Genomic DNA, 55851 nt, shown 5'->3' on the forward strand with positions numbered 1-55851 from the left:
ACGCCGGCCGAGGCCGCGGGCGACCTCGTCGCCGCGCTCTCGTTCCATAAGGGCGAGATCGAGCGCAACCCCTACCACGTCCTCCTGCCGTGCTGGCTCGCCGACGGCGCGCGCCGCGGCGCGGAGCTCGTCGGCGGCCAGGGCGCGTCCGCGCCCGCATTCCGGCTCGCCGCGCTCTACCGCCTCTCGGCGTGGAACGGCTCCGCGCTCGCGCGCGCGGCGGGTCCGGGCCGCGTCGCGGCCGCCGGCGCGGACCTCGCGGTCATCGTCGGCCCGTGAGGACGAAGCCCAGCACCGCCCCGTAGAGCGTGCTGACGTAGGGGTTCGACGTCAGCGGGCAGGTCCCCGTGACGCAGCCCACGAAGCGGTAGTAGGCGTAGCCGGCGATGGCTCCGAGCAAGGCGCCCCAGGCCTCCTGGGGCAGGGCGGCGAAAAGCATCTTCATCGGGGGCCTCTCACAGGATCCGGTCGATGTGCGACTTCAGCGCCGCCTTAGGCATCACGCCCGTGGCGCGGTCCACCAGCGCGCCGCCCTTGAAGAACATCATCGTCGGGATCGCCGAGATGCCGAGTGCCTCGGTCGCCGCCGGGTTCTCGTCGGTGTTGAGTTTGCCGATCTTGACCCGGCCCTCGTATTCGGCGGCCAGCTCCTCGACGATCGGGCCGAGCATCCGGCACGGCCCGCACCAGGGCGCCCAGAAGTCGACGACGACGGGGATCGGGCTGTTGAGGACCTCCGTCTTGAAGTTCGCGTCCGTGATCTCGATATGGCTCATGTGCGCACCTCCTCTCTCCTGTTTGGATGCGCGCCGGTCGAAAAGGATTCGCGAAGAAAACCCTAGGGCGGGCTGGCGATCCGGCCGTCGTGGACCTCGAAGATCCGGTCGAAGCCCTCGACCATGCGGCGGTCGTGGGTGACGACGAGGATCGCGGAGCGGTTCTCCACCGCGAGCTTCTTGAGGAGAGCCATCACATTCCGCCCGTTCTCGGTGTCGAGGGCGGCCGTCGGCTCATCGGCCAGGATCACCTTGGGGCGGTTGGCGAGCGCGCGGGCGATGGCCACCCGCTGGCACTCCCCGCCGGACAGGGCCGAGGGGTGGTTGCTCAGGCGATGCCCCAGGTTCAGGGCTTCGAGCAGCGCGGTCGCCCGCTCCTTGGCCGCGCGCTGCGGCACGCCGTTGATCTGCAGGGCGATCATCACGTTCTCGAGGGCGGTGAGGAAGGGGATGAGGTTGTGCGCCTGGAAGATGAAGCCGAGCTTCTCGCGGCGGATCTTCTTGAGGTCGATCCCCGGCCGCCAGCCATCCTCGGCCACGGTCATGCCGTCGATGACGACCTTCCCGCGGGTGGGCTCGTTGATCAGTCCGATGGCGGTCAGAAGGGTCGTCTTTCCCGACCCGGAGGGTCCGAGGATGGCGACGAGCTCGCCGGGCTCGACCCGCAGCGACGCGTCCTCGATGGCGCGCACCGCGGTATGCCCCTGGCCGTAGATCTTCGTCAGCTTCTCGACTTCGACCGCGTACATGGGATTCCCTCAGCCTCCGAGCGCCTCGGCCGGCTCGACCTTGAGCGCCTTGCGGATGCCGGCGAAGCTCGCCAGCGCGCAGATGGCCATGATGACGACGAAGAGCAGCCGCAGATCGAAGGGCTCCAGCACGACGCGGCGCGGGAACTTCTCGTAGGTCAGCGCGATCAGGAGCCAGCCGAGCCCGTAGGCGATGAGCCCCATCATCAGCGACTGCTGGAGGATCATGCCGACGATCAGCGAATCGGGGGAGCCGATCAGCTTGAGCGTGGCGATGACCCGGATCTTGTCGAGGGTCGAGGTGTAGATGATCAGCGAGATGATCACGGCCGAGATCACGAGCAGGATGACGCGGAACAGGCCGAGCTGCATGCGCGCCTTCTCGATCATCCCCTTGGTGATGATCCGGTTCTGCTCGTCGTCGGTGACGGCGCGGAAATGGCTCCAGCGGCCGATGCGCGCCGCGACCTCCGCGGGATCGGCGCCCGGCGCGAGGCGCGCGATCACGGCGTTGACGACGTGCGTCGACGGGGCTCCGGCCGCGCCGAGCCCGGCGGCGGCGCGCCGCCGCTCGTTGCGGATCGCGTCGTTGTCGCTCTTGAACTGGATGTCCTGGGCGTCGGGAAGGCTCACGAAGGCGGCGGGATCGCCGCCGGAGGAGACGATCTTGCCGGTGACGCCGACCACGGTATACTCGTGGAGGCCGAGCCGGAGGGTTTCGCCGACCTCCAGGTTCATGCCCTGCCCGGCCACCAGCTCGTAGCGCTTGCGGCGGATCGGGCGTCCGGCGACGATCTCCGTCGGACCTCCGAAGGAGCCCAGGTCGTAGCCGACGAGGAAGAAACGGAACGGCTTCCCGTGACGGTCGAACTGGATCGTCTGGAACGAGAGGGGCGCGGCCTCGAGCACGCCGGGAACGGCGGCGACGCGGTAGCGGACGTCCTCCGGTATGCGGGACACCGCGGCGAAGGGGCCGTTCGTGTCCTGCTGCACCACCCAGAGGTCCGCCTCGGCGGCGCGGCTGAAGGAGAGGGCGTCCGCCACCAGGCCCCGGTAGATCCCGCCCATGCTCATCACCACGCCGACGAGGAGGCCCAGGCCGACGGACGTGAGCGCGAACCGCGCCCGATGATAGTCGACGTCGCGCAGGGCGAGGTTCATCGGGCCGCCCGGACCTTCATCCCGCTCGACAGCTTGCCGAGCACGGGAGGCGCGGCGAGGGCGACGCGGTCGCCGTCCGCGAGGCCCGAGACGATCTCCGTGAAGCCCCGGCCGTCCTCGGCGCCCGCGACGACCGGGCGGAACTCCAGGCGCTTGCCGGCGATGACCCAGACGCCGCGGCTCGAGCCCCGGGAGACGACCGCGGCCGAAGGCAAAGAAGGCGCGTTCGTCCGGGTCTCGTCGGTGATGAGGACGTCGGCCTGCTCGCCGAGGTGGAAGTCCTTGAGCGGGGGGGTGAACGCGACGTCGACGACGAGCTCCTCGGTCACGCGGTCGCTCTCGCGCCCCACCCGGACGACCTCGCCCGGGAACGCCGCGCCGGGCGCGGAGCGCAGGCTGATGACCGCCTTCCGGCCCACGGCGACCCCGCGCAGCAGGGATTCGTCCACGTTGGCCTTCACCCACACGGTCCTCGCGTCGACGAGGCTGAAGATGGCCTGTCCCGGGGTGACGATCGCTCCCTTCTCTAGATGGCGCGAGATGATCAGCCCGTCCTCGGGAGCGGCGATGAGCGTGTCGTCGAGCCGGGCGCGCGCCGCGGCCTCCTCCGCCGCGGCCACCCGGTCGGCCGTCTCGTACTGCTCGGCCTCCAGACGGGAGACCAGGTCCTTGTCCGCGAGGCTCCGGTAGCGCCGGGCGTTGCGGCTCGCCAGCTCGAGGGTCGCGCGGGCCTTGCGCAGCTGCCCGGCGAGGTCGTCGTTCTCCAGCCTCGCCAGGAGACGGCCGCGCTTGACCCGGTCCCCCTGGTCGGCGTAAAGCTCGACGATCCGGCCGGTGAGCTTGCTGGACACGCCCACGACCACCTTGGCCTCCACGGTGCCGTTGCCGTAGACCTGGGCCGTGAGGTCGCGCTTCTCGAGCCGGACCTCCTTGACCTTCGGCGCGGAGAAAAAGGCCGCCTTCAGCAGGACGAGCAGGGCCAAAGCGCCCGCCGACGCGATCGCCGTCTTTCGTTTCGAGTCCATAGTCACTCCTTCCCGAGCGCGCGCTCGAGCCGGGCTCGCGCGATCATGGCGTCATAGGTCGCCTGGATGCGGGCCGTTTCCGCGTCGATGGCCGAGGACTGGGCGTCGGTCACCTCGATGATGCTCCCGACTCCCTCCCGGTAGCGCGCGCCCGCCAGAGTCCGGCTCTCCCGGGCGGCTTCCTCCTGCTTCCCGGCCGACTCGACGCGCGCGGCCGCCTCGCGGACGGCGAGCCACGCGGCGTCGGCTCGCTTCCCGACGGCGAGCGCCGTGTCCTCCCGCTCGGCCGCGACCGCCCGCAGGGCCGCGTCGGCCTCCCGGGCCTTCTCGCGCGTGGAGAATCCGCTGAACACGGGGACGGAGAGGCCGATCCCGGCGCTCCAGACGTTCCCGTGAGGGGGGAACGTGCCGTCCGCCCGGCCCGCGCTCGCCGCGCCGGAGAGGACGGGGAGGTAGTCGCTTCGCGCGGCGCTCGCGTCCGCCCGGGCGGCGCCCAGCAGGGAATCGAGCCGCCGGACGTCCGCGCTGCCGGCCAGGGCGAGCCGCCGCGCCTCCTCCCGGTCCGGGACCTCCGCGAGAGCCGCCGCGGGCTCGGCGAGGGCGCGCGTCTCGGAGCCCGGCCTTCCCATCGAGCCGGCGAGCTCGACGCGCGCGAGGTCCCGGTTGTTCTCCGCCCGGATGAGCGCGGCCCGCGCGGCGTGGAGCTCGGCCTCCGCCCGGCTGACGTCGAGCTTCGAGCGGACGCCCTCGTCGAAGTACCCCCGGGCCTGCCGGAAGACCTCCTCCTTCGCCGCCGCCGCCTCGCGCTCGGCGGCGACTTGACGCTCGGCGGCCAGGACGAGGTAGTAGGCCTCCCGGACCCGGAGCGCGGCGTCCTGGCGGGCGGCCGCGCGGGCCTGCTCGGCCGCGGCGCGATTGAGCCGCGCCGCCTTCGCCGCGCCCGAGGTCCGGCCGAAATCGTAGAGGGTCTGCTTCAACTGCGCCGACGCGGAGTGGACCTCCGTCTCCTTCAGCGAGCCGGAGCCCAGGATCGGATAGAACGCGCGGCTCCGGGTCCAATCGGCGGCGATGGAGATCTGAGGATAGTAGGCGGCGTAGGCCCGCGCGCCGCGCGCCGCCGCGGCGTCAGCCTCCGCTCTCGCCGCGACCGCCCGCGGGTGATCCTCGAGCCCGGCGGCGACCGCCTCCTCCAGCGTGAGGACACCCGCCGCGCGCACGGCCGCGGCGGGCAGAGCCAGGAGGAGGAGGAGTGCCAGATTCATGTCCGTTCCCGCGTCAGGGCGGAGAGGGCCAGGTCCACCCGGATCGCGATGGACTTATCGGAACTGAAGAGCGGGAAGAGCGCGGCCGGCGCCAGGCCGAAGGGTTTTTTCGCGGAGGACCTCTCGATGACGCCCATGGCCACGTTGGGCATGGCCGCGGCGCCCAGGAGGAACGACATGGCGAGGGGCAGCGGGATGTCCTTGAGCTCGCCCCGGCGCTGGCATTCCTTGACCAAGCCGGCGATGATCTCCATGTGGCGGGGGATGTTGGCCTTGGCGAACTCCGTGGCCACCGCGTCGCCTTCCATCACGTCCCGGACTATGGCCAGGATGATCTTGCGGTTGTCCCGGGCGAAGCGCGCGAGCGCGGCGAGGGCGCCGCGCAGGCGCTCCTTGGGCGGGGCGTCGAGGCCCGTCTCCATGCTGAAGCCGCGGAAGAACTCCTCGTAGATCTCGGTCAGGACCCGGCGCGCGAACTCGCGCTTGCTGCCGAAGTGATAGTGGAACATGCCGAGATTGACCTTGGCCGCGGCGGCCACGCGGCGGAGCGTCAGGCCGGAGACGCCGGTCTCGGGGAGGAGCTTGCGGCCGGCCTGGATGAGGAGCGTGTCGGTGCTGCGGGACGGTCTGGGCATGCGGCCTCCGTATTATACGGCTGTATAATTATACACCCGTATAACAACGGCGTCAAGACCCGCGTCCCGCGGCGGACGGCTCCGCCGCGGGGGCGAGCGCCGGCTGCAGCTCCAGCGTGATCCAGTAGAGCAGGACCCAGCTCACGCGCCTGCGGTACTCCGCGTCGTAGAGCGGGCTGTAGGCGTCCTCGCCGTAGAAGAACATCCACGAGTCGCAGGCGTAGTACAGGACGCGATGGACGACGTGAGGATCGAGCAGGAGGAGCAGGGCCGCGTAGCCGAGCTTGCGCGGGGTCAGGCGGAAGGACACCGCCTGGAAGTGCCGGCGGTCGCGCACGCCGGTGAGGCGGTAATCCTCGGTGCGGTCCTCGACGCTGCGGACGCCGAACCACCGGCGGCACTGCGCCAGCGGCCCCTCGTCGACGAAGGGGTAATAGCCCGAGTACATCTTGTCCATGAAGTAGGCGTGCCAATAGAACTTCCAGTCCCGCGGCTTGCGGGTCTGGTGCAGGCAGGACAGGAAGACGCGCCGGGCCGGCGAGGCCTCATTGAGGAGGCGGGCGGCGAACAGGCACATGTCGGAGTAGATCCTGTTCTGCTTCTCGAGGTCGTTGCGGTCCTCCATGCTGACGTAATGCTCGACGGTGTCCATGAAGGTGACGGCGTCGAAGCGGCCGTACAGGCGCCGCTGGAGAGCCGGGTCCGTGAGGATATCCTTCCAGTTCGTCGCGTGCACCTCGAGGCCGTATTCGCGGCGGGCGTACTCGGCCTGCTCCGGCGTCATGTTGATGCCCACGGCCTCGCAGCCGAGCTCGTCGCGGCAGTAGCGCAGCCAGTCGCCGTAGCCGCAGCCCACGTCGCACACCGCCATCCCCCTTCTCAGGCCGAGCTTGCGCGCCATGTGCTCGTATTTCGCGCGCTGGGAAAGCCCGCCGTCGACGACGAGGTTGAAGCCGAGGTCCCGGCCGCTGCCGGCGGTCCCGTCGTACATGTTGTGGATCCACTGATAGCTGCGCCGCACGCGCAGCTGGGAGTCGAACAGCAGGGAGCGGCCGAAGACCCAGAAGAGGATATCGTCCAAGGCGAGGGCCGCCGGCGCGAACAGCGCGCCCCAAGGCCCGAGCGTCCAGGCCAGGCCGCCCGCGGCGGCGAGCAGCCCCCACCAAACGACGGTGTTCCGGTCGACGGCGACGAGCATCGCGGCGGAGCGCGTGTTGTCCTTGGTCATGGAGGGACGCGCCGCAACGCTGCGGCCAAGGCGGGCGCGCCGTGGCCGGATTGATGCGATCGTCAAAAAAAGGAGACCGGACGAAGACGGCGGACGAGGGAGGGCGGCGACCATGGCGAAGACGACGACGAGACCGGCACCCGTGAGCATCCCCGCGCGGGGCGTGGAGGTGAAGGGGGACCTGGTCGTGCCGGCGGACGCGACGGGCGTCGTGCTGTTCGCGCACGGCAGCGGGAGCAGCCGTCTGAGCCCGCGCAACCGCTTCGTGGCGGAGGCGCTGAACCGGCGCGGCCTGGCCACCTTGCTCGCCGACCTGCTGACCGCGTCCGAGGAGGAGGCCGACGCCGCGACGGCCGAGCTGCGCTTCGACATCCCGTTCCTGGCCGGGCGCCTCGACGCGGTCTCGAGCTGGCTGCGGGACCGCCCGGAGACCCGGGGGCTCCCTTTAGGCTACTTCGGCGCCAGCACCGGGGCGGCGGCCGCGCTCCTGGCCGCGGCGGCCCGCCCCTCGGAGGTCTTCGCCGTGGTGTCGCGAGGCGGCCGGCCCGACCTGGCCGTCGAGGCGCTCGCGCTGGTCAAGGCCCCGACCTTGCTGCTCGTCGGCGGCGAGGACCGCGAGGTCCTCGCGATGAACGAGGTCGCCGCGAGCCTGATGACGGCGGAGCGGCGCCTCGAGGTCGTGCCGGGCGCGACGCATCTCTTCGAGGAGCGCGGGGCGCTGGAGTCGGTCGCGCGCCTGGCCGGCGACTGGTTCCTCGCGCATCTCCCGGGGGTCGTATCGTTGCGTCCGAGAAGGGCATGAACCGCTTCCCGCCGAGACGCATACTCGTGGCCGCGGACCTGTCGGCGCCGTCGCTGTCCGCGGTCGGCGCCGCGCGCTCCCTGGCGCTGCGCTGGGGCGCGGCGCTCGAGATCGTGCACGTCCAGCACCCTCCGGTGCTCGCGGGCTGGGTCGGCCTCGCCGGCATGCCGGGGAGCGTCTCGACCGCGGCGGTGGAGCCGCGCCGCAAGGTGGAGGAGCGCCTGCGCCGCGCGGCGGCCGGGTTCCCCGAGGAGCGGCTCAAGCTCCGGACGGTGCACGGGTGGCCGACGGCGGCGATCATGGAGCTGGCGCGCCCGGAACGCGCGGACCTGATGGTCATGGGCACGCACGGCCACGCCGGCCTCGACCGGCTGCTCGCGGGCTCGGTCGCGGAGGCGGTCATACGGCGCGCGCACATCCCCGTGCTCGTGGTGCCGGAGAGGAGGAGCGTCGCGGGGGGCGGGCGCGTGCTGGCTCCGTGGAACGGGCGCCCTTACGCGACGCGGGCGCTGCGCTGGGCGCGGGAGGTCGCGCGCGGCCTCGGCTCGGCCCTGGACGTGCTCCACGTCGACGAGGGCGGACGGCCCCTCGGCGGGAACGCGGCGCTGGGGCGGCGGCTCCTGTCGTCGCTGGGCACGGGCCCGGATTGGACCATGATCGAGCGCTCCGGCGACGCGCGGGCGCGCATCGTCGCAGAGGCGAACTCCGGACGCTATGAGCTGGTGGTCCTGTCCGCCCACCGCCGCGCCTTCGCCTCGGACTTCGTGCTCGGCTCGACGGCGGAGCGCGTGCTGCGTCACGCGGCGGTGCCCGTCCTGGCGGTGCCCTCGGGACGCGCGCGCGCGCGGCTCGTCCGGCGCCTGCGCGCGCGCGCCGGCGCCCGCCTCTACTAGCCGGAGGCCGTAGCGTTGCAACATTCATAATATTCCGCTTCAGGTGGACCAAGGAGATCAGACTATGGCGACGATGATGAGACGCAAGCACCAAAAGACGGCGATGCTGGCCGTCGAGTATCCGCGGCAGAGCGAGAAGATCACCTCCTCCGATTACACCGTCCGCGTGTTCGCGCCGGAGTCGGCGAAGAAGGTCGGCATCTCGATCGATCAGGGCCCCTGGAAGTCCTGCCGGTCCGCCGTCGGCTATTGGTGGTTCGACTGGACGGGCTACGAGAACGGCGAGCATCAGATCGTCGTCTCCATGGAGACCGCGGAAGGCACGCGGATCATCTCGGAGCCGCACGAGTTCTTCGTCGAGCGCGCGCCGAGCCTCATCGCGCGCTAGGAGGGCCCATGGCCATCGCGACGCCGGCGACCGGTCTCGTCAAGCGGTTCGACGAGATCGGCCTCGGCGACGTCGCCTCGGTGGGGGGCAAGAACGCGTCGCTGGGCGAGATGTACCGCGTCCTGTCCCCCCGGGGCGTGCCCGTGCCCGACGGGTTCGCGATCACCACCGACGCCTACCGCCGCTTCACCGGCTCCCTCGGGCTCAAGCGGCCCCGGGGGTCCGGCGAGGCGGCGCGCCGGGCGATCCTCTCCGCCGCGTTCCCGAAGGACCTCGAGGAGGCGATCGCGGCGGCGTACGCGCGCCTGGGCGGAGGCAGGGACGCGGCGGTCGCCGTGCGCAGCAGCGCTACCGCCGAGGACCTCCCTGACGCGAGCTTCGCGGGCCAGCAGGAGAGCTTCCTCAACGTGACGGGGCGCGCGGCCCTGCTGGACGCGTGCCGCCGCTGCTTCGCTTCCCTGTACACCGACCGGGCGATCTCGTATCGCGTCGACCAGGGCGTGGACGAGGACCGGATCGCCCTGTCGGTCGGGGTCCAGCTCATGGTGCGCTCCGACCTCGCCTCGTCCGGAGTGATGTTCACGCTCGACACCGAGACCGGCTTCCGCGAGGCGGTGCTCATCAACGCGGCTTACGGCCTGGGCGAGAGCATCGTCCAGGGCGCCGTCAACCCCGACGAGTTCATCGTCTTCAAGCCCGCGCTGAAGGCCGGCTTCCGCCCCATCATCCAGAAGACCGCGGGCAGCAAGAAGGTGAAGATCGTCTACGACGACGCTGGGACCAAGGCGGTGCCGGTGGCTCCGGCCGACGCCGCGCGCTTCGCCGTCGACGACGAGGAGATATTGACCTTGGCGCGCTGGGCCTGCATGATCGAGGACCACTACTCGCAGAAGAAGGGCGCGCCCTGCCCGATGGACATCGAATGGGCCAAGGACGGGGCGACGGGACGGCTGTACATCCTGCAGGCCCGGCCCGAGACGGTGCAGTCCCGCCTGCGCGCGGACGTGATGGAGACCTATCGCCTCGAGCGGCGGGGCGCGGTCCTGGCCGAGGGCCGCAGCGTGGGAGGGAAGATCGCCTGCGGAATGGCGCGCGTCATCATGGACGCGAGCCGCCTGGGCGAGCTGCGCGACGGCGAGGTGCTGGTCACCGACAAGACCGACCCGGATTGGGAGCCGATCATGAAGAAGGCCGCGGCGGTCGTGACGAACCGCGGGGGACGCACCTGCCACGCCGCCATCGTCAGCCGCGAGCTCGGCCTGCCGGCGGTGGTGGGCGCGGAGACGGCGACGGAGATGATCTCGGACGGGGACGAGGTCACGGTGAGCTGCGCCGAGGGCGAGGCGGGCTTCGTCTATGAAGGGAGGCTGCCCTTCGCCGTCGAGCGCGTCGAACTCAAGGGCCTCGCCAAGCCGAGGACCGACATCATGCTCAACGCGGCCGACCCCCGGGAGGCGTTCGGCCTCTCGCGCGTCCCGAACTCGGGCGTGGGGCTCGCCCGCATGGAGTTCATCATCACGAACTTCGTCCGCGTCCATCCGATGGCCCTGGTCCACCCCGAGCGCGTCGAGGACCCCGGGGAGCGCGCGGAGATCGCCCGCCTGACGTCCTTATATGAGGACAAGCCGTCCTATTTCGTCGACACGCTCGCCGAGGGCGCGGCGATGCTCGCGGCGGCCTTCCATCCGAAGGACGTGATCCTGCGCCTGAGCGACTTCAAGACCAACGAGTACGCCGGCCTGCTCGGGGGGGCGGCCTTCGAGCCGCGCGAGGAGAACCCGATGATCGGCTTCCGCGGGGCCTCGCGCTACTATCATCCGCGCTACCGCGAGGGCTTCGCCTTGGAGTGCCGCGCGGTGCGCAAGGTTCGCGAGACGATGGGGCTCAAGAACCTCAAGCTGATGATCCCCTTCTGCCGCACCGTGGAGGAGGGGCGCAAGGTCCTCGCCGAGATGGCGCGGCACGGGCTCGAGCGCGGCCGCGACGGCCTCGAGGTGTACGTGATGTGCGAGATCCCGAGCAACGTGATCCTCGCCGCGGAGTTCGCGAGGATCTTCGACGGCTTCTCGATCGGCTCCAACGACCTGACCCAGCTCGTGCTCGGCGTCGACCGCGACTCGGAGATCGTCGCGCCGATCTTCGACGAGCGCGACGAGGCCGTCAAGACGATGATCGCCCAGGTGATCGCCGCGGCCAAGGCCGCGGGCCGCAAGATCGGCATCTGCGGGCAGGCTCCGAGCGACTATCCCGACTTCGCCCAGTTCCTCGTCGAGCGGGGCATCGACAGCGTCTCCCTCGATCCCGACGCCGCGCTCAAGACGACTTTGGCGGTCCTGGAGATGGAAAGGAAGCTGGGCGTTCAAGCACCCGGCTCATAAGCGTCACCTCGCCTCAATTGTGACGAACGACATTACCTCCTAAAATCAGCAAGGGCAGTCCGATGCAAAGGGAGGTTGTGAATGCTGGTCCAGGATCTTCTGCGGAGGAGCGCCGCGCGGCTGCCGGACAAGACCGCGCTGGTCTGCGGCGAACGGCGCTTCACCTACGAGCGGCTCGACGCCATGTCGAACCGCCTGGCCAACGCCCTCCTCGCGCGAGGCGTGCGAAGGGGAGACCGGGTCGCGCTGTACCTCGACAACTCCCTCGAGGCCGTCGTCGCGATCTTCGCCGTCCTCAAGGCCGGGGCCGCGTTCGCCTCGATCGGCCGCGGGACCAAGCCGGACAAGCTCCTCGCCATCCTGAACGACTGCGCCGCGTCGGCGATCGTCCTGGACGTCGCCGCCCTGGGCCAGGGGCTCCTCGAGCGCCTGGCCGAGGAGGCGTCCTCGCTGCGCTGCGCCGTCGCCTGCGGGGGCGCCCCGCGTCCGGTGCATCCTCTGCTGGCCGATTTCGCCGAGATCCAGGCCACGGCTCCGGAGTCGGCGCCGGAGCCCGCGAGCATCGACCTCGACCTGGCCTGCCTCATCTACACGTCGGGGACCACGGGCGAGGCGAAAGGCGTCATGTGCGACCACGCCGGGATGATCTTCGTCGTCGAGGCGGTCGCGCGCTACCTTAAGAACTCGGAGCGGGACGTGGTCCTGAGCGTCCTGCCCCTGGCGTTCAGCTACGGCCTCTACCAGCTCCTCGCCATGGTCTGCTGCGGCGGGACTTTGGTGCTCGAGGAGTCGTTCGCGTTCCCCGACCTCGTGATGCGCAAGGCGGCGGCGGAACGGGTGACCGGCTTCGCCGCGGTGCCCTCGATCTACGCCCGGCTGCTGAGCATGGACCTGGGCGGCATCGACCTCTCGTCCCTGCGCTACCTCACCAACGCCGCGGCGGGGCTCCCGGTCGAGCAGGTCAAGCGGGTCCGGCTCCTCTTCCCCCGGACGGAGCTCTACCTGATGCACGGCCTCACCGAGACGGCCCGGACGATGTACCTGCCGCCGGAGCAGGTCGACGCGCGGCCGGGCTCGTCCGGACGGGCGCTCGAGGGCACCGAGCTCTGGCTCGAGGACGAGGACGGCGGACGGCTCGGCCCGGGAGAGGTGGGCGAGCTGATCGTGCGCGGCCGGCACGTGATGCGCGGCTACTGGGGCGCGCCGGAGGAGACCGCGCGGCGGTTCCGCGCCGGGCCGCTCCCGGGCGAGCGGGTGTGCTGCAGCGGCGACCTGTTCCGCATGGACGAAGCGGGCTATTTCTACTTCGTCAGCCGCAAGGACGACATCATCAAGAGCCTCGGCCGGAAGGTGGCGCCGCGCGAGACCGAGGACGTGCTGTACCGCCTTCCCGGCGTCCTGGAGGCGGCGGTCGTCGGCGTCCCGCACCCCGAGCTGGGCCAGGCGGTGAAGGCGTTCATCGTCGCGCCGGGCGCCGGCCTGCTCGAGGCCGCGGTGATCGCCCATTGCCGCAAGCACCTCGAGGACTTCATGGTCCCGCGCACGGTGGTGTTCGTCGCCGAGCTACCCAAGACGCCCTCGGGCAAGCTCCGGCGCAAGGACCTCGTCTGATGTGCGGCATCGCGGGCGTCTTCGACCGGTCGCGGCGGGAGCCGGCCGCCGAGGAGGGGCTGCGGCGGATGCTGGGCGCGCTGCGCCATCGCGGGCCCGACGAGTTCGGCGTCCTGATCGACCGCGAGGCGGGGCTCGGCAGCGCGCGCTTGAGCATCATCGACCTCGCCGGCGGCGGGCAGCCGATCGCCAACGAGGACGGCACCCTCTGGATCGTCTTCAACGGCGAGGTCTTCAACTACGTCGAGCTGCGCGCGGAGCTCGAAGCGCAGGGCCACCGTTTCCGGACGCGGACGGACACCGAGGTCGTGCTCCATCTGTACGAGCGGCACGGGCCGCGCTGCCTGGAGCGCCTGAACGGCCAGTTCGCCATCGCGATCTGGGACGCGAGACGGCGCCGCCTCTTCCTCGGCCGCGACCGCCTCGGCGTGCGGCCGTTGTTCTACGCCGAGACGCCCGGCGGGACCCTCCTGTTCGCCTCCGAGGTCAAATCCATCCTGAGCGACCCCCGCGCGCGGGCGGAGATCGACCCGGAGGTCGTCCGGCAGGTCTTCCTGTTCTGGGCCCCGACCGCGCCGCACACGGCGTTCAAGGGGGTCCTCGAGCTGCCTCCCGGGCATTTCCTGCTGGCGGACGAGCGCGGTCTTCGCGTCGAACGCTACTGGGAGAACGCCTTCCCCGAGGACGGGGGCGCCGCCGCGGCGGGGCGCCCGTTCGAGGAGGTCGTCGAGGAGTTCCGGGCGCTGCTGACCGACGCCTGCCGCATACGGCTGCGCGCCGACGTCCCGGTCGGCGCCTACCTCAGCGGCGGCCTCGATTCCTCGGCCATCGCCGCGATCGTGCGGCGGAGCACGACGAACCGTCTCGTGACCTTCTCCATCGCGTTCGACGACGCGCGCTTCGACGAGAGCTCGTATCAGCGGGAGATGGCGGCGCATCTGGGCACCGAGCATCACGTCGTCCAGGCGACGTACGAGGACATCGGCCGGGTCTTCCCCGAGGTGGTGTGGCACGCCGAGTCTCCGATGATGCGCACGGCCCCGGCCCCGATGTTCCTCCTCTCCCGGCTCGTGCGCGACCGGGGCTTCAAGGTGGTGCTGACCGGAGAGGGCTCGGACGAGTTCCTGGCCGGGTACGACATCTTCAAGGAGGCGAAGGTGCGCCGCTTCTGGGCGCGCGAGCCCCGCGGGAAGGGGCGGCCGATGCTGCTCAAGCGGCTCTATCCCGACATCGGAGGGCTCGGGGAGAGCCATCACGAGACGCTCGCCGCGTTCTTCGGGGAGGGGCTCGGCGACACGGAGTCCCCGTGGTACTCCCACGCGGTGCGCTGGCGCAACAACCTGCGCACCTGGCGCTTCCTCGCCGGCGAGGCCGCGGCGCAGCCGCACTTCGCCCGGCTCGCCGCCGCCCTGCCCCTTTCGTTCGGGCGCTGGGGGCCGCTGGCGCGGGCGCAGCATCTGGAGATCAGCATCTTCCTGTCGCACTACCTGCTCTCCTCCCAGGGCGACCGGATGGGGATGGCGAACTCCATCGAGGGACGCTTCCCGTTCCTCGACGTCCGGCTGACCGAGTTCTGCAACCGCCTCCCGCCGCGCCTCAAGATGCGCGTCCTGCGCGAGAAGCACCTGCTCAAGGCGGCCGCGGGCCCCTGGCTGCCCGCCCGGATCAGCGGCCGCCCCAAGCGGCCGTACCGGGCGCCGATCCACCGCAGCTTCTTCCACGCGGGCGCCCCGGACTACGTCCGCGAGCTCCTCGGCGAGAGGGCGCTGGCGGGCTCCGGCCTGTTCCGGCCCGCGGCGGTGGCGCGGCTGGTGGGAAAGATCGAGGCCGGGGCGCCGATCGGGGAGACGGACGACATGGCGGTGGCCGGGATCCTCTCGACGCAGCTGCTGCATCATCAGTTCGTGAAGAGCGCCCGGCGGACGTCCCCGCTGGGCGCGACGGACCCGGTGAAGGTCTGCCGGCTGAACGCCAACTAACCTGGAGGACACTATCATGACGCGCTTCAACCGGAACCAAGTGGACATCGACCCGGCCGCGGAGACGGCCCGCATCGTGGATTTCCTGCGGCGGAACGTCCGCCGGGAGATGAAGCGCAGGGGGGCCGTGGTGGGGATCAGCGGCGGCATCGACTCGGCCGTCGTGCTGGCCCTGTCCGTGCGCGCCTTCGGCGCGGGCAACGTCACCGCGGTGATGATGCCCGATCGCGATTCCGACTCCCTCAGCGAGAAGCTCGGGCGCGAGCTGGCCGCCGCCTACGGCGTCGAGCCGCTCCTGGAGGACATCACCAAGGCCCTGGACGGCTTCGACTGCTACCGGCGCCGGGACGACGCGATCCGCCGGGTCTGCCCGGGATACGACGCCGACGCGGGCTGGAAGGCCAAGATCGTCCTCCCTCAGGACCTCCTCGAGTCCGGCTCGTTCAACGTCTACTCCGTCACCGTCATCGCCCCGGACGGCCGGGAGGAGACCCTCCCGCTGGGGGCGCGCGAGATGCTGGAGATAGTCGCCGCGTCGAACCTCAAGCAGCGCTCGCGCATGAGCATGCTGTATTTCCACGCCGAGGCGCGGCAGTTCGCCGTGATCGGCACGTCGAACAAGAACGAGCACGCCCAGGGCTTCTTCGTCAAGCACGGGGACGGGGGGGTGGACATCCAGGCGATCGCGCATCTGTTCAAGACCCAGGTCTATCAGCTCGCGCGGCACCTCGGCGTGCCGGAGAGCATCCAGCGGCGCACGCCCACGACCGACACCTACAGCGCTCCCTGCGACCAGGCCGAGTTCTTCTTCCGGCTGCCTTTCTCGACCTTGGACCCGATCTGGTTCGCGCGGGAGAACGACGTCCCCGTGCCCGAGGTCGCGAGCGGCATGGGCCTGCCCGAGGTGCAGGTCCAGCGGGTCTTCGACGACATCGCGGGCAAGCAGCGAGCCACCGAGTACCTGCGGCTCAGCCCGCCGATCCTCGAGCCGGCCAAGACGGCCTACGCGTGAACGGAGGAGACATCAATGGATAAGAACGCGAACGATCAGCACATCGAGACGGCGATACGGGGCTTCATCGCGACCGATCTCCTGTACAGCGAGGAGGGCTTCACCTATTCCGACGACGTCTCCTTGATCCGCGAGCGGATCATCGATTCTCTCGGGGTCGTGGAGCTGGCGGCCTTCCTGTCCCGGCGCTTCGGCGTGCGCGTCGAGCAGTCGGAGGTCCGGCCGGAGAACTTCGACACGGTGACGCGGCTGGCGGCCTTCGTGCGCCTCAAGCAGGCCGCGGCGCGCCCCGAAACGCTCGCGGCGGCCTGAGAGGAGAGCCTTCATGGGAAAGAACCTGCTCAGCCCGGTCCGGGCCTCGCACCTGAGCCGGGCGCTGGGGCTCGAGCTCCTCGGCGAGGACCGCGAGATCCGGGAGCTGTGCGGCCTGGAGGCTCTCTCGGGCCACGGGCTGTCCTTCTCGCTGGACCGCAGCCCCGGGGCGGCCAGCTCCGGGACGGTCTTCGCCTCCGAGCCGTCGGCGTCGAGCTCCCTGACCGTCCTGCGCGCGGACAAGCCGAGGCTGGAGTTCATCCGCGCCCAGCACCTGCTCCAGGAGTCCCCGGGCTTCGAGGAGGACTCGGCGCCGCCCGACATCCATCCCACCGCGCGGATCGGCCTCCACGCGGTCATCGAGAGCGGGGTGCGCATCGGGGAGGGGACCCGCGTCGGCAGCCTGGCGGTGATCAAGAGCGGCACGCGCATCGGCCGCCGCTGCGACATCAAGTCGGGGGCCGTGATCGGGGAGTCCGGGTTCGGCTTCGAGCGCGACGGCGCCAACCGGGCGCTGCGCATGATCCACATCGGGCGGGTGGTCATCGGCGACCACGTGGAGATCGGGAGCCTGACGACCGTCTGCCGCGGGGCCCTGGGGGACACGGTCATCGAGGATCACGTCAAGATCGACGACCACTGCCACATCTCCCACAATTGCCGCATCGGCGAGGGCGCGATGATCACGGCCTGCGTAGCGGTCAGCGGCTCGGTCGCGATCGGCCGCGACGCCTGGCTCGCTCCGGGCTGCGCGCTCGTGCAGAAGTTATCCGTCGGCGCGGGCGCCTTCATCGGCATCGGCGCGGTGGTGACGCGCAGCGTCCCGGCCCGGGCCCGCGTCTTCGGCAACCCCGCGAAGCCCATTCCCGTGCTGGGCGCGCCCGCCGAGGGCCGCCGGCACGGGTCGCGGCGGAAGGACCGCTGACGGCACCGGCTCGTCCGCCGCCGCCGTCAGCGGTGGCGGCGGTCGCGCGCGGTGCCGCGCGGCGGCTTCCTCCGATCCTTATCCCGATCCCGCTCCTGCTCCCCCGCGCCGCCGGCGGCGACCGTCTCCGGGGGCCGGGAGGTCCCCGTCACGGAGCGCAGGACGGAGAGCAGCTCGTCGTCGTCGGCCGGCTTGAGCAGCACCTTCGAGACGCCTTCCTCGTCCGCCCGGCGATGAAGGTCCTCGGTGGACCACGCGGTCATGACCACGATCGGCGTGCTTCGGGTCTCCGGGTCGTCGCGCAGCCGGCGGCACATCTCCCAGCCGTCCACGCGCGGCATCGCGATGTCGAGCAGGATGACCTCGGGCTTGAAGGCGGAGGCCTTCCTCAGCCCCTCGTCGCCGTCATGGGCGACGGCAACCGTGAACCCCCAGCCCGACGATAGGCGTATCGCGAGCGCCTCGGTCAGGTCGCTCTCGTCGTCGACGATGAGCACTCGTCTACTTTTCAGATGCGTCATGGCGTCCTCCGGCCGCGGCCGCCGCGGCCTGCGCGGCGACCGGCAGCGCGATGTTGAAGCCCGCTCCCCGGCCCGCGACGTTCTCCGCCCAGATGCGGCCGCCGTTGATGGTCATGATCTCCCGGCAGATGGCCAGGCCCAATCCCGTTCCTTTGTAGCCCTCGCCGCCCTTCGGGCGGTCGAGCTGGACGAACTTGTTGAAGAGGTCCGCGCTCCGTCCCTCGGGGATGCCCTTGCCGTCGTCGATGACGCTGATGACGACCTCCTCGGCGACGCGCTTGACCCGGATCTCGACGCGCTCCCGCGCGTAGCGCAGGGCGTTGTCGAGCAGGTTCGACAGGACCTGCGAGATCATGTCCCGGTCGGCCTTCACGCGCGGCAGGCCCTTCGCCGCGTCCACCGTCAGGGAGACGCTCCGGCTCCGGTAGGTCATGCGCAGGTCGTCGGCGATCTCCCGCACCAGCTCCCCGGGGTCGAGCGGGGCGAGGTCGGCCAGCGCGTTCCCGGACTCGAGGCGCGACAGGTCGAGGAAGTTCGAGAGGATGCGCGCCAGCCGGGAGACGTTCCGGTCGGCCATGCGGATCATCTTCTCCTGGTCCTCGGTCAGCGGGCCGGCGAGGCGGTCGCGGATCGTGCCGACGGCCATCTTGATGATGCTCAGCGGCGTGCGCAGCTCGTGCGAGACCGTGCTGAGCAGCTTGTCCTTGAGCTGATCCATGCGCCGGCGCTCCTTGACCTCGGCCCGGACCTGCTCGAGCTTGCGCAGCTCGGTGATGTCCCGGATCGAGACCAGGCGCGCCGGGGCGCCCCGCCATTCGACCGGGGCGGCGCGAAGCTCGGCCGTGACCGGCCCCTTCGCCCCGCGCAGCTCGATCTCGGTCGCGCCTTCGCCCCGGATGGGATGCTCGAAGAGCCGCCCCTGCACCTGCTCGGCCTTGCGGTCGAGCAGGGCCAGCGCGGCGGGGTTGGCGTACCGGACCATGCGCTCCGAGTCGACGATGACGATGCCGTCCGGCGACGCGGCGACGAGGCTCTCCATCTGCCGGAACAGCCGGCTGCGCTCGAGCGCGAAGCCGACCGCGCGGCTCAGCTGCTGCTGGTCGACCTTGCTCTTGATCAGGAAGTCCTGAGCGCCCTCGCCGATGGCCTTGAGCCCCGTTTCCTCCAGCGCGAGGTTGGTCAGCACGACGACCGGGACCCCGGGCGCGCGCCGGCGCAGCGCGGCCAAGGTCTCCAGCCCCTGGCTGTCCGGGAGCATCAGGTCGAGCAGGACGATGTCGAACTCGCGGCGGGCGAGCAGGTCGAGTCCCTGGGCGAGGCTGACGGCGCTCTCCACCTCGTGCTTCATGGACCCGCCGCACGCCTCGTCGATGTACAGGTTCATCAGCAAAGTGTAGTCGGGATCGTCCTCGATCAGCAGGATCCTTATGTTTTTGTCCATGTCGCTCCTCCGCCGCCCGGAAGCTCGACCATCTCGAGCCAGTAGCATCTGAGTAGATTGGCCGCCGACACGAAATCGGCGAACGTCACCGGCTTATGGATGAAGGAGCAGGCTCCGAGGTCGTACGAGCGGATGACGTCCTCCTCGGCGCTCGAGGTGGTCATCACGATGATCGGTATCCGCCTCAGCTCCGGGTCGGCCTTGATCCTCGCGAGCGCCTCGCGGCCGTCCATGCGCGGCATGTTGAGGTCCAGGATCACGAGGCGCGCCCCGCTCGGGGAGGCGGCGCCGTCCTTCGCCGGGCTCCGCTTCAGCGTCTCGAGCAGCTCCTCGCCGTTCTTGACCCAGACGAGCTCGTTGCGCAGGCCGGCTTTCTCGAACGCGCTCTTGGTCAGGAAATAGTCGTCCTCGTCGTCCTCGGCGATGATCAGCTGAACGCTTTTTCTTGGGGCTGCCATGCCATCCTCCCTTCCTGCGAGACGGGCAGGACCACCTTGAACTCGGCGCCGCGCCCCGGAGCGCTCGCCGCGCCGATCGTCCCGCCGTGGCGGGAGACGATCTTCCGGCAGATCGCCAGGCCCATCCCGGTGCCTTGGTATTCGGCGCTGGACTGCAGCCGCTGGAACGGCTGGAAGATCCGCTCCGCGAACTTCATGTCGAAGCCGACGCCGTTGTCGGAGACGACGAGCTCGCACAGCCCGTCCTCCGTCGCCTTCCCGCTCACGCGCACGCGGGGCGCCGCGCCGGGCGCGTGGAATTTGACGGCGTTGGACAGGAGGTTCTGGAGCAGCTGGCGCATCTGCAGGGGATCGGCGCTGATCCGCGGGAGGTCTCCGATCTCGACGCGGGCCCGCGCGCGGGAGATCTCGTGGTCGAGGCTCTCCACGACGTCCCGGGTCAGCGCCCCCAGGTCCACGACCTCCGCCGGGGCGCCGCGCGTCGACACCCGCGAGAGCGCCAGGAGCGCGTCGATGAGGCTCTGCATCCCGTCGACGGCGCGGAGCATGCGGCGAAGATAATCGCGGCCCTCCTCGTCGAGCTTTCCTTCGACCTTCTCCTGGAGCCGGCTGCCGAAGGCCTTGACCTTGTGCAGGGGCGCGCTGAGGTCGTGCGAGGCCACGTAGGCGAACTGGCTGAGCTCCTGGTTCGAGCGGCTCAGCTCGGCCGTGCGCCGCTCGAGCTCCTGCGCCCGGGCGCGGCGCTGCTCGTTCCTCCGCTCGGTGACGTTCTCGAAGGCGACGCCGACCTCGGGACCGCCGAGCGGGAAGACGTTCACGTTGAAATAGGCTCCCGGAGCGTGCCGGCTCGTGAACTCGTGGAGGACGCGGCTCTCCCCGGTCTTGAGCGCCGACACGCAGGCCGCGGGGAGCTCGGTCGCGAAGGACTCGGGGGAGAACTCGCTCAGCAGGGCCCCCGCCGCGCGCGCGCCTTCGGCCCCGGCCAGGGACCGCCCCGCCGCGTTCAGGCTGACGACGCGCAGCGACGCGGCCTTTTCGGGCTCGTCGAGGCGCAGGATCAGGAGGCCGATCGGCAGGCGGTCGAACAGCCGTCCGCTGAACTCCGGCGGAGCGGCCGCCGAGCGGCGCGCGCCGAAGGGCGGCGGCCGGGCGCCGGCCAGGAGCAGCGGCGCGACGACGAGAAGGCCCGAGGCGTTGCCGATCCACCAGATCGCGGCGGCCCGCGCCCAATCGAGGCCCGGGGGCGCGCCGGCGGCGGCGAGCGCGAGCAGCTCGAAGCCCGGGCTGACCAAGGCGATCAGCGCCGCCGCGGCCCATAAGAACGCCGCCGATCCCGCGCGGCGGAAGACGGCCGCTCCCATCAGGGCCTGCGCGGCGGCTCCCAGCCCGGCCAAGGCCATCGCCGTCAGGCCGGGGACGAGGGCCGCGCCGGCGCCGGCGGACGAGGGCCGCTCGTAGGCCAGCGCGGCGCCGAAGAAGACGCCGAAGGCGGCGCCCGGCCCCCACAGCGCCGTCGCCGCGAGCGCGAATCCGGCCGCGGGCCAGAAGGGGGCGGCGTCGGCGGGGCCGGTCGAGAGGTTCAGGCCCGCGCGGGAGAGCGCATAGACGCCGACGGCCGAGGCGCACGCCAAGAGCCACTGCTCCAACGCCTCCCGGCCGCGGAACGCCGGCCGGGACTCTTGACCCCCCATGGTCCACCTCCCGATGATCCCCTAATACGAGGTTACTCGGAATGAAGGCGCAAGCCCATGGATGGCGTGTAAAGCTATTGCGCTCGGCCCGTCACACGCGGCCCGTCAGGACGCGCCGAGGGCGAGGCAGACCCGCTCGCCGGACGGCAAGCGGACGTCGATGGGCGACTTGCCGGGCTGCGGCGCGGGGGGAGCGGCGCAGTCCACGCGGGTGAACACCAGCTGCAGGCTTTCCGACGTCTCCGCGCCGAGCCGCGCCGGGTCGAGCATCTTGTCCACGATGGTGTGATAGCGCTTCAGGATCGGAACGCGCTCTTCCTTGAACCAGCGCCAGTAGGCCGAGTCGGGGAATTCCCGCCGCTGATAGAGGTCCGCGCTCTCGATCGCGCCCCGATCCACCCACTGGATCCAGTTCCGGGCTCCGGCGTCGAGGTAGCCGAACTCGCTGCCCGCCGGCTCGTCCTGAGCCAGCTCCTGGGTGTGATAGAGGATGGCCACCGGCGTCTTCGTGCCGGGGGCGTAAAGGACGTGGCCGTGGTCGAAATCACGCTCGTCGCCGAGATGGCGGAACGCCTTCATGTAGAGCTTGTCGACGAACCCCTGGAGAAGGGTCTGCATCCGGGCGGGCTCGATGCCTCCGGCGGGAGAGGCGGCGCGCGAGGGGGCGGCGATCGCGAAGGACAATATGAGGAACAGGAGTCGTATCGGCATTGTTGAAAGGATATGTTTTTCATGTTACAGCCGTATTGCTTCATCCGCCGATCAAAATACCGTCACCCGGCCGCCATGGCCAAGGCGGGGGAGGCCTTGTATATTGCCCTCAGGCTCGACGATGGGCAAGGAGGCGGCCATGCTGGAGACGAACATCGGCGCATTGGCGTTATTCGTTCTGCTGGGCGGCGCGCGCGCGCAGATCCAAGCGGCGCCGGAGGAGGCCGCGCCCCGGCTCCAGATCACGCGCATGGGCGGACGCGTCGAGGTCGAGCCCGGGAGCTCCGGCGAGAGCGCCGCGCCGAGCCTTCCCTACCTTCCTTCGGGCTCGATCGTCCGGGTGCGCTCGGGCTTCGCCGTGCTGGACTCCGACTACCACGCGAGCGTGCGCGCCGCGGAGGGCGACGTCTTCCAGTTCCTGGCCATACGGCCGGAGGGAAGCCGGTCGGGGACCATGCGGATCGCCGCGGTCGAGAAGGAGCCCCGGTCGCTCGAGGTCAGCGTCGGCGACCGCAAGTTCCGCCTCCGGAAGGGCGGGGCGATCTCGGTCACCTCGGTCTGGGCGGGCGAGATGCTCGTCCGCAGCGAGGGCGCCGGGGCCTTCCTCGCGCCGGGGAGCCTGGCCAACGACGGCTCGATCCTCTCCGAGGTGCGCCGGATGCCCCCCGGGGACGCCGTCACCGTGATCGTGCCGGAGGCGGCCGGATTCGAGCATCCCGCGATCGAGCGCTCGAAGCTCGACGTCTCGGGCGGCGGCGGCCGGACCCTCGTCGTCGAGGCGGCCCGGCCCGCGGAGCCCGCGCTGCGCGCCCGGGAGGCCGAGGCCCGGCGCATCCTCACCGGCTGGCCCGTGACGGCGCAGAGGACCGCGGAGGTCATCATGGAGAAGTACGGGCCGCCGGACCTGGCCATCTCGGACCGCCTCTCCTGGTACGACAACGCCCCGTGGAAGATCACCACCGTCTATCGCGATCCCAACGAGCACATCGACGTCCTCGAGCAGACGATCGGCTACTCGGTGCCTCGGGACAAGGTGCAGGCGCTGGCCGAGCTCGACGTCGCGCTGCGGCTGAGCCGGGACGGCCGGGAACTGTCGGCGACCAGCGAGTCGGAGGAGACGAACTTCCTGGCCTTGAACCTCGCCGACGACGTCGTCCGGGAGCGGCGGTCGCCCGGCGAGGCGCGCGGGTTCTACCTCAAGACCGTCATCCAGATGAACGCCGGGAGATCCTCACCGTACCTCAAGGGCCTGCGCTTCCGCTGAGGCGCGGCCGCCCCGAGTGGGCCCGGGCGCGCGAGCGCGCCCGGGCCTCGCGGCGCTAGCCCCGGACCGTGAACAGCCGCGGCTGGGTGACGAGCATCGAGCCGTCGGCTTCGATCACGCGCGACACCGCGATGTGGTCGCCCTCGTCCTGCGGGGTCCAATCGAACCACCAGTAGCCGGCGTCCATGCGGCAGGGCTTCCATTCCCCGTCGTCGATGGAGAGGCGGACCTCCTTCGCGTCGGACGGGGCCGTGACGCGGAAGCTGTAGTCCTGGCCGGGAGCGAGCGTCTCTCCCGCGCGCGGATAATCGACGCCGACGGTCTTCAGCGGAGCTTGGATCATGGGGTGTCTCCTGTGCGAGGTTGATTTGCGAGCGGTCATTCTAAGGATGCCGGCTGCCGGCCGGGCGGTCTCCGCCCTCCTGCCTTAATTCGCGACCGGCACGCGCGTCCGAGGGAAATCCATCTTCGTCGCCGCCACGTGGTTGGTGTAGTTGGTGAAGATGTTCATGACGGTCGAGGCGACGATCTCGAGGACGGCGGCGTTGCCGAAGCCGGCGGCCTTGAGCGCGGCGACCTCCGAGTCGCTGACCCGGCCGCGCTTCTGCACGAGCGCCTTCGCGAAGCGGAGAGCCGCGAGGGTCTTGGGATCGGCGGAGTCCCCCGCCTGGGCGCGCAGCAGCTCCGCTTCGTCCACCTTGAGGTTCTTGCCGGCCTCCGTGTGGACGGCCAGGCAGTACTCGCTCTCGTTCTCCGAGGCCACCGCCACGGCCAGCAGCTCCCGCAGCCGGGTGTCGAGGGACGTCTGGGAGAGCGCGTCGTGCAGGCGCATGTACGCGTTCAGCACCGCGGGCGAGTTCGCCATCGTCGCGTGCAGGTTCGGCACGCGTCCCATCTTCCGCTGCACCGCGTCGAGCTGCTCCCTCGTCCTCCCCGCCGCCTTCGACAAGTCCGCCGCCGGAATCCTCTGCATGGCCGCCTCCTGGTTCGATGTTCGTGCGCGTCGGGATGATTCTAGCGCAGCCGCCGTTGACGGTTCCGTACCAATCCATTGACGGCCGCGCCCCGCGCTCCGGCGACGTCCTCCCAACGAAAGGGTTACATCCCGGCCATGGCCTCCCCGCGCGGCGGCTCCTATAATCTTCGCGACGGCGGCGCCCGGAGGACGTATGACCAGGCATGCGGACGAGTCGCACCACAAGAAGGCGCGGCGGCACGAGGATTACGACGCGGCCACGCGCATGGGCTTCCTCGTCCACGAGCTGCGCAACGCCCTGGCCTGCGTCTTCGTGGCCCACGCCATGATCAAGAAGTCTCCCGACGCCGGCGCCGCCGCCGCCCTGCTGGAGCGCAACCTGCGGCACATGCGCGTCCTCCTCGACCGCGCCGACGCCGAGGTCCGCCTTCATAAGGAACCGCCGGCGCACCGCCGCCTGATGACCTTGACCGAGGCGGTCCGGGACGTCGTCGCCACGGCGGCCGAGCAGGCCCGCGTCAAGGGCGTGGAACTCTCGGTCCGCGTCGACCCGCGCCTGACGGTCAACGCGGACGGGCCCTACCTCTCGTCCGCCCTGTCGAACCTGGTGCGCAACGCGATCAAGTTCACCCCGGCGGGCGGCACCGTGCGGGTCCGCGGCCTGGAGAAGGAGCACTCCGCGGCGCTCGAGGTGGAGGACCAGTGCGGTGGGCTGCCTCCCGGCGGGATCGCGGAGCTTTTCGAGCCGTTCACGCAGAAGGGGACCGACCGCTCGGGCCTCGGGCTCGGCCTGGCGATCAGCCGCCGCGCCGTCGCGCTCAACGGGGGCACCCTCGGCGCGCGGGACCTGCCCGGGAAGGGCTGCGTGTTCACGATCACTTTGCCGAAGGCCAGGGCCGGCCGTCATGGAACCGTCACAATAGCCTGACGCGGCCATGATTGCTTCCGGCGGACGTCCGGGAATATGCTCTTGGCACGGCGCGTGCGGGAGGGTCACATGAGACGAGCGGTCAGATCGCGAGGCGCGGGCGGCACGGCGGTCCTGGAGGCGCCTCGCCGCGCGCGCACGCCGATGAGCTTCAAGCTGTGGGACACGTTCGGCGCGGACGACGTGGCGCCGGAGATCTCCGTGGAGCATCCGCAGATCGGTCAGCGCAGCTATTTCCCGGAGAGCGAGTACCAGGTCCTGGACTCCTCGATCGAGGGGCTGGAGATCTCCATCGACGACGACGAGTGGCGCCCGTGCCGCCGCGGCGAAGGGTGCTGGTCGTACGAATGGACGGAGTATCAGCCCGGACGCCGGCAGGCCGTCGTCCGCGTCCGTCCGCACCGCAGGGAGAAGGAGCCGCGCCAGACCTGCCTGTTCCTGGTGGACCTGCCGTGACGCGGCTCTCACCGGCCGGCTCGGAAGGCTTCGCCGTGCTCTACCCCGGAGAGGGGGAGGTCGTCGACGCGTCCCGCTGCCGCTTCCTCATCGACGCGCCGGACCGCCGCGTGGAGATCGCCATCGACGGCGAGCATTGGGACGCCTGCCGCCTGGGCGGCGGCTACTGGTGGTTCGAGCGGTCCGGCCTCGCGCCCGGGCGGCATCAGGCGCTCGTCCGCTGCGAGGGGACGTCCGGACGGCCCCCGGTCCAGCGCGCCGTGCGCTTCCTCGTCGCGGCGAGCTGACGAGGCGTTCGCCGTCACGAGGCGGTCAGAAAACCGTGACTCCGCCGCCGTAGCCGGGTACCGGCCGTTTCCCTATCATAGTCCCATGAACAACGAATCCCGACGGTCCGTCGCCTCCCTTTCCGCCGCGCTCCTCGTCGCCGCCGCGCTCCCCGCCTACGCCGCCGTTCCCGATCCGGCCCTGGATTACCCGCTCGAGCGCGGCGTCGCCGCCGGCGAGCAGTGGCGGAAGATGCTGGGCCTCAGCGCCGAGCAGGCCCGCAAGTTCACGGCGCTGGAGAACGAGAAGGCCGCGAGGCTCAAGCCCCTGAGGGAGCTGCTGCGCCATGAGATGGTGAAGCTGCAGTCGCTGCTGGCCGACAACGGCAGCGAGCGCGACGTGGAGGACTCCCTCGAGCAGGTGAACCAGATCAACCGCGCCATCGCGGAGCGCAGCGAGCGCGTCGACGCCGGCCTGAACGCCTTCCTGTCGGCCTCGCAGCGCGCCCGCCTGCTCGTCTGGCGCTCCTTGGGAGGGGCGGACGGCTACGCCGCGCGCCGCCTCGAGGCCGCGACCCGCCACGACGAGGAATCCGAGAGCGAGTAGCCGCGCTACTCGACCGTCACGCTCTTCGCCAGGTTGCGCGGCTGGTCGACGTCGCAGCCCCGCAGATCGGCGACGTGGTAGGCCAGGAGCTGGAGCGGGAGGATGTTGACGATCGGCGAGAAGTGCTCCCCCACGGCCGGCACCTCCACGATCCGGTCGGCCTTGCCCCGCAGGCGCCGGTCGCCCTCGGTGCACAGCGCGATGAGCCGGGCGCCCCGGGCCTTGGCCTCCTCGATGTTCGACAGGGTCTTCTCGAACACGTCGGATCTCGTGGCGATCGCCACGACCGGCATGCGCGCGTCGATGAGGGCGAGGCGCCCGTGCTTCATCTCCCCGGCGGCGAAGCCCTCGGCGTGGATGTAGGATATCTCCTTGAGCTTCAGCGCCCCTTCCATGGCCGTCGGATAGTTGACCCCGCGGCCGATGAAGAGGACGTGCGCGGCCTCGCGCAGTTCCGCGGCGATCTCGCGGATCTGGCCGTCGAGCTTCAGGGTCCGGCGCAGGAGCTCCGGGAGGGCCGCCAGCTCGTCGACCCATTCGCGCGCCTCCTCGACCGGCATGAAGCCGCGCGCCGTCCCGGCCTGCAGGGCCAGCAGGCTCAGGGCGGTCAGCTGGCCGGCGAAGGCCTTCGTCGAGGCGACGCCGCACTCGGGCCCGCAGAAGGTGTGGAAGTTGAAATCCGCCTGGCGCGGGATCGCCGCGCCGACCGTGTTGCCGATCGAGAGGACCTTCAGCCCGGCCTTCTGGACCAGGCGGACGGCCGCCAAGGTGTCGGCGGTCTCGCCCGACTGGCTGATGGCGACCACGAGCGTGTTCGGCGCGAGGACGGGACGGCGGTAGCGGAACTCGGAGGCGGTCTCCACCTGCGCGGAGATCCCGGCGTGGCGCTCCAGCAGGTATTTGCCGACGATGCCGGCGTGCCAGGAGGTGCCGCACGCCAGGATGTGGACGCGCTCGACGCCGCGCAGCAGCTCGGGCGTCAGGCCGCTCTCGCGGCCCAGGCGCCCGGCGTCCCGTGGGGGCAGCCGTCCGCGCAAGGTGTTCTCCACCGCGCGCGGCTGCTCGTGGATCTCCTTGAGCATGAAATGGCGGAAGCCGCCCTTCTCGGCGGCCGCGCTGTCCCACTCGATGACGGCCGGCGTCTTCTCGATGGCGCGGCCCAGCGCGTCGAAGAAGGCGCAGCGGTCGGCGCGCAGGACGGCGGACTCCCCGTCCTCGAGGTAGACCACCCGCCGCGTGTGCTTGAGCAGGGCGGGAACGTCCGAGGCGATGAAGTTCTCGCGCTCGCCGAGGCCGATGACCAGGGGCGAGTCCTTCTTGGCGGCGACGATCGACCCCGGCGCCTGGGCCCAGATCGCGGCCAGGGCGTAGGCGCCGCGCACCCTGTGGATGACCGCGCGCACGGCGTCGGCGAGCGCGGACTCGGAGGCCGCGGCGGACGTCCCCGTACCGTGCTTCGCGAGCTCCTCCTCTATAAGGTGGGGGAGCACCTCGGTGTCGGTCGCGGACGTGAAGTAGTGCGCGCGCGCGGTCAGCTCGTCCCGGAGCGTCATGTAGTTCTCGATGATGCCGTTGTGGATCACCGCGATGCGGCCGGCGCAGTCCGTGTGCGGGTGCGCGTTGGCCTCGGACGGCCCTCCGTGCGTCGCCCAGCGCGTGTGCCCCAGGCCGAGGAAGCCGAGCACCGGCCTGCGCGCCATCAGGTCGTCGAGGCAGGACAGCTTTCCGACGCTGCGCGCGACGGTGAGCACCCCTTCCGCGACGACCGCCAATCCCGCGGAATCATAACCGCGGTACTCGAGCCGCTTCAGCCCGTCCAGGAGGACCGGCACGGCTTGCTTCGATCCGGCGTAGCCCACTATTCCACACATGGGACGGATTATATCGGCGCGCGCCGCGCGCGGCCATGGAGCGGGCGTAAAGCCTGCGCTTTCGAATCGTGACGCGGACGTTCGCAAGATCGTTACTCGCCCGTCCAGCGGATCAGATATCAGGATGCTAGCATCCGTGCTCAAGACCGCAGAGGAGAGAGCAATCATGACACCGAAGACCACGACCTTGACGAGAGGGCCCGCCGCCGCCGCCGAAGCCGGCCGGGACGCGGACGCCCTCGGATCGCTGCTGAAGAAGTTCCCGACCCGCGACGCGCGCGTCGCCGTCATGGGGCTCGGCTACGTCGGGCTGCCGCTGCTCCGCTTGTTCGCCTCGAAGGGCTTCCGCGTCATCGGCTGCGACACGGACCAGTCGAAGATCGACTCGCTCAACCGCGGGCGTTCCTATATAAGGTCGGTCCCGTCCGAGGACATCTCCCGCCACCTCGCGGCCAAGCAGCTGCTGGCGACGTCCGACTTCCGCAGCCTCGCCGGGGCGGACGCGATCTTCGTCTGCGTCCCGACGCCGCTGACGATGGACGGCAAGCCCGACGTCTCCGCCATCCGCCAGACCGCGAAGGCCATCGGCGCCACCCTGCGCAAGGGACAGCTGATCATCCTGGAGAGCACGAGCTATCCGGGGACGACGCGGGAGGTCATGAAGCCCGAGCTCGAGAAGCGCGGCCTGAAGTGCGGGAAGGACTTCTTCCTCGCCTTCTCGCCGGAGCGCGAGGATCCCGGCAACAAGGATTTCTCGATCGAGCAGATCCCGAAGATCGTCGGCGGGATCGACGAGCCCTCGCGCACGGCCGCGGCCGCGCTGTACCGCGAGGCGGTGGCCCGCGTGGTCGAGGTCTCCTCTTGCGAGGCGGCCGAGGCCGCGAAGCTCCTCGAGAACATCTATCGCTGCGTGAACATCGCCCTCGTCAACGAGCTGAAGATGTGCTTCGATCGCATGGACATCGACGTGTGGGAGGTCATCGGCGCGGCGGCGACCAAGCCGTTCGGCTTCCAGGCGTTCTACCCGGGCCCCGGCCTGGGCGGCCACTGCATCCCGATCGATCCGTTCTACCTGTCGTGGAAGGCCCGCGAGTTCCAGTTCAACACCCGATTCATCGACCTCGCCGGCGAGATCAACATCCAGATGCCCTACTACGTGATGGCGAAGCTGGAGGAGGGACTGAGGGCGCAGGGCAAGAAGCTCGAGGGAGCGCGGGTGCTGATGCTGGGTCTCGCCTACAAGAAGGACATCGACGACCCCCGCGAGTCGCCGGCCTTCAAGCTGCTCGAGCTCCTGGAGCAGAAGGGGGCCTCGGTGGTGTACAACGACCCGAACATCCCGAAGTTCCCGGACTCGGAACACACCCGCCATCTGAAGGTGAGCGCCGTGCCCGTGACGAGCGCGACCTTGGCCTCCGTCGACGCGGTCGTGATCGTGACGAACCACAGCGACTACGACTACGAGATGATCGCGCGCGGCGCTCCGCTCGTCGTGGACACGCGCAACGCCTGCGCCGGCCAGACGCAGTGGAAGGACAAGATCGTGCGCGCCTGACGGCGCGCGGTCATTTGACCAGCACGAAGCTCTGGTACAGCACGCCCGAGTCCCGTTTCTTGACCCGGGCGAGGTAGACGCCTGACTCGCGGACCCGGCCGGCGCCGTCGCGTCCATCCCAGACGATGGACGCGGCGCCCTGCCGGGAGGCGCGGAACACGACGCGTCCCTTCAGGTCGTAGATGTCCACCTCGTCCGCCTCCGCCCCGAACCGCGCCTCGTCGTTGATCCCGTCGCGCAGAGCGGGGCTCAGGATCTTCTGCGGCGCCCGCGCGTCGGCCGCGGTCGGGGCCGCGGCTCCGGCGTCCGGCGCGGCCGCGAGCGACGCGGCGGCCGTCCCGGCCGGGTCGATCTCCCGCACGCTCATCTTCTTGTAGATCAGCCCGTCCGTCCCGACGTTGTCGCTGCGCCAGTAGACGGCCTGGTTCGGCCTGCCGGTCTCGGTCCCGGGGCGCGCGTCGCTGTTCGTCAGCCTCAGGGCGGGGTCGATGCCGGCCTTGCACGGGGTCCCGCCGACGCCGAAGTTCAGGCCGTTGTCCTGAAGCTCGTTGACCTTGACCCAAGATCCGCCGCCGGCGCCGTCCGTCATGTCGAGCCAGCTCTCGAGCTTCACGTCGCCGTTGGGCAGGTCGTACACCGTCAGCTTGTAGCCGATCCACCGGTCGTACGGCAGCCCGCCGGCGAACTGCGTCTTGTTCTGCACGGCCGTCGAGGCGGGGTGGCTCGTCTCCTTCTCGAAGTCGATATGGCCGTCGTACCTGAAGCGGCCCATGGCGCCGCGGGTGTCGCAGGGATTCACCGACTCGGCCATGTGGTTGGTGCGCGTCGCGCCCACGATGCCGCCCCAGGGCGTCCCGGAGTCGGAGACGCGCTTGGCGTAGACCGTCATCTCCACGTTGCGCCAGCTCTGAGCCAAGGCCGGGTCGTAGATGTACATCCGGGGCACGGCCCCGGAGATCAGGAGCTGGCCGGCGCCGTCGACCTTGTAGGTCGCGTTGCCCTTGCCGTGGAACCAGGGGTCCCGGGGATCGTCGCCCCAGCCGAAGGTCCGGGCCGCGCCGTTGCCCCAGTCGGAGAACCATTCTTTCCCGCCGCCCGCCGTGGGGTAGATCTGCGTCACGCCGAGCTTGTCCGCGCCCGGAGCGGAGGCGACGGACGCCGTCGCCGCGGTCGCGGTGCTCGTATCGACCGCGACGTTGCTGAAGCGGACCCGGGAGTCCTCGTTATAGAGGCCGATGCGCCCGGAGCGGTACGGACGCTCGGCGTCGGTGAACGTCGCGAGCAAGGTCCCGTCCGCGTACGCCTTGATGACGTCGCCGCTCTGGACGATCTTGACGGCGTGCGTCCCGCCGATCGGGAAGACCGGGGAGGAGCCCGTCGCCAGGAAGCGCTGGGCGCCCGGGTAGGCGGGGTCCGCCTTGCCCAGCTCCCAGCCGTTGGGCTTGAGCGTGAAATAATAGAAATGGGTGTTGTCGGCGTAGTTCCAGACGAGCCAAGCGACCTCCCAGGCGTTCGGCGCCGAGCCCGTGCGCAGCTGCGCGACGGTGAGCATGTCCGCCGTCAGGGTCAGCGGGCCGCTGAACGACGGCCCGAGCACCATGGACGCGTGGGTCTCGGAGGGGGAGGCGCTCGGGAAGGGGCTTTCCTCGAGCCAGGACTTCACCCCGTCCGTCCTGACCGAGTTGCAGCCGTAGCCGTTGAAGAGCGACGTCCACGGGCCGAAGACGGCTCCGTCGGCGAGGCAGACGTCCGGCGCGTAGGAGGAGAAGTCGTCGGAGAAGGTGGCGACCGTCGCGGGGGGCGCGACGGCCGCGGTCGTGAAGGTCGAATCCGGCGAAGCCGAGATGTTCCCGGCGGCGTCGCGGGACTTGACCCGATAGTGGTACTGGGTTCCGGCGGCTAGGCCGCTCAGGACGGCGCCGTGCGCGGTCGTCAGGGCGGCGTCCAGGGCGGTTGAGGCGCCGTAGGCCGTCGTCGCCCCGTACTCGACCTGGCCGTCGGCCGCCTCGCCGGTGGTCCAGGAGACCGTCGCCGAGCTCTGCCAGACGGGCGAGGCCGACACGGCGCCGAGGGCGGGAGGCGTCGTGTCGGCGGCGACGGCGGCCGCGCCGCACACCGTCTCGCGGCCCGTCGAGGCGAGGAGGGCCAGGTTGTTCAGCGCGGAGGCCTTCTTCTGCTCGTTGCGGAAGGCGTAGGCGGCGGCGATCCTCTGCTCGGCGCCCGCGCCCTGGCGGACCCAGGCGTCGTACGTGCGGGAGGACAGGTTCACCGCGAGCCGGAAATGGTAGGCGAGCCCGGCGGCGTAAGGGACGGAGGAGGCCGCGGCGTAGGCTCCGCCGTTGCGCGCGTCGATCCTGCCGGCGTTGTTGAAGCGGACGGCCGCCGCCAGCGCGGCGTAGCCGGAGGCCGCGCCGTAGGAGAGGCCGCTGACGCCGTCCATCCTCGCGGAGCCGGGCGTCGCGTCGAACTCGACGGTGAAAAGACCGGTCTGCGAGGGCAGGGAGGCGTTCCTCCAGGTCCCGGCGCTGTCGAGGCAGGCCGCCGCGGACGCGCCGGAAGCGGCGAGGAGGAGTCCGGCGAGGAGCGCGAGCGTTTTCAGGCGGAAAGGCGCGGCGTTGTTCATGTTCAAGGGTTCCTCGTGGAAGCGGGAGCGGAGTCGCCGAAGCGGTAACGGACGCCGATCATGTGCGTGCCGGCGTTGTGGGCCAGGAGATTGCGGCTGAGGATGAAGGCGTAGTCGAAGCCCAGGCGGTCGAACTGGACGCCGCCGCCCGCGCTGAACTGGTCGGGGCTGGCGCCGAGGCGGAACTTGACGCGGTCGCCCTCGAGCGACTTCTCCAGGCCGACGGAGGGCACGCTGCGCTCCTTGAGCGAGCCCGACCCGGAGTCGCGGTAGAGGAAGTCGGCCGTCAGCTTCAGCCTCCACGACTCGACGGCGTAGGACAGGCCCGCCTGATACTCCCGCGGGACCCGGTCCTCGGTGGCCAGCCCGACGTCCGGGCGGTTGACGTTGCGCACGGCCAGCGCGGCCCTCAGGGGACCGGCGACGGCGGCGCCGGCGCCGAAGTCCAGGGCGAACGCGCCGCGCGAGGAGCCGTCGCGGAAGACGGGGTCGGCGGACGCCGCGGGATCGGAGGCGATCAGGTATTTATGGTGGAGGTGCTTGCCGGTGACGCCGGCGTCGAGGAAGCCGAACCAGCGCCGGGCGAACGAGACGGCGACGACGCGCTCCTCGAGGAGGCCGGACGCGCGCAGGTCGGCGTACCCGGCCGACAGGACGCCTATCTTGGTGGGGACGCCGAGGGAGGCGAAGCCCTGCCCGAGGGCCTCGACGCCGCTGAGCCCCGCGAAGTACCGGTTGTACATGAAGTAGGCCTCGGGGCGCTCGAGGCCGGAGGCGCCGGCGGGGTTGAGGAAGAGCGACGCGCTGTCGCCGGAGCCGGCGAGCACGGAGCCTCCCATCGCGGCGGCCTGCGCGCCGGTCGGGGCGAAGTCGAAGGCGGCGCGGGCGCTGAGCGCTCCGCCGGCGACGAGCCCGGCGCAGAGGAGCGCGCGAAGGGCGAGGGACGCGGATGCGGACGTCCGGTGTCGTTTCATCGGTTTGGGCAAGTGGCTCTCCGGTCCTGACGTGAGGCGGATGCCGGCGGCGGGCGCGCCGGTGACGCGGAGGGGGGAGTCGGATCGCCGCCCTAGGCGGGCGGCCCTCGCCTGGATGCGTCGGCGAGTCACGGCGGGGAAACGAATGCGTCAAACGGACGACATCAAGATGATAACAGCCGGCGGCGACCGTCCGCAAGCCCCGCTCAACATTTTCGTAACACGCCGGCCATGGCGAGGCTCGCGCGGAAGTCCTAGGATGCGCGCAATGGCAAGCTCCCCGGCGCCGCATATCGTGGTCCTCGCGGGCGGCGCCGGGGCGAGGATGAGGATCGGGCATCCCAAGGCCCTGCATCCGGTATTCTTCCGGCCGATGATCCATCACGTCCTGGACGCGGCCGAGGCGCTCGAGCGCGCGTCGATCCGTCTCGTGGTCGGCCGGGGCGAGCGCGAGTTCCGCGAGCAGTGCCGCGGCTACAAGGACCTGAGCATCGTCCGCCAGGAGTCCCCGCTCGGCACGGCGGACGCGGTCCGGGCCGCGGGGCTCGCGCCGGGCCCGGACGGCGACGTCCTGATCCTATACGGCGACGTCCCGCTGCTGACGGCGGGCACGCTGCGGGAGCTGACGGCGCGGCACGCCGCCTCGGGCGCCGGCTGCACCGTGGGCCGGGCGGCGGGGCCGGAGGGGCGCGCCGTCGCGCACTGCTACCGGCTCAAGGACCTGCCGGCCGCGCTCGAGGGCGCCGGGGACCTCCGCGTCCCTCGCGGAGCCGCGGAGTTCGTCCTGCCGGACCCCGCCGAGGCGCTGGACGTCGACGACCTGCATGAGCTGTGGCGCGCGGAGACCGCCTTGCGGGAGCGCTACAACCGCGAGCTGATGCTCAAGGGCACGGTCCTCCAGGATCCGCGCACGACCCTGATCGATCCGCGCTGCCGGATCGGCCCCGACGTGCGCATCGAGGGCGGCTGCACGGTGATCGACTCGGTCCTCGGAGCGGGCGTGCGGGTGGAGGGCTTCTGCCGGATCGTCGACTCCGAGGTCGGGGCCGGGAGCCTCATCCTGCAGGGGACCCTCGCTGAGCAGGCCCGCGTCGGGCGCGACTGCCGGGTAGGGCCCTACGCGCATCTCCGCCCGGGCACGCGCCTCCAGGACGACGTCTGGCTCGGGAACTTCGTCGAGCTCAAGAACGCGAGCCTGGGCTCCGGGACGAGGGCCGCGCATCAATGCTACATCGGGGACGCGCAGGTGGGGAGGAAGGTGAGCATCGGCGCGGGCTTCATCACGAGCAGCTCGAGCGCCGGGCCGCTGAAGCAGAGGACGATCATCGAGGACGAGGTCGTCGTCGGCGGCGCCTCGCAGACGATCGCGCCGGTGACGCTCGGCGCGGGGAGCTTCGTCGCGACCGGGACGAGCGTCACCGAGGACGCCCCGCCGGACTCCTTCGTGATCGGCCGGAGCCGTCAGGTCACGAAGCCCGGCTACTCCAAGAAGTACGGCAAGGCGAAAGAGCCGGGCGCTCCCCGCTGAGGCCGCGCCTCAGCCGGCGGCGGAGGTCTTCACGCCCGTCCGGCGGAGCCCGTGCCGGCGCCCGTTGTCCCGCGGTGCCGCGAACTGGATGGAGGACCTGTCGCCGAGGTTCGCGATCATCAGGCCGCTGACGTTCATGCCCGCGTCGGACAGCAGCTTGGTCAGCTTCGCCAGCTCTCCAGGGCGGTTCTTCACCACGATGTTGTAGCGCGCCGTGTTCGTTCGCTGCATGGGGCCTCCTCCTTTATAAAGTCCGTCAATCGTAGATCGCGTAATCCGGATCGAAGCCGAGCTTCTCGATGATCGCCATCGCGTTCGCGGGCTGATCCACGGCGAGCACGATCCGCATCTGCTCGCCTTCGACGTTGCTGTAGAGGGACAGGATGTTGATGCCCTCGGTCGCCAGGGACTTCGCCAGCTTGTGCAGCTCCCAATGATGGTGCGGCATCTCGAACTGGAAGATGAGCTCCTCGCGCACGGAGACGCCCAGCTTCTTCAGCTCCTCTCGGAGCGCCTCGCTCTTCGGCGCGAGGAACTGGACCAAGGTCCGCGCGCCGACGCAGGTGGTGACGACGGACTTCATGTCCACCTTCGTCTTGGCGAGGAGCCGGTTCAGCCGCTCGTTCACGACGGGATCGCTGGGGAACTCGACGTTGTACTGGGTCTTTCCTGGGGTGCGCATCGGATCCTCCTTGACGCTGACTCATTGTAGGTCCCGGAACGCGTCCCGCCCATAGTGACCGCGTAACAAGAATTTGCCCGGCGCGTCCCGCGGTCCACATCGCGGCATCAAATTACTGTTTCACCCTCGCAATGGTTTTGCGGGCGAGGGTCGACTAAACTTGGTCAGCGTTCGAAGCCGTCAGTCGCAGGGAGGCCGGCATGATCGTCGCGGCGCATCAACCGAATTTCATCCCGTGGCTCGGATATTTCGACAAGATGAGCAAGGCCGACCTCTTCATCGTCGTCGATCACGTCCAGATGGAGCGGCAGAGCTACCAGAACCGCGTGCGGATCAAGACGGGAGCGGGTGAGCGCTGGATCACGGTGCCGGTCGTCCAGGAGTCCCGGTCCGAGCGCATCATGGACAAGCGCATCGACAACAGCCGCTCCGGCCGCTTCCGGTGGAGCCGCAAGATGTTCCTCACCCTCAAGTACGCCTACCAGTCGGCGCCGCACTTCCGGGACTACGAGCCCGCCCTCGCCGAGATCTTCGAGACGCGCTGGGAGCTCCTGAGCGGCCTCAACGGACGGCTCATCGAGTTCTGCCGCGAGGCTCTCGAGATCCGCACGCCGATGGTGCGCAGCTCCACCCTCGCCGTCGCGGGCTCGAAATCCGACCTGGTCCTCAATATGTGCCGGGAGACCGGGGCGACGGCCTACCTCGCCGGGGACGGGGCCTCGCGGGGCTATCTGGACGTGGACGCGTTCGAGCGGGCGGGGATACGCGTGCACTGGCAGGAATTCGAGCATCCGCGCTACCGGCAGCATCCGTCCAGCGAGGTCTTCATCCCGAACCTGTCGACGTTCGATCTGCTGTTCAATTGCGGGTCCCGGAGCGCTCAGATCCTGCGCGGGGAACGGGTCCGCGGGGGGGTCCTCGTATGACCGTGAGCGTCCTGGAGCGGGCGGCGCCCGGGCGGGCCGATCTCTTGAGCAAGTACGCGGGCCAGACCGTGATCGCGGTCGGCGCCCATCCCGACGACCTCGAGCTCGGCTGCGGCGGCACTTTGGCCCGCCTGAGCCGTGCCGGCGCCCGCGTCGTGATGGTGGTGGTGAGCATACCCAGCAGCCTGCGCTCGCGCCGCCTCGAGGCGATGAAGGCGGCCGAGATACTCGGGTGCGAGGTCCGTTTCCTGACGCCCAACAAGTGCTGCCGGGTCGAGGACCTCAAGACGCATCAGCTGGTCGGCATGATCGACGCCCTCGTCAAGGAACTCGAGCCGGCGGCGATGTTCTGCCATTGCCTGGCGAACCTGCATCTCGACCACAAGCTGGTCTACGAGGCCTGCATGGCCAGCCAGCGGCTGCGTTACTTCGACATCTTCTGCTACTCTCCGACGAGCTGCCACGCCGTGAACATCGCCTTCTATCCGCACGCCTACATCGACATCTCGGACACGATCGAGGAGAAGATGCGGGCGATCCGAGTCCATTCGAGCCAGTTCGACGCGCGCGGCCTGAACACCGAGCGCTACCGCGAGGTCGACGGGAACATGGGAAAGATCGTGGGCGTGAAGTACGCCGAGGGCGTGGAAATCATCCGCATGAAAGTCAATTAGACTTGCGCGCAGGATCGAGGAGGGGCCATGAACTACGAGGAGAACACGGGCGTCGGCGACCGCCGCGCGGCGGGCGAGTATGAGCTGGAGAGCGGACACGAGAGGCGTCAGCGCCTCCGGAGCGAACGGATAAGGAAATGGCGAAAGGAGACGCGTCATCCCCGGGCCGGCGACGGCGACGACCGCCTGGTGACGGCGCTGCCGCGGCGGTTCACGCCGTGATCGAGGCCGTCTTGCGGGACGCTCCGCCCGCGGGCGCCCCGCCCGCCGACTTCGCCGCGCTGAGCCGGCTGATCTCGTCGCGCGGGCTTCGTTTCGCCGAATTCCGCTTCACCGACATCGAGGGCCGGCTCTGGCGGATCATGATGCCCGCGGACGCGGTGAACGAGGGTCTCTTCTCCCGCGGGCTGCCCCTCGACGGGCAGCCCATCGGGGGGAGCTGGGACGGGCTGATGCGGCTCATGCCGCGGCTGGACGCGGTCTACGTCGACGCCGCGGCGGACGCGCCCCGCCTCGTCATGTTCTGCGACGTCTTCGAGCCCGGCGGCCGCGGCCCGCTGGAGCTCGAGCCGAGGCACGTCCTCGCCCGCGCGCTGGGCGTCGCGGAGGAGCGGCTCGACGGCGCGCTGGTGATGGGCGTCGAGCCGGAGTTCCTCCTCCTCGAGCCCGGCGGCCTTCCCGCGGCGGAGAGCGTCGTCTGGGACTTCCTGGCCCGGCTCGCGCTGGCGCTCGGCGACGCCGGCATCCGGGTCGACTGGTTCCGGACCGGCCCGGCCTCCGGGCAGGGCCGGGTGCAGATGCGCGCGGGCGCGCCGCTGAAGATGGCGGATCAGGTGATGCTCTATCGCCAGCTGGCGGCGAACCTCGCGCGCGAGCGCTCGCTCACGGCTTCGTTCCTGCCGCGTCCGGTCCCCGGCGGCGGCACGCCCGGCATGCCCGTCCACGCGGCGATGTGGAGGGGGGGCGAGAACCAGTTCCACGACGAGCGGGGCTGGGCGCTGACCAGCCCGACATGCCGCGCCTTCGCCGGAGGGCTCCTGGCGCATCTGCCCGCGCTGACGGCGCTGTGCGCGCCGACGACCAACTCCTACCGCCGCCTGATCCCGGGATTCTCCGGCCCGGTCGAGCCCATCGTCTCGACGATCGACCGGGCGGCGGCCTGCCGCATCCCCGCCCGCACGGCCGCGGCGGGCGCGCGGCGGGTCAAGTTCTGCTGCCCCGACTCCACGGCGAACCCGTACCTGGCGCTGGCGGCGGTCATCCTGGCGGGGCTCGACGGCGTCGAGCGGGGGCTCGTGCCCCCTGTGGACGGCGACCGGCCGGCGGGCACGAGGGTGCCGCATTGCCTCGAGTCGGCGCTCGACGGCCTCGACGCCGACCGCGCCTTCCTGACGGCGGGGGGGGCCTTCACCGACCTCCTGCTCGACGCCTGGATCAAGGACCGGTGGACGCGCCACATCCTTCCACTCCGCTCGCGGCCGCACCCGTGGGAGCTGACGCGAACCGACCAGTTCGGAAGCGCCCTGGGCGTGGACGCGACCCTCGGAGGGTGACATTTCCTACACCGAACCGTGACGCTGCCTCCATGGGCGAGCGCGGGCGTTTCTGTTACCGTTGCCTGCCGCTCTAGCCGCAAAGGAGAAGAATATGCGCCAGATCTATGTCGCCGTCATGATGTCCGCGGCCGTGCTGTCCGCCGCGAGCGCCGGAAGCCAAGAGGGCGCCGCGCCGCGGTCGCCTCATAAAGCCCAGTTCGAACGCGCCTATAAGCTCAAGGAGCAGAAGCGGGACACGCAGGCCCTGGCGGCGTTCAACGCCATACTGCAGAAGGACCCCCGCGATCACGCCGCCCTGACCGAGGCCGGCTATCTGCACGCGAGCCTGAAGCAGTACGGCCCCGCGGCCGAGCGCCTGTCGGCCGCGTCGGCGCAGGACCCGGAGAACATGCGGCTGCGCATGGACCTGGGCTACGTGCAGCAGGCGCGCAAGCGCTACGCGGAGGCGGACGAGCAGTTCCGGGTCGTCGCGGCGAAGCCCGGCGAGTTCCAGGAGGCGGCCCAGGGCGCCTCGACGGAGATCCATCGCCTCCTCGCGGCGGGGGACCCGTCCGAAGCGAAGCGCCGGCGGGCGATGGAGCGCGGCTACGCGGCCTTGAACCGGGGAGCGAAGGCGGCGGCCCGCAAGGAGTTCGCGGCCGTCCTCGCCGCCGATCCCAAGGACGAGGCGGCCCGCAAGCAGCTCGGGTTCCTCAACTTCGAGGCGGGCCGGTTCGCCGAGGCCGCGGCCGACTTCGAGGCGGTCCGCGCGCTGCGCCCGAACGACTACCTCGTCGTGCTGCAGCTCGGCTACACGTACGAGCGCCTGAAGAAGAAGGAGCAGGCCCGTCAGGCGTTCTCCGCGGCGCTCGACAGCACCGACGCGAGGATCCACGACGCGGCCCAGACCGCGCTGCAGGCGTCCGGCGGCGCGCCGAAGCCCGCTCCGGCCTCGTCCCTGTAGCGCCTCGTCCCGTTCTCACGGCCGGTCCGGCTCCGCGCCGGGCCGGCCTCTCTTTTTTCCCGCCGACATTTCCTCAATAATTGTTTGACGCCGCGGCGATGGGAACGCGGGCGGGGAAGCGATATCTTCGCCTCGTGAAGATCCCCTCCGAGTGCCGGATCGGCCTGCTGATCTTCATCCTCGCGAGCGGCGCCGGGCCGGCGGCCGGCGAGGCGCCGTCCGCGGACGTCGACCGGGCGTACGCCGCCCTGCGCGAGGGCCGGGCGGAGGACGCGGCGGCGCTCCTCGCGAGCGTGCCGCGCGCCGATCCCGCCGCCCGGCTGGCGCGGCACGAGCTCGCCTACCTTCACCTGCGCAAGAAGGAATGGAAGGAGGCCGTCGCCCTGCTCGGCGAGCTCCTCGACGGCGCGCCCTCGGACGCGCGCCTGCGCATGGAGCTCGGCTACGCGCGCCAGGCCCTCGGCGACCGGGCCGCGGCCGCGGACGAGTTCGCTCTCGCCGCCAAGGAGCCCGGCGAGTTCCAGGAACAGGCCCGCGCCGCGCTGGCCGGCCTCGCGGCCGGCCCCTCGGGCGCCGACGGCGGCGAGGCCCTTTCGAACGAAGGCTACGCGCATCTCCGCCGCGCCGACGCCGCGGCCGCCCGCGAGTAGTTCACGATGGCCCTGCGCGCCGATCCGGGGCGGACCCTGATCGCCAAGCAGCTGGGCTACATGAGCCTCGCCGACGGGGACAAGTCCGCGGCGGCGGCGCGCCTCGAGGGCGTGCGGCGCCTGGAGCCCCGTGACTACCAGACCGGTCCGCGGCGCGCAGGGCGCTGGCCGGCTACCGCGGCCGCACGGACCCTCTGTACCTCGACATCGAGGCGGCGGCCTGGAGCGCGTCCCGCTTCCCCAACAAGATCGTCTCGCTGGACGCGCGGGCCGGCTGGAAGCCGGATCCGTACGGGCCCCTGTCCGTCTACTTCGCCGTCCGCGGCGCCCAGGACTCGCGCTCGCGCAGCGGCGCGGCCCCCGAGATCTACGCGGACGACGCCGTGTCGTTCGCCCCGGGGCTCCGGCTACAGCCTCGCGGCTGGAACACGAGCCTGTCGGCGGAGTGGGGGGTGACGGTCAACCTGATGCTCAGCGACGAGCATCCGGACCGCACGCAGACCGACGGCCGCGCCGTCCTCGCCGATTACCGGTATTGGAAGGGTCCCGGCCGGCTCTTCTCCGACGCGGGACTCACCCTCGGCTGGTACGGCCGCTACCGCGACAACGTCATCGGGACGCTGCGCCTGCGCGGCGGCCTCCGCTTCCATCCGGGACTGCGCACCGCGCTGACCGTCTACGCCCCCGTGAACGCGCACAAGGACGCGAACCGGGATTTCTTCAACAACCTCGTCGAGGCGGGCGCGGGCGTCGAGCTCCAGCCCTCGACGCGGGTCAACCTGAACGTCCGCGCCGAGTATCTGCGCGGCGCCTACACCGGGATCGAAGGGCGCGATCCGAACCCCTACCCCGCGCATTACGACGAATTCCGCCTGATGCTCGTGTATTCGGCTCATTTCACCCGCCGCCCCGACGCCGGCGCGTTCGAGCCGACGCGCCGGCGGAGGCCCGTCTGGTGACGATCGACTTCGGCGCCGTGCTGGTCGCCCTGACGAGCTTCTCGGCGGTCGCCATCCTCGTCAGCGGCCTCGACGACCTGTTCATCGACGTCTGCTACTACGGCTCCCAGCTGCGGCGGCGCTTCTCCCGCTCGCGGACCGAGGAGGTCACGGAGGCGGATCTCCGCGCCCTGCCCGAGCAGGGCATCGCGATCATGATCCCCGCGTGGCACGAGGACGCGGTCATCGGACACATGCTGCGCAATACCCTCGGCACCGTGGAATACGGGAACTACGACATCTTCATCGGCACCTATCCGAACGACGAGGCGACCATGCACGCCGTCGCGGCGGTCGCCGAGTCGGACCCCCGCGTGCACCGGATCGTCTGCCCGCACGACGGGCCGACCAACAAGGCCGACTGCCTGAACTGGATCATCGAGGGGATCCGCCATTACGACAAGGCGACGGGCAAGCGCATCGGCATCCTCATGCTGCACGACTCCGAGGACCTCGTCCATCCGCTCTCCCTCAAGCTGATGAACCGCTGGATCCCCGAGGTCGCCATGGTCCAGCTGCCGGTGATCCCCTTCGAGTCGGCCGCCGGCGAGATGACGGCCGGGACCTACCTCGACGAGTTCGCCGAGTCCCATCTCAAGGACATGGTGGTGCGCGAGCGCCTGAGCGGCATGGTCCCCTCGGCGGGCGTGGGCACCGGCTTCTCCCGCGCGGCCATCGAGCGGCTGGCCCTCAAGCACAACAACCAGGTCTTCAACGTCGGGACCTTCACGGAAGACTACGACCTCGCGTTCCGCCTGAAGGCCATCGGCGAGCGCTCGATGCTGCTGCAGTTCACCGTCGAGCGGACGCGCGTCGAGGGCGCGAAGCTGCGGGTCGTGCGCGAGCTCGTGGGGACGAGGGAGTATTTCCCCTCGAACTTCTCGGACGCCGTCCGTCAGAAGGCGCGCTGGACGCTCGGCATCGTCTTCCACGGCTGGCAGCAGCGCGGCTGGGAGGGGGACCTGCCGCTGCGCTACATGATCTGGCGCGACCGCAAGGCGCTGCTGACCAACTCGGTCAACATACTCGGCTACCTCCTGCTCCTCGAGGCCGCCGTCGGCCCCTACTGGGACCCGGCCGGCGCCGATCCGGAACGGATCCGGTTCATCCCGGCCGACGGCTGGGTCTGGAAGGTGATCCTCGTCGACGCGCTCCTCCTGTTCAACCGCTGCGCGCAGCGGGTCGCGTGCGACGCTCGGATCTCCTCCTGGAAGCAGGCGTGGCTCTCCCTGCCCCGGATCATCTGGGGGAACGTCATCAACTTCTGCGCGGTCGCCCGCGCGACGCACATCTTCGTCCGCAACCGCCTGACCGGCGAGAAGCTGGTCTGGGCGAAGACGGCGCACGCCTTCCCGAGCGAGGCGCAGCTCCTGGGCTACAAGCGCAAGCTCGGGGACCTCCTTCTCGAGCAGCGGCGCATCACGCTGTCCCATCTGTCCGAGGCGCTCCGGTCCCAGAAGGAGTCGGGCAAGCGCCTGGGCGACATCCTCGTCGACAGCGGCTTCGCGCGGGAGAGCGAGATCGTCGAGACGCTGGCGGGCCAGCTGAAGGTGGAGGCGGTGAGGCTGGATCACGCGCGCCTGAGGCGGGAGGACCTGGACCTCATCAGCGAGTGCGCCTGCCGCGAGCACCTGATGGTCGTCGCCGACGGGCGCGCGCGGCCGGTCGTCATCGCCGCCGCCGTGATAAACGACGAGCGGATGAAGGGCTGGCTCGACGCGAACTTCCCTCACCCTTACCGGCTCGTGCTGGCCGGGCGCCGCGCCATCGTCGAGGTCATCGACCGCGCGCGCGAGGCCCGCGAGCGCGAGGGCCTGCCCGTGCACCGGCACCCCCACGGCGCGGCGGTCCCCGCGCGCGCGCCGGAGGGGACGCTTCATTGAACAGGAGACACCGTGAATAAGCCCGTCATCCTCGCCGTGTTCGGGACCCGGCCCGAGGCCATCAAGCTCGCGCCCGTCGTCCGCGCGCTCCGCGCGCGGACGGACCTGACGACCCGCCTGTGCGTGACCGCCCAGCACCGGCAGATGCTGGACCGCATGCTCGCGAACTTCGGCCTGCGTCCGGATTTCGACCTGGACCTGATGCAGGCGAACCAGGATCTCAACGGCTTCTCCGCGCGCGCGCTGCCGCGCCTGCAGGAGGTGCTGCGGCGCCTGCGCCCCGACTTCGTCCTCGTCCAGGGAGACACGACGACGGCCTTCGTCACCGCGCTGGCCGCGTTCTACGAGCGCGTGCCCGTCGGTCACGTCGAGGCGGGCCTGCGGTCCTTCGACCGCGGCAATCCGTATCCCGAGGAGACCAATCGCGTCATGATCTCGCGCCTCAGCGACCTGCATTTCGTCCCGACCCGGGCCGCCCTCGAGAACCTGCTCGCCGAGGGGATCCCCCGGGCGAACATCGTCCAGACCGGCAACACCGTGGTGGACGCCTTGCTGCACGATGGCGCGGGGACGCGGGGCTTCGCCGCGCCCGAGCTCCGGAGCGCCGTCGCCGCGATGCGCGACGGCGACAAGGCGGTCGTCGTCACGACCCATCGCCGGGAGAACTTCGGCCGTCCCCTCGAGTCGCTGTGCGAGGCGTTCCGGATCCTGGTCGAGAGGCATCCGCGCCTGCATCTGTTCTACCCGGTCCACATGAACCCCAAGGTCGCGGACGTCGTGCGTCGCCGCCTGCGCCACCCGCGCGCGCACCTCCTCCCCGCGCTCGACTACTTCGACCTGATCGAGCTCATGCGCATGAGCTCCTTCGTGCTGACGGACTCGGGGGGGCTCCAGGAGGAGGCGCCGTCGCTCGGCAAGCCCGTCGTGGTCCTGCGCAAGGTGACCGAGAGGCCCGAGGCGGTCAGCGCCGGCGCGGCCGTCCTCGCCGGCACGCGGACGCGGGACGTCGTCCGCGCGGCCTCGCGCCTGCTGCGCGACGAGGCGCATCACGCGTCGATGTCGGGAGGCGCGGGGATCTTCGGGGACGGACGGGCGAGCGAGCGCATCGTCGGGAGCGTGCGTCATTATCTCGGCCTCGCCCGACGGCGCCCGGCGGGTTTCGAGCCCGTCACGAGGGCGACAAAATGACTTCACCCCGCCTCCATGGCCACGCGCTCGGCGCGACGAATATACTACGCCCATGAATCCGCAGACACAGACGCACCAGGAGCCGGAGACGTCTCAGCCGGTCCAGGCTGCGGGATTCAGGGAGAAGCGGCGGCACGCCCGGACGAGCGAGCGCTTCCCCGTGACGGTCGTCTCCTCCGGCGGCCTCCTGCGGTCCGCCACCTTGACCGGGGAGGCGAGGGATCACGATCAGGCCGGTCTCTGCGTGACGGTCAGCCGGCCGCTCGCGATCGGCACGGCCGTGCGCATCCGGATGCATCTCTCCAAGTCGATCTCGCCCTTCTTCAGGGGGCTGCCCTGCGAGCTCCGCGGCCGCGTGACCGCCGCGCGCAAGGTGAAGTCCAAGGGCCAGCACGCCTGCGAGCTCGTCCTGAAGTGGGACCGCCCCTTGCCCGAGCTCGTGGCCGGGGCGGTCGCCTCTTATCAGAGGAAGATCGCCGTGCTCATCGGACTCGTCCTGGCGGCGCTCGTCTGGAGCAAATGGCAGAGTCTCGATTTCTTCTGGTATGCGCCGGTCTTCTACGTCTACAGCCTGACCGTGGCGCTGTACCTCCTCTCGCGCTTCTGGATCTCCTGGCGCCATCGCGCGCCGGTCCTGGGCAGCTACACTCCCAGCGTCAGCATCGTCATCTCCGTGCGCAACGAGGAGAACGCGATCACCCGCACCGTGGAGACCTGCTTCGAGACGGACTATCCGTCGGACAAGCGGGAGATCCTCGTCGTCAACGACGGCTCGACCGACGGCACGCTGCGCGTGCTCCGCGAGCTCCAGAAGAGGTTCCCGGCGCTCCAGGTCTTCACCCAGCCGCCCACCGGGAAGCGCGCCGCGATGGCCCAGGGGGTGCGCCACGCCAAGGGCGAGATCATCACCTTCGTGGACTCGGACACCTTCCTTTTCCGCGACGCGCTGCGCCACATCGTCTGCGGCTTCGAGGACCCGACGCTCGGGGCCTCGGCGGGCTACACCGAGGTCGAGAACTGCAACGTCAACGCGCTGACCGGGCTGCAGGAGATCCGTTATTACGTCTCCTTCCGCCTGCTGAAGGCCTCGGAGGGGTTTTACGCCGCCGTGACCTGCTGCCCGGGGTGCCTCTCGGCCTACCGGCGGAAATACGTCCTGGAGATACTCGACCCCTGGCTCAACCAGCGCTTCCTGGGCGCCGAGGCGACCTTCGGCGACGACCGCAGCCTGACGAACTTCATCCTGCGCAAGTACCGGGTGATCTACAACGACCTCGCCGTCGCGTCGACCTTGGTGCCGGAGACGTGGGGCCAATACCTGCGCCAGCAGCTGCGCTGGAAGAAGTCCTGGCTGCGGGAGACCTTGATCGCGGGGCGCTTCATGTACAAGAAGCACCCCGTCGCGGCGGCCTCGTTCTACGCCTCGTCGATCATCAGCGTCGCCTCGCCGGCGATGGCCGCGCGCGTGGCCTACCTGGCCGCGCACGGCGAATCCTCGATGCTCCTCCCTTATCTGGTCGGCCTGCTCCTCATCGGCTTCCTCCAATCCCTCTACTTCCTCCATCGGCGTCCGAGCCCTCACTGGCTGCTGGGCATGCTGTGGATGGCGAGCGCCCTGTTCATCACCGGGCCTCAGACCTACTACGCGCTCCTGACGGTGCGCAAGAACCACTGGGGCACGCGATGAAAAAATCATACGCCTTCGCCTGGCTGGCGATCTTCGGCTGCGCCGGCTTCGCCCTGTTCTGGGGCCTTCACGGCCGGGCGTTCGTGCGGCGCACGTATCACGCCCCCCGCTCCGTCGCGGCGGAGGCGAGGACCGAGTCCCAATTCGTCGCGATCCTGATCCCGCGCGTGCGGCGCGACCGCGAGAGGTTCGTGATATCCGCCGCGGACCTCGAGGCGATCCTGCTCCCGCTGAAGAAGTCGGGCCACACGGCGATCGGGCTCGCCGACGTCGAGGCGCTCTACTCCCGGGGCGCCGCGCTGCCGCCGAAGGCGCTGCTGATCGCCTTCGCCGAGAACGAGCCGCGCGGCTACGAGCTGACCGACCGCGTGCTCAAGCGGCTGGGCATGCGCGGGGTCGCGTTCATCCAGAAGACGGCGGAGGAGGCCGGCGGGGAGCATCGCCAGCACCTGACCCGCCACGCCGTCTCCCAGATGCGGCTGGGCGGAGCCTGGGATCTCGGCTGGACGGCGAAGGACGCGCCGGACGCGGCCGCGGCGGCGCTCGGCGGACGCGCGCTCCTCGCGCAGGCGGGCGCCCCGCCCGAGGCGAACGACCAGGCCCTGTACCCGCTGCGCTTCACGGCCTCGGAGATGGGGCTCAACGACCGCCGCGACGATCCGCGCGCGCTGCGCCTTCTCGCGCTCCGCGCGGACCGCGCGCCGGCCGACAACGCCCTCATCGTCCAGAAGACCTGGCCCCGCGCAGCGGAGCTGACCGAGGATTTCCGCGCGGACGGCACGGGCACCGACTGGATCGCGGGGTGGGGCGTCGTCTCGATGGGGCACCGGCGCCTGGCGCTGCTGCCGACCCCGAGGCACACGAGCGCCGGCGTCTTCCTGAGAGGGACGGAGAAATGGCGCGACGCCACCGTGGAGTTCGTCCTGAAGAGGTATCAGAAGGAGTTCTGGGCCTACGCCCGCCTTCGCGAGGACGGCGGCTTCGTGCGCGTCGGCGCGCGCGACGGCTGGTGGTACGTGGAGCAGAAGGCGGGCCCGGCGAAGCCCGTGAACATGCTCGCTCGGACCCCGATCCTCGACGGCAGCCTGCCCGCCCGGGTCCGCTTCGTCGTCAAGGGCGGCTCGGCGCTCGTCTACATCAACGGCCGGATGCAGTTCGGCCGCGCGCTGCGCCTCCACCCCGGCGTCGACCGGGGCCAGCTCTTCCTCGGCGTGTACGACGCCCGCTCTCGGAACTCGCTGGCGGTCCTCACCTCGGTCCGCGCCGCGCCGCTGGGAGAGGTCTGGGTCACGTCCAAGGGCGACGTCCGCCGGGAGTTCGACGAGGCGCGCCTGGACTCGCTGCGCGACGAGGCGGCGTACGCCCGCGCCCTGTCGCCGCGCTGGATCACGGTCGCGCCGGACGGCGGCGTGCTCCTCGACGAGACTCAGGGGGGGCTGGTGCGCTCGATGGCCGGGTTCTATGCCTGCCGTCTCGTGCCGACGGCGGATTTCTCCGAGGTCCGGGCGTCGGTTCTGGGCCACGCCGGGGCCGCCGACCGGCTGGCGGGCGGCCTGGTCAGCGCGGCGCGCGAGCTGGGCGCGGCCGGCCTCAATCTCCGCCTGCGGCCGGACCAGGCCGGGAGGCCCGAGACTCTCGCCTTCCTGCGCAAGCTCCGCGACGGCCTGCACGCGCAGAGCGGGGAGCTGCGGGTGACCTTGCTCGGCGGCGGCGCCCCGGAGGGCGCCCTGGCGCTCGCGACGGACGGCGTGCTGCGCCTCTCCGCGAAGAGCCGTCAGTCCCTTGAGCTTCTGGAGGCGGTGCAGCCATGATCGATCTCATTCTCCTCGCGGCGCTGGCCGCGGCCGTCCCCGGGCCCGTCCGGGCCGCCGAGTCGGCTCAGGCCGCCGCGCCCGTCGCCGTCCCCGCCCCCGCCGTCGTGGCCGCCAGCCGGGGGGCGCAGCTGATGTCGGAGCAGCGCTACCCCGAGGCGATCCCCGTGCTCGAGCGCGAGCTGCGCGCGGACCCGGGCTCGCCGACCATCCTTCTGAACCTCGGCTGGGCCTACTGGCACGCCCGCCGCATCGACGACGCCTGGAAGATCGCGGCCACGCTCGTCAAGCTCGACCCCGGCAACCGCGCCTTCCTGATCTTCATGGCGAACACGAGCATCGAGAAAGGGGACTACAACCGCGCCATCTCCCTGATGAACCGGGCCCTGAAGCTCTTCGCGCAGGACCACGACGCGTCCTTGGTCCTGGCCCGCGCCCTGTTCCGGGCCGGGAGAGAGAAGGAGGCTCTGAAGGTCGTCGACGGGGTCCTCGCGCGCCGGCCCGACGACGCGGCCGCGGCCTATCGCCGGGCGGTCTTCTTGTCCGACCTGGGGCGCAAGAAGGAGGCCCTGGACGCGCTCGAGGCCCTGCTCGCGCGGGAGCCGGAGAACGCGTCCTACCGGCGCAGCCGCGCCCGCATCCTCTCCGACATCGGGCGCCAGGCGGAGGCGAAGAGCGAGTGGGGAAACCTGACGCGGGGCCAAACGGACGCGCAGTCCCTGATGAACCTCGGCTGGACGTACTGGAGGGAAAGGAACCTGGACGCGGCGTGGGAGATCGCCGTGACCTTGGTGAAGCTCGACGACGAGAACCCCGCTTTCCTGCGCTTCATGGCGAACCTGGAACTCGAGCGGCAGAACTACGACAACGCCCTGGAGCTCGCCCGGAAGACCGTGAAGCTCGCGCCCAAGGACCAGGACGCCTCGCTCACCTTGGCGAAGGCCCTGTTCCAGCTGCACCGGGCGAAGGAGGCGATGGCCATCCTCCGCGACCTCATCGTCAGGTTCCCGGACAGCCGGTCGGTCCAATACCGCTGGGCCGAGCTGCTCGCCGGGACGAGGCGCTACAACGAGGCGCTCTACTACTTCGACCGCCTCGTCAAGGCCGACCCCGAAAACGAGACCTACCGCATGAACCGCGCCACGGTGCTCTACGAGATGGGCCGCTTCGACGACGCCGTCGGCGTGTGGGAGTCCCGGGGCGCGCGCGAGGTCCCCGACGTCAATTCCCTGCGCCGCCTGCGGGACGACGCCGTGAACCGCCAGGGCTGGGACGACGCCGTTGAATGGCAGCGGAAGCTGATCGCCGCCTCCCCGCGCGATCCCGCGGGCTGGGAGACCCTGTCCCGGATCTACACGGAGATGAAGCTCCCGTCCAAGGCCCTGTGGGCGGCCGAGCGCGCGATCGTGGTCGACCCGGTCTCGATCAACGCGTACTACATGAGAGCCGAGATCCTCGAGGCGATCGGCGATTGGGCCGCGGCCACCGCCGCGTACGAGGAGATCACCCGCCGCAACCCGAACAGCGTCAGGGCCATCGACGGCCTCTCGTACACGCTGGAGGCGAACGGGGATTTCGACGGCTCGCTGAAGCAGATCGCGCGCATCGAGGCGCTGATCGCGCCCACGGTCTCCCCGTACCTGGAGCTGCACCGGGCGCGCGTGCTCGCCGACTCGGGGCGCCTGAGCCAGGCGCGCCCCATACTCGACCGGCTGGCGAAGGACGAGCGGACGGTGATACCGGCGCTCCTGTACCACGGGATCTCGCCGACCCACCGGACGGACTCCATCCCCGTGGAGACGTTCCGCGCCCAGATGCGGGCCCTGAAGAAGAAGGGGTATCAGTCGATCACCGCCTCGGAGCTCGCCCTGGCCATGCAGGGGAAGGCCGCCCTGCCCCCCAAGCCCATCCTGATCACCTTCGACGACGGCCGCGCGGACTCCTTCGACAACGCGGACCCGGTCCTCCGGGAGACCGGATATCGCGCGACGATGTTCGTGCACGTCTCCCGCCTGCGCAAGCCTTATTTCCACGCCGGCGCGGAGGACATCGCGCGGTGGGCGTCGACGGGACGCTGGGAGATCCAGGCCCACGGGTCGCAGGCCCATGACCCGATGATCCTCGACGCCTTCGGGCGACGCGGGCACTTCCTGCCCAACCGCAAGTGGCTCGGCGAAGAGGGCCGTCTCGAGACGCTGTCCGAGTATCAGGACCGGGTCGCCCGGGACTTCGAGGAGGCGAAGGCCGGCGTCGAGGCCATCGTCCCCGGCCGCCGCGTCGTCGCTTTCGCCTTCCCGTTCGGGGATTACGGCCAGAACGACTACTCGAACACCCCCGAATCGGCCGCCATCAACCGGGCGCTCGTGAAGAAGAACTTCCGGCTGGCCTTCGTCCAGGCCCAGCAGGGGATGAACACGCTGTCCTCGAACCCCACGGACCTGAAGCGCTTCTCGGTGCCCCGCTACATGACGGCCGAGGCGCTCACGGGCCACCTCGCCCTCGGCGACCCGCGCGTCCAGGCGAAGCTGGTGCAGGCGCAGCTGTGGGTCCGCGCGGAGCAGCTGGGCCGCGCGAACGCGGTCTTCGCCGAGCTGGAGGCGCAGGGCGTCACGGAGCCGCGCATCCTCGCGGAGAAGGCCGCCTCGTACCAGCGCGGCGGCGACATCTCCTACGCCCGCAACCTCTTCTCCGAGGCGGCGGCGCTGGAGCCGGACAAGGAGGGGCCCGGAGGCGAACGCACCCGGACGCAGCTCCTGCAGGCGGAGCACGCGGCCGCGCCGGCGGCGACGGCCGAGGTCCAGCACCTCACGGACAGCGACCGCAACGAGCTGTCGAAGGCGATCCTGCGCGGCGGCGGCGTGGTCAAGGCCGTCAGGCTCGAGGGCTGGGTGGGGCAAGGGGAGTACATCGAGAGGCGCGATCCCGCGCTCCCGACGCCCCTCATCGTCGGCCGCGAAGGCGGAGCGGCGCTGCGCTGGTTCGCGCTGCCGGAGCTCGAGCTCGGCGGCTTCTACGCCCGCCGGGAATTCTCGCGCGGCGCGACGGGGTCCGCCGACAACTACTCCTTGGCCGCGGGCTGGCAGGCGGTCCCGGCGCTGAAGCTGACGGTCCGCGACGGGCTGAGCAACGTCGAGACGGCGGCCGGGATCCGGAACTCCCGGAGATTCCACACCAACGGCGGCGGAGCCGTCTGGGACCCGGCGCTGAACTGGCGGGTCAACGCGGACTACGACCAGAACCGCTACAACGACTCGAACCTTCAGCAGGACGTCCGCGTGCGCCTGACGAGGATATTCTCCGAGCGGGCGTCCGTCGGCTTCGCCTATTTCCACGGCGAAGCGAAGTCGAGCCGGCCCGAGTACTACACGCCGCGCCGCCTGAACCAGTACTCGGGCGTCGTCACCCTCCGGGAGACTTTCGGCGCCATCAACCCCCGCACGGGCCGCGCCCGGGCGGACGCGCTGCTCCTGTACGAGGGCGGCTACGGCCTGCAGCCGGAGGGCTCCCGCCGCGTCCACTCCGTGCGGGCGGGGTTCGGGATCAGCCTGATCGATTCCGTCGCCGTGAGGCTCGGCGGCCAGTACTCGGAGTCGCCGACCTACATCAGCCGGCGCGCCGAGGGCTCCCTCGCGGTGAGCTTCTAGCCGCCGGCGCGCGGGACGGCTCAGATGTCCGTGGCGCTCCGGCCGTGTTATTTTTTATGATAGCGGCCGGATGGCCACGATATTCGTCATCGACGACGAGAAGGACCTGGTCCGCCTCCTCCGTCACAACCTGGAGAAGGGCGGCTACAAGGTCGTCTCGGCCCCCAGCGCCGAGTCCGGGCTCAAGAAGATCCGCGAGTCGAACCCCGACCTCCTGATCCTGGACATCATGCTTCCCGGGATGGACGGGCTGGAGTTCCTGCGGACCCTGCGCGGCGAGAGCGACGTCCCCGTGATCCTGCTGAGCGCCAAGGGCAGCGAGCTCGACCGCGTCCTGGGCCTCAAGCTCGGCGCGGACGACTACATGATCAAGCCGTTCAGCATGGCCGAGCTGCTGGCGCGCGTCGCCGCGCGCCTGCGCAAGCCTTCCGCGCCGAAGGGGGGGAGGAACGCGGCGATCGGCCCGCTCGCCGTGGACTTCGCGCGCCACGAGGTCACGGTCGAAGGCCGGCCGGTGAAGCTGGCCACGAAGGAGTTCCGGGTGCTGGAGCTCCTGCTCGAGGCGGACGGCAAGGTCCTCACCCGGGACGCCCTGCTGCAGCTGGTCTGGGAGCACGACGCGGGCCTGGACCTCGACACGCGGACCGTCGACCAGCACATCGCGCGCCTGCGCCGGAAGCTCGGCGCCGCGGGCAGGCTGATCGCGACCGTGCCGAACTTCGGCTACAAGCTCGCGCGCTGACGGCCGAAGCCGCCCCTTGACTTATCCGTCGCGGGATGTAATAATTGTCATATGACGGAGAAAGAAAAGATCCTCCTCGTCGAGGACGAGGACGACCTGGCCCGTCTCTTCGAGCTGGCCCTGGCGCGCGAGGGATTCCGCATCCGCCGCGCGCGCGACGGCTCCGCGGCCCTCGACGTCTTCCGCCGCTGGAGCCCCGATCTGATCCTGCTCGACGTCGTGCTGCCCGGGATGAGCGGCTTCGACTTCCTGGAGCAGCTGCGGCAGGAGAGCCGCGTGGCCGTCATCCTCCTGAGCGGAAGGCGCCGTCCGGTCGACGTCGCGCTCGGCGCCCGGCTCGGGGCGGACGATTACCTGGTCAAGCCGTTCGCCCTGGAGGAGCTCCGTTCCCGGGTCAAACTCGCGCTGTCGCGCGCCGACGGACGCGCGGCGCCGGCCGCAAGGAAGAATAGTCCGGCGCGCCGCCGAGCCGCACGATCCGTTCCGCGATAAGGTCGGCGCGGCGAGCCTCCCGCTCGGGCGGGCCGCGGCGGAGGAAGACCCGGACGATCTCCCGGACGAGCGCCGCGTTGAGCCTTTCGACCGCCAGCCTCCGTCCTCCGCGCTCCCCGTTCACGGCGAGAGCGCGAGCGGGAGCTCGAAGCTGAAGCGCGCGCCGGAGTCCGCCGTGTTCTCGGCCCTGATGCGGCCGTGATGGCCCTCGACGATCTCGCGGCAGATCGCCAGGCCGAGGCCCGTCCCCTTGTGCCCGTCGTCGCGCACGGGGGCTTCGAGCCCGTCGAACAAGGAGAACAGGCGCTCGAGGCGCCCCGCGGGGATGCCCTCGCCGTCGTCGGTCACGCTGAAGGAGACGCGGGCGTCGCCCGCCATGGCGGCCTCGACGACGATCTTCTCCCGGGCGTAGCGCCGGGCGTTGTCGACGAGGTTGCGCAGGACCTGCGCGATCAGGTCCGGGTCGCACTCGACGCTCGGCAGGCCGCGGTCGACGCGGACCTCGAGGCGGCGCGCGCCGGGGGTGAGGCGGTACTCGGCGGCGAGGTCGGCGATGATCGCGGCCGCGTCCGTCCGCCGGAGGCGGATCTTGAGCTTGTCCGACCGGTAGCGCGCCAGATCGAGGATGTTCTCGACGATGCGGGACTGCCGGTCGATGTTCCGGGAGATCATGTCGACCATCTGGGCCTGCCGCGGCGTCAGCTTCTCGTCGCGGTCGTCCTTCAGGCAATAGGCCGCGGTCTTCATCGTGGCCAAGGTGTTCCTCAGCTCGTGGGAGATCCGGCCCAGGAAGTTGTTGCGGGCCTCCACCAAAGTCGCGTCGGCGTCGTATTCGCGCGTGAGCGTCCGCGCGTGTCTCGTCGTCATCCTCGTTCCCTCCCGGTTGCGCTGCTTCGGTTTGATTATAGGTCTCGCCGCGGCGCGCGCCTACGGAGGAAAAGAGAAGATAATTCGACGGCCCGGTGACGGACGCTCGACCCCGGGGAGCGAGGCCCGCGCTCCGGAGCGGAAGGACTCCGGAGCGCGGGCCGCGGCGGGTCACTTCATCTTGATCTGATAGCCGAAGTTGGGGACGGTCGCGATGCGGTTGCGTTCCGGCCCGAGCTTCCGGCGCAGGCGCGCGATGTGCTGGTCGACGGTGCGCGTGTCGATCTCCATGTCCTTCTCGTGCCCCCAGATCATCTGGAGCAGCTGGTCGCGGGAGAGGACCTTGCCCTTGGCCTCGATCAGCAGCTTCAGGATGGCGAACTCCTTCGGCGCGAGGTTCGCCGGCTTGCCGGCGACGAGGATCTCGTGCCGCTCGAAGTCGATGGCGATGCTGCCGATGGTCACAGACTTCTTCGTGTCGCCGTTGGTCGCCGCGCCCGCGTGCCGGCGCAGGTGCCCGGTGATGCGGGCCTGGAGCTCGCCGATGGAGAACGGCTTCACCATATAGTCGTCGGCGCCGAGCTTCAGGCCGAGGATGCGGTCCATCTCGCTGCGCTTGGCCGAGAGGAGGATGATCGGTATGTCCACCTCGGGGCGGATCGTGCGCAGGAACTCCAGCCCGTCCATCTTGGGAAGCATGATGTCGAGCAGGATGAGGTCGGGCTTCGACTTCCGGGCCAGCTTGAGCCCGGTCTCGGCGTCGCGGGCGGACGTCACGCGGAACTTCTCCTTCTCGAGGTTGTAGCGGATCAGCTTGACGAGATCCTTTTCATCCTCGACGATGAGTATCTTTTCCTTGGTCTGCATAAATCCCCTCCGTGTACTCCGACCATTCTAATTCAAGATGACGCCCGCGCGAAGTGAGGAATCGTTACTGATATGTATCGTAATTGTGACCTGAGTCCTCCCCGGGGCATGTCAAACGGGCGTCACATGTGTATGACAACTTGTCCATGGGCTCCGGCGGGCGTTCCTGATAGCATTTGACGGGCACATATATTAAGGTGAGCACTCGCAAGAAGACCAAACGCCGCGTCATGGCGGCGCGCCCGCCCGTCGCGGAACCGTCCCGCGCGGCGCCTCCGGCGCCGAACGGCGCGGCCCACGTCCCGGCCGACCTCGCCGCCATCCCCGACCGCCGCAGCGGGGTGCGGGCCGTCGCCGATCCGACGCTCCAGGAGGAGGTCAAGCGCGTCCTCCTGTCGCGCTACACGCCCGCCGCCTTCCTGATCGACGACGCCTTCAACATCCTTCACGTCCAGGGCCGCCTGCCGCCGCCGCTGCTGCGGGAGCCCGGCGCGCCCGCCTCGGACCTCCTCAGGCTGGTCCACGAGGGGCTGACGATCGCGATCCGGGCCGCTCTCCTGACGGCGAAGTCGGAGGACCGCTCGGTCCGCCGCCTCGTCCGCTGCCCGCTCGACGGGGGGGAGGTCGCGGTCGGCATCGAGGTCCTCTCGATCCGGGTCGAGACAGACCGCCGGCGGCGGTACCTCGTGCTCTTCAAGCTCGACGGCGCGGCCATGGAGGGCGCGCCGCCGAACGGCGGCGACGCCCAGCTGACGTTCGCGGAGACGCGAGGCCGGCCGGCCAAGGCCTCCGCGGTCCCGGGGGAGAGGACCTCCCCGGACGAGGACGAGCTTGCCGCCGTCAAGCGGGAGATCCAGGCGGCCAACGCCGAGCTGATCTCGGTCAACCAGGAGCTGCGCGAGCGCAACCTGCAGGTGAGCGCGACCATCGACGACCTGTCGAACCTCCTCGCCAGCGCCGAGATCCCGATCATCATGCTGGACATGAAGATGCGCATCCGCCGCTACACTCCGCCGGCGGAGAAGGCCTTCGGCGTCGGCTACTCCGACGTGGGCCGCCCGATCTCGGCCCTCAAGCTCAACGTCGACGTGCCGCAGCTCCAGGAGATCCTCCGCTCCGTCCTGTCCGGGTTCGGGCCGAGCCACCTCGAGGTGTGCGACCAGAAGGACCGCTGGTATTCCCTGTGGTTCCGCCCGTACAAGACCACGGAGAACAGCATCGCCGGAGCCGTGATG

Annotated in this window: 54 protein-coding genes (2 of these 54 cut by a window edge); 32 read left to right on the forward strand and 22 right to left on the reverse strand. The window is 70.5% G+C overall.

What is annotated here, in order from left to right; translation table 11 throughout:
- Positions 1–279, forward strand: partial view of a PIG-L family deacetylase gene (locus HYV14_01770; GenBank protein MBI2384718.1) — the end only. The gene continues 519 nt to the left of window position 1, outside the view; the window shows 279 of its 798 coding nt (coding positions 520–798); its start codon lies off the left edge, out of view; it ends in the stop codon at positions 277–279.
- Here HYV14_01770 and HYV14_01775 read toward each other — a convergent pair.
- From HYV14_01775 to HYV14_01810, 8 genes are all read right to left on the reverse strand, one after another.
- On the reverse strand, positions 263–439 hold the full coding sequence (locus HYV14_01775; protein ID MBI2384719.1) for a YtxH domain-containing protein: 177 nt from the start codon (positions 437–439) through the stop codon (positions 263–265). The genes HYV14_01770 and HYV14_01775 overlap by 17 nt on opposite strands.
- Positions 440–455: 16 nt before the next feature.
- Positions 456–776 (reverse strand): thioredoxin, encoded by a 321-nt coding sequence (trxA, locus tag HYV14_01780; protein MBI2384720.1) that lies wholly within the window; start codon positions 774–776, stop codon positions 456–458.
- Positions 777–838: 62 nt separating this feature from the next.
- A complete protein-coding gene (locus tag HYV14_01785; GenBank protein ID MBI2384721.1) occupies positions 839–1525 on the reverse strand; it encodes an ABC transporter ATP-binding protein in 687 nt (228 codons plus the stop codon).
- 9 nt (positions 1526–1534) lie between these two features.
- Positions 1535–2686 (reverse strand): ABC transporter permease, encoded by a 1152-nt coding sequence (locus HYV14_01790; GenBank protein ID MBI2384722.1) that lies wholly within the window; start codon positions 2684–2686, stop codon positions 1535–1537.
- Positions 2683–3711: an efflux RND transporter periplasmic adaptor subunit gene (locus tag HYV14_01795; GenBank protein MBI2384723.1), complete on the reverse strand. Its 1029-nt coding sequence runs from the start codon at positions 3709–3711 to the stop codon at positions 2683–2685. Before HYV14_01795 ends, HYV14_01790 begins: the two co-directional genes overlap by 4 nt.
- A gap of 2 nt (positions 3712–3713) precedes the next feature.
- The gene (locus HYV14_01800; GenBank protein MBI2384724.1) at positions 3714–4973 is read right to left on the reverse strand and encodes a TolC family protein; all 1260 of its coding nucleotides are present in this window, start codon (positions 4971–4973) and stop codon (positions 3714–3716) included.
- On the reverse strand, positions 4970–5608 hold the full coding sequence (locus HYV14_01805; protein ID MBI2384725.1) for a TetR/AcrR family transcriptional regulator: 639 nt from the start codon (positions 5606–5608) through the stop codon (positions 4970–4972). The genes HYV14_01800 and HYV14_01805 overlap by 4 nt, the downstream gene beginning before the upstream one ends.
- 52 nt (positions 5609–5660) lie before the next feature.
- Positions 5661–6836, reverse strand: coding sequence for a class I SAM-dependent methyltransferase (locus HYV14_01810; GenBank protein MBI2384726.1), 1176 nt, complete (start codon positions 6834–6836; stop codon positions 5661–5663).
- A 112-nt stretch (positions 6837–6948) separates the two neighbouring features.
- Here HYV14_01810 and HYV14_01815 point away from each other — a divergent pair, with 112 nt between their 5' ends.
- From HYV14_01815 to HYV14_01855, 9 genes are all read left to right on the forward strand, one after another.
- Positions 6949–7638, forward strand: coding sequence for a dienelactone hydrolase family protein (locus HYV14_01815; GenBank protein MBI2384727.1), 690 nt, complete (start codon positions 6949–6951; stop codon positions 7636–7638).
- Entirely contained in the window at positions 7635–8531 is an 897-nt protein-coding gene (locus HYV14_01820; protein MBI2384728.1) for a universal stress protein, read from the forward strand. The genes HYV14_01815 and HYV14_01820 overlap by 4 nt, the downstream gene beginning before the upstream one ends.
- 64 nt (positions 8532–8595) lie before the next feature.
- Positions 8596–8919 carry a hypothetical protein gene (locus HYV14_01825; GenBank protein ID MBI2384729.1) on the forward strand — a complete coding sequence of 108 codons (324 nt, stop codon included), beginning with the start codon at positions 8596–8598 and terminating at the stop codon, positions 8917–8919.
- 8 nt (positions 8920–8927) lie between these two features.
- Positions 8928–11297, forward strand: coding sequence for a phosphoenolpyruvate synthase (ppsA, locus tag HYV14_01830; protein MBI2384730.1), 2370 nt, complete (start codon positions 8928–8930; stop codon positions 11295–11297).
- A gap of 81 nt (positions 11298–11378) precedes the next feature.
- Positions 11379–12908, forward strand: a complete 1530-nt coding sequence (locus HYV14_01835) for an AMP-binding protein (protein MBI2384731.1) — start codon at positions 11379–11381, stop codon at positions 12906–12908.
- On the forward strand, positions 12908–14887 hold the full coding sequence (gene asnB, locus HYV14_01840; protein ID MBI2384732.1) for an asparagine synthase (glutamine-hydrolyzing): 1980 nt from the start codon (positions 12908–12910) through the stop codon (positions 14885–14887). The genes HYV14_01835 and asnB overlap by 1 nt, the downstream gene beginning before the upstream one ends.
- Positions 14888–14903: 16 nt before the next feature.
- The gene (gene nadE / locus HYV14_01845) at positions 14904–15899 is read left to right on the forward strand and encodes an NAD(+) synthase (GenBank protein MBI2384733.1); all 996 of its coding nucleotides are present in this window, start codon (positions 14904–14906) and stop codon (positions 15897–15899) included.
- 15 nt (positions 15900–15914) lie between these two features.
- The gene (locus HYV14_01850) at positions 15915–16211 is read left to right on the forward strand and encodes an acyl carrier protein (GenBank protein MBI2384734.1); all 297 of its coding nucleotides are present in this window, start codon (positions 15915–15917) and stop codon (positions 16209–16211) included.
- Positions 16212–16224: 13 nt separating this feature from the next.
- Entirely contained in the window at positions 16225–17136 is a 912-nt protein-coding gene (locus HYV14_01855; GenBank protein MBI2384735.1) for a UDP-3-O-(3-hydroxymyristoyl)glucosamine N-acyltransferase, read from the forward strand.
- A gap of 26 nt (positions 17137–17162) precedes the next feature.
- On the opposite strand, the gene HYV14_01860 is transcribed toward HYV14_01855, so the two are convergent.
- The 5 genes from HYV14_01860 to HYV14_01880 all read right to left on the reverse strand — a co-directional run bounded on the left by HYV14_01860 (position 17163) and on the right by HYV14_01880 (position 21958).
- On the reverse strand, positions 17163–17657 hold the full coding sequence (locus HYV14_01860; GenBank protein ID MBI2384736.1) for a response regulator: 495 nt from the start codon (positions 17655–17657) through the stop codon (positions 17163–17165).
- On the reverse strand, positions 17638–19098 hold the full coding sequence (locus HYV14_01865; protein ID MBI2384737.1) for a response regulator: 1461 nt from the start codon (positions 19096–19098) through the stop codon (positions 17638–17640). The genes HYV14_01860 and HYV14_01865 overlap by 20 nt, the downstream gene beginning before the upstream one ends.
- Complete coding sequence (locus tag HYV14_01870) at positions 19083–19556, reverse strand: response regulator (GenBank protein ID MBI2384738.1); 474 nt, start codon at positions 19554–19556, stop codon at positions 19083–19085. Before HYV14_01870 ends, HYV14_01865 begins: the two co-directional genes overlap by 16 nt.
- On the reverse strand, positions 19526–21247 hold the full coding sequence (locus HYV14_01875; protein MBI2384739.1) for a PAS domain-containing protein: 1722 nt from the start codon (positions 21245–21247) through the stop codon (positions 19526–19528). Before HYV14_01875 ends, HYV14_01870 begins: the two co-directional genes overlap by 31 nt.
- A 105-nt stretch (positions 21248–21352) precedes the next feature.
- Positions 21353–21958 (reverse strand): hypothetical protein, encoded by a 606-nt coding sequence (locus HYV14_01880; protein ID MBI2384740.1) that lies wholly within the window; start codon positions 21956–21958, stop codon positions 21353–21355.
- A gap of 103 nt (positions 21959–22061) precedes the next feature.
- Between HYV14_01880 and HYV14_01885 the strand changes: the two genes are divergently transcribed.
- Positions 22062–23222, forward strand: coding sequence for a hypothetical protein (locus HYV14_01885; protein MBI2384741.1), 1161 nt, complete (start codon positions 22062–22064; stop codon positions 23220–23222).
- 55 nt (positions 23223–23277) lie between these two features.
- Here HYV14_01885 and HYV14_01890 read toward each other — a convergent pair whose 3' ends face one another.
- Positions 23278–23565 (reverse strand): hypothetical protein, encoded by a 288-nt coding sequence (locus tag HYV14_01890; GenBank protein ID MBI2384742.1) that lies wholly within the window; start codon positions 23563–23565, stop codon positions 23278–23280.
- Between the two features lie 84 nt (positions 23566–23649).
- On the reverse strand, positions 23650–24195 hold the full coding sequence (locus tag HYV14_01895; GenBank protein ID MBI2384743.1) for a carboxymuconolactone decarboxylase family protein: 546 nt from the start codon (positions 24193–24195) through the stop codon (positions 23650–23652).
- 196 nt (positions 24196–24391) lie between these two features.
- On the opposite strand from HYV14_01895, the gene HYV14_01900 reads away from it, so the two are divergent.
- The 4 genes from HYV14_01900 (at position 24392) to HYV14_01915 (ending at position 26455) form a co-directional block, all read left to right on the forward strand.
- Positions 24392–25126: a HAMP domain-containing histidine kinase gene (locus HYV14_01900; protein ID MBI2384744.1), complete on the forward strand. Its 735-nt coding sequence runs from the start codon at positions 24392–24394 to the stop codon at positions 25124–25126.
- Positions 25127–25195: 69 nt separating this feature from the next.
- Positions 25196–25582 (forward strand): hypothetical protein, encoded by a 387-nt coding sequence (locus HYV14_01905; GenBank protein ID MBI2384745.1) that lies wholly within the window; start codon positions 25196–25198, stop codon positions 25580–25582.
- Positions 25579–25869 carry a hypothetical protein gene (locus tag HYV14_01910; protein ID MBI2384746.1) on the forward strand — a complete coding sequence of 97 codons (291 nt, stop codon included), beginning with the start codon at positions 25579–25581 and terminating at the stop codon, positions 25867–25869. Before HYV14_01905 ends, HYV14_01910 begins: the two co-directional genes overlap by 4 nt.
- 85 nt (positions 25870–25954) lie before the next feature.
- On the forward strand, positions 25955–26455 hold the full coding sequence (locus HYV14_01915; protein ID MBI2384747.1) for a hypothetical protein: 501 nt from the start codon (positions 25955–25957) through the stop codon (positions 26453–26455).
- 5 nt (positions 26456–26460) lie between these two features.
- Here HYV14_01915 and glmS read toward each other — a convergent pair whose 3' ends face one another.
- A complete protein-coding gene (gene glmS, locus HYV14_01920) occupies positions 26461–28326 on the reverse strand; it encodes a glutamine--fructose-6-phosphate transaminase (isomerizing) (protein ID MBI2384748.1) in 1866 nt (621 codons plus the stop codon).
- 166 nt (positions 28327–28492) lie between these two features.
- Between glmS and HYV14_01925 the strand changes: the two genes are divergently transcribed.
- On the forward strand, positions 28493–29881 hold the full coding sequence (locus HYV14_01925; protein MBI2384749.1) for a nucleotide sugar dehydrogenase: 1389 nt from the start codon (positions 28493–28495) through the stop codon (positions 29879–29881).
- Positions 29882–29891: 10 nt separating this feature from the next.
- Here HYV14_01925 and HYV14_01930 read toward each other — a convergent pair whose 3' ends face one another.
- Positions 29892–32510, reverse strand: a complete 2619-nt coding sequence (locus HYV14_01930) for a fibronectin type III domain-containing protein (protein MBI2384750.1) — start codon at positions 32508–32510, stop codon at positions 29892–29894.
- Entirely contained in the window at positions 32507–33490 is a 984-nt protein-coding gene (locus HYV14_01935) for a type IX secretion system membrane protein PorP/SprF (GenBank protein ID MBI2384751.1), read from the reverse strand. Before HYV14_01935 ends, HYV14_01930 begins: the two co-directional genes overlap by 4 nt.
- Positions 33491–33746: 256 nt before the next feature.
- Between HYV14_01935 and HYV14_01940 the strand changes: the two genes are divergently transcribed.
- Positions 33747–35006 carry a bifunctional N-acetylglucosamine-1-phosphate uridyltransferase/glucosamine-1-phosphate acetyltransferase gene (locus HYV14_01940; GenBank protein ID MBI2384752.1) on the forward strand — a complete coding sequence of 420 codons (1260 nt, stop codon included), beginning with the start codon at positions 33747–33749 and terminating at the stop codon, positions 35004–35006.
- 9 nt (positions 35007–35015) lie between these two features.
- Here the strand turns inward: HYV14_01940 and HYV14_01945 are convergent, their stop codons facing one another.
- Positions 35016–35237 (reverse strand): hypothetical protein, encoded by a 222-nt coding sequence (locus tag HYV14_01945; GenBank protein MBI2384753.1) that lies wholly within the window; start codon positions 35235–35237, stop codon positions 35016–35018.
- Positions 35238–35262: 25 nt separating this feature from the next.
- Complete coding sequence (locus tag HYV14_01950) at positions 35263–35688, reverse strand: hypothetical protein (GenBank protein MBI2384754.1); 426 nt, start codon at positions 35686–35688, stop codon at positions 35263–35265.
- 200 nt (positions 35689–35888) lie between these two features.
- Here HYV14_01950 and HYV14_01955 point away from each other — a divergent pair, with 200 nt between their 5' ends.
- From HYV14_01955 to HYV14_02020, 14 genes are all read left to right on the forward strand, one after another.
- Positions 35889–36614 carry a WbqC family protein gene (locus tag HYV14_01955; protein ID MBI2384755.1) on the forward strand — a complete coding sequence of 242 codons (726 nt, stop codon included), beginning with the start codon at positions 35889–35891 and terminating at the stop codon, positions 36612–36614.
- Positions 36611–37288 carry a PIG-L family deacetylase gene (locus HYV14_01960; protein ID MBI2384756.1) on the forward strand — a complete coding sequence of 226 codons (678 nt, stop codon included), beginning with the start codon at positions 36611–36613 and terminating at the stop codon, positions 37286–37288. The genes HYV14_01955 and HYV14_01960 overlap by 4 nt, the downstream gene beginning before the upstream one ends.
- 27 nt (positions 37289–37315) lie before the next feature.
- Positions 37316–37510, forward strand: coding sequence for a hypothetical protein (locus HYV14_01965; protein MBI2384757.1), 195 nt, complete (start codon positions 37316–37318; stop codon positions 37508–37510).
- A complete protein-coding gene (locus HYV14_01970) occupies positions 37507–38841 on the forward strand; it encodes a glutamine synthetase (GenBank protein MBI2384758.1) in 1335 nt (444 codons plus the stop codon). The genes HYV14_01965 and HYV14_01970 overlap by 4 nt, the downstream gene beginning before the upstream one ends.
- 94 nt (positions 38842–38935) lie before the next feature.
- Positions 38936–39787 carry a tetratricopeptide repeat protein gene (locus HYV14_01975; GenBank protein ID MBI2384759.1) on the forward strand — a complete coding sequence of 284 codons (852 nt, stop codon included), beginning with the start codon at positions 38936–38938 and terminating at the stop codon, positions 39785–39787.
- Positions 39788–39921: 134 nt separating this feature from the next.
- The gene (locus tag HYV14_01980) at positions 39922–40437 is read left to right on the forward strand and encodes a tetratricopeptide repeat protein (GenBank protein ID MBI2384760.1); all 516 of its coding nucleotides are present in this window, start codon (positions 39922–39924) and stop codon (positions 40435–40437) included.
- 383 nt (positions 40438–40820) lie between these two features.
- Positions 40821–41396 carry a hypothetical protein gene (locus tag HYV14_01985; GenBank protein ID MBI2384761.1) on the forward strand — a complete coding sequence of 192 codons (576 nt, stop codon included), beginning with the start codon at positions 40821–40823 and terminating at the stop codon, positions 41394–41396.
- On the forward strand, positions 41393–43318 hold the full coding sequence (locus HYV14_01990; protein MBI2384762.1) for a glycosyl transferase family protein: 1926 nt from the start codon (positions 41393–41395) through the stop codon (positions 43316–43318). Before HYV14_01985 ends, HYV14_01990 begins: the two co-directional genes overlap by 4 nt.
- 12 nt (positions 43319–43330) lie before the next feature.
- Positions 43331–44506, forward strand: a complete 1176-nt coding sequence (wecB, locus tag HYV14_01995; GenBank protein MBI2384763.1) for a UDP-N-acetylglucosamine 2-epimerase (non-hydrolyzing) — start codon at positions 43331–43333, stop codon at positions 44504–44506.
- A gap of 52 nt (positions 44507–44558) precedes the next feature.
- Positions 44559–46193, forward strand: coding sequence for a glycosyltransferase family 2 protein (locus HYV14_02000; GenBank protein MBI2384764.1), 1635 nt, complete (start codon positions 44559–44561; stop codon positions 46191–46193).
- The gene (locus HYV14_02005) at positions 46190–48004 is read left to right on the forward strand and encodes a hypothetical protein (GenBank protein ID MBI2384765.1); all 1815 of its coding nucleotides are present in this window, start codon (positions 46190–46192) and stop codon (positions 48002–48004) included. The genes HYV14_02000 and HYV14_02005 overlap by 4 nt, the downstream gene beginning before the upstream one ends.
- Entirely contained in the window at positions 48001–51648 is a 3648-nt protein-coding gene (locus HYV14_02010; GenBank protein MBI2384766.1) for a tetratricopeptide repeat protein, read from the forward strand. Before HYV14_02005 ends, HYV14_02010 begins: the two co-directional genes overlap by 4 nt.
- A 70-nt stretch (positions 51649–51718) precedes the next feature.
- On the forward strand, positions 51719–52390 hold the full coding sequence (locus HYV14_02015) for a response regulator transcription factor (GenBank protein MBI2384767.1): 672 nt from the start codon (positions 51719–51721) through the stop codon (positions 52388–52390).
- A gap of 51 nt (positions 52391–52441) precedes the next feature.
- Complete coding sequence (locus HYV14_02020; protein ID MBI2384768.1) at positions 52442–52882, forward strand: response regulator; 441 nt, start codon at positions 52442–52444, stop codon at positions 52880–52882.
- Between the two features lie 120 nt (positions 52883–53002).
- Here the strand turns inward: HYV14_02020 and HYV14_02025 are convergent, their stop codons facing one another.
- Together HYV14_02025 and HYV14_02030 are read right to left on the reverse strand one after the other, a co-directional pair.
- Positions 53003–53749, reverse strand: coding sequence for a hypothetical protein (locus tag HYV14_02025; GenBank protein ID MBI2384769.1), 747 nt, complete (start codon positions 53747–53749; stop codon positions 53003–53005).
- Between the two features lie 171 nt (positions 53750–53920).
- Positions 53921–54616, reverse strand: a complete 696-nt coding sequence (locus HYV14_02030) for a response regulator transcription factor (GenBank protein MBI2384770.1) — start codon at positions 54614–54616, stop codon at positions 53921–53923.
- 197 nt (positions 54617–54813) lie between these two features.
- Here HYV14_02030 and HYV14_02035 point away from each other — a divergent pair, with 197 nt between their 5' ends.
- Positions 54814–55851 carry the 5' end (the start) of a PAS domain-containing protein gene (locus HYV14_02035; GenBank protein ID MBI2384771.1) on the forward strand. The gene runs 1179 nt beyond the window's last position, so 1038 of the gene's 2217 nt are visible here — the first part of the coding sequence; the start codon lies at positions 54814–54816; its stop codon lies beyond the right edge, outside the window.

The sequence above is a fragment of the Elusimicrobiota bacterium genome, from assembly GCA_016182905.1.
Lineage (GTDB): Bacteria > Elusimicrobiota > Elusimicrobia > UBA1565 > UBA9628 > GWA2-66-18.

What these genes read in the sequence shown, in the direction of transcription:
- trxA (MBI2384720.1), bottom strand. Translation starts at nt 776, where the DNA reads ATGAGCCATATCGAGATCACGGACGCGAACTTCAAGACGGAGGTCCTC.
- HYV14_02015 (MBI2384767.1), top strand. Translation starts at nt 51,719, where the DNA reads ATGGCCACGATATTCGTCATCGACGACGAGAAGGACCTGGTCCGCCTC.
- HYV14_01975 (MBI2384759.1), top strand. Translation starts at nt 38,936, where the DNA reads ATGCGCCAGATCTATGTCGCCGTCATGATGTCCGCGGCCGTGCTGTCC.
- HYV14_01950 (MBI2384754.1), bottom strand. Translation starts at nt 35,688, where the DNA reads ATGCGCACCCCAGGAAAGACCCAGTACAACGTCGAGTTCCCCAGCGAT.
- HYV14_01860 (MBI2384736.1), bottom strand. Translation starts at nt 17,657, where the DNA reads ATGACGCATCTGAAAAGTAGACGAGTGCTCATCGTCGACGACGAGAGC.
- HYV14_01810 (MBI2384726.1), bottom strand. Translation starts at nt 6,836, where the DNA reads ATGACCAAGGACAACACGCGCTCCGCCGCGATGCTCGTCGCCGTCGAC.
- HYV14_01870 (MBI2384738.1), bottom strand. Translation starts at nt 19,556, where the DNA reads ATGGCAGCCCCAAGAAAAAGCGTTCAGCTGATCATCGCCGAGGACGAC.
- HYV14_01835 (MBI2384731.1), top strand. Translation starts at nt 11,379, where the DNA reads ATGCTGGTCCAGGATCTTCTGCGGAGGAGCGCCGCGCGGCTGCCGGAC.
- HYV14_01795 (MBI2384723.1), bottom strand. Translation starts at nt 3,711, where the DNA reads ATGGACTCGAAACGAAAGACGGCGATCGCGTCGGCGGGCGCTTTGGCC.
- HYV14_02005 (MBI2384765.1), top strand. Translation starts at nt 46,190, where the DNA reads ATGAAAAAATCATACGCCTTCGCCTGGCTGGCGATCTTCGGCTGCGCC.
- HYV14_01775 (MBI2384719.1), bottom strand. Translation starts at nt 439, where the DNA reads ATGCTTTTCGCCGCCCTGCCCCAGGAGGCCTGGGGCGCCTTGCTCGGA.
- HYV14_01895 (MBI2384743.1), bottom strand. Translation starts at nt 24,195, where the DNA reads ATGCAGAGGATTCCGGCGGCGGACTTGTCGAAGGCGGCGGGGAGGACG.
- HYV14_01875 (MBI2384739.1), bottom strand. Translation starts at nt 21,247, where the DNA reads ATGGGGGGTCAAGAGTCCCGGCCGGCGTTCCGCGGCCGGGAGGCGTTG.
- HYV14_02010 (MBI2384766.1), top strand. Translation starts at nt 48,001, where the DNA reads ATGATCGATCTCATTCTCCTCGCGGCGCTGGCCGCGGCCGTCCCCGGG.
- HYV14_01940 (MBI2384752.1), top strand. Translation starts at nt 33,747, where the DNA reads ATGGCAAGCTCCCCGGCGCCGCATATCGTGGTCCTCGCGGGCGGCGCC.
- HYV14_01825 (MBI2384729.1), top strand. Translation starts at nt 8,596, where the DNA reads ATGGCGACGATGATGAGACGCAAGCACCAAAAGACGGCGATGCTGGCC.
- HYV14_01815 (MBI2384727.1), top strand. Translation starts at nt 6,949, where the DNA reads ATGGCGAAGACGACGACGAGACCGGCACCCGTGAGCATCCCCGCGCGG.
- HYV14_01820 (MBI2384728.1), top strand. Translation starts at nt 7,635, where the DNA reads ATGAACCGCTTCCCGCCGAGACGCATACTCGTGGCCGCGGACCTGTCG.
- HYV14_01800 (MBI2384724.1), bottom strand. Translation starts at nt 4,973, where the DNA reads ATGAATCTGGCACTCCTCCTCCTCCTGGCTCTGCCCGCCGCGGCCGTG.
- HYV14_01785 (MBI2384721.1), bottom strand. Translation starts at nt 1,525, where the DNA reads ATGTACGCGGTCGAAGTCGAGAAGCTGACGAAGATCTACGGCCAGGGG.
- HYV14_02020 (MBI2384768.1), top strand. Translation starts at nt 52,442, where the DNA reads ATGACGGAGAAAGAAAAGATCCTCCTCGTCGAGGACGAGGACGACCTG.
- HYV14_01890 (MBI2384742.1), bottom strand. Translation starts at nt 23,565, where the DNA reads ATGATCCAAGCTCCGCTGAAGACCGTCGGCGTCGATTATCCGCGCGCG.
- ppsA (MBI2384730.1), top strand. Translation starts at nt 8,928, where the DNA reads ATGGCCATCGCGACGCCGGCGACCGGTCTCGTCAAGCGGTTCGACGAG.
- HYV14_01905 (MBI2384745.1), top strand. Translation starts at nt 25,196, where the DNA reads ATGAGACGAGCGGTCAGATCGCGAGGCGCGGGCGGCACGGCGGTCCTG.
- HYV14_01805 (MBI2384725.1), bottom strand. Translation starts at nt 5,608, where the DNA reads ATGCCCAGACCGTCCCGCAGCACCGACACGCTCCTCATCCAGGCCGGC.
- HYV14_01865 (MBI2384737.1), bottom strand. Translation starts at nt 19,098, where the DNA reads ATGGACAAAAACATAAGGATCCTGCTGATCGAGGACGATCCCGACTAC.
- HYV14_01790 (MBI2384722.1), bottom strand. Translation starts at nt 2,686, where the DNA reads ATGAACCTCGCCCTGCGCGACGTCGACTATCATCGGGCGCGGTTCGCG.
- HYV14_02030 (MBI2384770.1), bottom strand. Translation starts at nt 54,616, where the DNA reads ATGCAGACCAAGGAAAAGATACTCATCGTCGAGGATGAAAAGGATCTC.
- HYV14_01880 (MBI2384740.1), bottom strand. Translation starts at nt 21,958, where the DNA reads ATGCCGATACGACTCCTGTTCCTCATATTGTCCTTCGCGATCGCCGCC.
- HYV14_01915 (MBI2384747.1), top strand. Translation starts at nt 25,955, where the DNA reads ATGAACAACGAATCCCGACGGTCCGTCGCCTCCCTTTCCGCCGCGCTC.
- HYV14_02025 (MBI2384769.1), bottom strand. Translation starts at nt 53,749, where the DNA reads ATGACGACGAGACACGCGCGGACGCTCACGCGCGAATACGACGCCGAC.
- HYV14_01945 (MBI2384753.1), bottom strand. Translation starts at nt 35,237, where the DNA reads ATGCAGCGAACGAACACGGCGCGCTACAACATCGTGGTGAAGAACCGC.
- HYV14_01855 (MBI2384735.1), top strand. Translation starts at nt 16,225, where the DNA reads ATGGGAAAGAACCTGCTCAGCCCGGTCCGGGCCTCGCACCTGAGCCGG.
- glmS (MBI2384748.1), bottom strand. Translation starts at nt 28,326, where the DNA reads ATGTGTGGAATAGTGGGCTACGCCGGATCGAAGCAAGCCGTGCCGGTC.
- HYV14_02000 (MBI2384764.1), top strand. Translation starts at nt 44,559, where the DNA reads ATGAATCCGCAGACACAGACGCACCAGGAGCCGGAGACGTCTCAGCCG.
- nadE (MBI2384733.1), top strand. Translation starts at nt 14,904, where the DNA reads ATGACGCGCTTCAACCGGAACCAAGTGGACATCGACCCGGCCGCGGAG.
- HYV14_01965 (MBI2384757.1), top strand. Translation starts at nt 37,316, where the DNA reads ATGAACTACGAGGAGAACACGGGCGTCGGCGACCGCCGCGCGGCGGGC.
- HYV14_01960 (MBI2384756.1), top strand. Translation starts at nt 36,611, where the DNA reads ATGACCGTGAGCGTCCTGGAGCGGGCGGCGCCCGGGCGGGCCGATCTC.
- asnB (MBI2384732.1), top strand. Translation starts at nt 12,908, where the DNA reads ATGTGCGGCATCGCGGGCGTCTTCGACCGGTCGCGGCGGGAGCCGGCC.
- HYV14_01850 (MBI2384734.1), top strand. Translation starts at nt 15,915, where the DNA reads ATGGATAAGAACGCGAACGATCAGCACATCGAGACGGCGATACGGGGC.
- HYV14_01955 (MBI2384755.1), top strand. Translation starts at nt 35,889, where the DNA reads ATGATCGTCGCGGCGCATCAACCGAATTTCATCCCGTGGCTCGGATAT.
- HYV14_01900 (MBI2384744.1), top strand. Translation starts at nt 24,392, where the DNA reads ATGACCAGGCATGCGGACGAGTCGCACCACAAGAAGGCGCGGCGGCAC.
- HYV14_01925 (MBI2384749.1), top strand. Translation starts at nt 28,493, where the DNA reads ATGACACCGAAGACCACGACCTTGACGAGAGGGCCCGCCGCCGCCGCC.